The organism is Microcoleus sp. bin38.metabat.b11b12b14.051 (assembly GCF_013299165.1).
GTDB lineage: Bacteria > Cyanobacteriota > Cyanobacteriia > Cyanobacteriales > Microcoleaceae > Microcoleus.
Map to the genome: position 1 here is coordinate 115343 of NZ_JAAFKD010000009.1, position 57671 is coordinate 173013.

General features: G+C 45.8%; 53 protein-coding genes, 1 pseudogene and 1 CRISPR repeat array (2 of these 55 running past the window's edge). Of the genes and pseudogenes, 27 read left to right on the forward strand and 27 right to left on the reverse strand.

Annotated features, from left to right (window positions below):
* The 10 genes from QZW47_RS12235 to QZW47_RS12280 all read left to right on the forward strand — a co-directional run.
* Window positions 1-176, forward strand: partial view of a beta-1,6-N-acetylglucosaminyltransferase gene (locus QZW47_RS12235; RefSeq protein WP_293127527.1) — the final stretch only. Its footprint begins 757 nt before the window's first position; 176 of the gene's 933 nt are visible here — the last part of the coding sequence; the start codon falls outside the window, past its left edge; the stop codon is at window positions 174-176.
* Between the two features lie 101 nt (window positions 177-277).
* Entirely contained in the window at window positions 278-1105 is an 828-nt protein-coding gene (locus tag QZW47_RS12240) for a hypothetical protein (protein WP_293127529.1), read from the forward strand.
* A gap of 125 nt (window positions 1106-1230) precedes the next feature.
* Window positions 1231-2046 carry a class I SAM-dependent methyltransferase gene (locus QZW47_RS12245; protein ID WP_293127531.1) on the forward strand — a complete coding sequence of 272 codons (816 nt, stop codon included), beginning with the start codon at window positions 1231-1233 and terminating at the stop codon, window positions 2044-2046.
* Window positions 2043-3200 (forward strand): glycosyltransferase family 4 protein, encoded by a 1158-nt coding sequence (locus tag QZW47_RS12250; protein WP_293127533.1) that lies wholly within the window; start codon window positions 2043-2045, stop codon window positions 3198-3200. The genes QZW47_RS12245 and QZW47_RS12250 overlap by 4 nt, the downstream gene beginning before the upstream one ends.
* Window positions 3201-3286: 86 nt before the next feature.
* Window positions 3287-5290: an ABC transporter ATP-binding protein gene (locus tag QZW47_RS12255; protein ID WP_293127535.1), complete on the forward strand. Its 2004-nt coding sequence runs from the start codon at window positions 3287-3289 to the stop codon at window positions 5288-5290.
* Between the two features lie 3 nt (window positions 5291-5293).
* Complete coding sequence (locus tag QZW47_RS12260; protein ID WP_366930864.1) at window positions 5294-6523, forward strand: glycosyltransferase family 4 protein; 1230 nt, start codon at window positions 5294-5296, stop codon at window positions 6521-6523.
* A 165-nt stretch (window positions 6524-6688) separates the two neighbouring features.
* Window positions 6689-7639: a glycosyltransferase family 10 gene (locus QZW47_RS12265; protein ID WP_293127537.1), complete on the forward strand. Its 951-nt coding sequence runs from the start codon at window positions 6689-6691 to the stop codon at window positions 7637-7639.
* A 106-nt stretch (window positions 7640-7745) separates the two neighbouring features.
* Window positions 7746-8717 (forward strand): Npun_R2821/Npun_R2822 family protein, encoded by a 972-nt coding sequence (locus QZW47_RS12270; protein ID WP_293127539.1) that lies wholly within the window; start codon window positions 7746-7748, stop codon window positions 8715-8717.
* On the forward strand, window positions 8717-9583 hold the full coding sequence (locus tag QZW47_RS12275) for an Npun_R2821/Npun_R2822 family protein (protein WP_293127541.1): 867 nt from the start codon (window positions 8717-8719) through the stop codon (window positions 9581-9583). The genes QZW47_RS12270 and QZW47_RS12275 overlap by 1 nt, the downstream gene beginning before the upstream one ends.
* A gap of 33 nt (window positions 9584-9616) precedes the next feature.
* Window positions 9617-10780: an Npun_R2821/Npun_R2822 family protein gene (locus QZW47_RS12280; RefSeq protein WP_293127543.1), complete on the forward strand. Its 1164-nt coding sequence runs from the start codon at window positions 9617-9619 to the stop codon at window positions 10778-10780.
* Window positions 10781-10837: 57 nt separating this feature from the next.
* Here the strand turns inward: QZW47_RS12280 and QZW47_RS12285 are convergent, their stop codons facing one another.
* The 3 genes from QZW47_RS12285 to QZW47_RS12295 form a co-directional block, all read right to left on the reverse strand.
* The gene (locus QZW47_RS12285) at window positions 10838-11212 is read right to left on the reverse strand and encodes a hypothetical protein (RefSeq protein ID WP_293127545.1); all 375 of its coding nucleotides are present in this window, start codon (window positions 11210-11212) and stop codon (window positions 10838-10840) included.
* A gap of 113 nt (window positions 11213-11325) precedes the next feature.
* Window positions 11326-13002, reverse strand: coding sequence for an AarF/ABC1/UbiB kinase family protein (locus tag QZW47_RS12290; protein WP_293127547.1), 1677 nt, complete (start codon window positions 13000-13002; stop codon window positions 11326-11328).
* Window positions 13003-13507: 505 nt separating this feature from the next.
* Window positions 13508-14680, reverse strand: a complete 1173-nt coding sequence (locus QZW47_RS12295; RefSeq protein ID WP_293127549.1) for a DegT/DnrJ/EryC1/StrS aminotransferase family protein — start codon at window positions 14678-14680, stop codon at window positions 13508-13510.
* A gap of 127 nt (window positions 14681-14807) precedes the next feature.
* Here QZW47_RS12295 and fetB point away from each other — a divergent pair, with 127 nt between their 5' ends.
* Window positions 14808-15587, forward strand: coding sequence for an iron export ABC transporter permease subunit FetB (fetB, locus tag QZW47_RS12300; RefSeq protein ID WP_293127551.1), 780 nt, complete (start codon window positions 14808-14810; stop codon window positions 15585-15587).
* A 92-nt stretch (window positions 15588-15679) separates the two neighbouring features.
* On the opposite strand, the gene QZW47_RS12305 is transcribed toward fetB, so the two are convergent.
* Window positions 15680-15805, reverse strand: a complete 126-nt coding sequence (locus QZW47_RS12305; protein WP_293127553.1) for a hypothetical protein — start codon at window positions 15803-15805, stop codon at window positions 15680-15682.
* 616 nt (window positions 15806-16421) lie between these two features.
* On the opposite strand from QZW47_RS12305, the gene QZW47_RS12310 reads away from it, so the two are divergent.
* The 3 genes from QZW47_RS12310 to QZW47_RS12320 all read left to right on the forward strand — a co-directional run bounded on the left by QZW47_RS12310 (window position 16422) and on the right by QZW47_RS12320 (window position 18933).
* The gene (locus tag QZW47_RS12310) at window positions 16422-17387 is read left to right on the forward strand and encodes an N-acetylglucosamine kinase (RefSeq protein ID WP_293127555.1); all 966 of its coding nucleotides are present in this window, start codon (window positions 16422-16424) and stop codon (window positions 17385-17387) included.
* A 384-nt stretch (window positions 17388-17771) separates the two neighbouring features.
* The gene (locus tag QZW47_RS12315) at window positions 17772-18428 is read left to right on the forward strand and encodes a hypothetical protein (protein WP_293127557.1); all 657 of its coding nucleotides are present in this window, start codon (window positions 17772-17774) and stop codon (window positions 18426-18428) included.
* A gap of 10 nt (window positions 18429-18438) precedes the next feature.
* A complete protein-coding gene (locus QZW47_RS12320) occupies window positions 18439-18933 on the forward strand; it encodes an MgtC/SapB family protein (RefSeq protein WP_366930866.1) in 495 nt (164 codons plus the stop codon).
* 436 nt (window positions 18934-19369) lie between these two features.
* Here the strand turns inward: QZW47_RS12320 and QZW47_RS12325 are convergent, their stop codons facing one another.
* Together QZW47_RS12325 and QZW47_RS12330 are read right to left on the reverse strand one after the other, a co-directional pair.
* Window positions 19370-19585 carry a hypothetical protein gene (locus QZW47_RS12325; protein WP_293127699.1) on the reverse strand — a complete coding sequence of 72 codons (216 nt, stop codon included), beginning with the start codon at window positions 19583-19585 and terminating at the stop codon, window positions 19370-19372.
* 43 nt (window positions 19586-19628) lie between these two features.
* Complete coding sequence (locus QZW47_RS12330; RefSeq protein WP_293127559.1) at window positions 19629-19859, reverse strand: hypothetical protein; 231 nt, start codon at window positions 19857-19859, stop codon at window positions 19629-19631.
* A 563-nt stretch (window positions 19860-20422) separates the two neighbouring features.
* Between QZW47_RS12330 and QZW47_RS12335 the strand changes: the two genes are divergently transcribed.
* A complete protein-coding gene (locus QZW47_RS12335; protein ID WP_293127561.1) occupies window positions 20423-22171 on the forward strand; it encodes a hypothetical protein in 1749 nt (582 codons plus the stop codon).
* On the opposite strand, the gene QZW47_RS12340 is transcribed toward QZW47_RS12335, so the two are convergent.
* From QZW47_RS12340 to cobS, 3 genes are all read right to left on the reverse strand, one after another.
* Complete coding sequence (locus QZW47_RS12340; RefSeq protein WP_293127563.1) at window positions 22092-22625, reverse strand: hypothetical protein; 534 nt, start codon at window positions 22623-22625, stop codon at window positions 22092-22094. The two genes, QZW47_RS12335 and QZW47_RS12340, sit on opposite strands and share 80 nt — an antisense overlap.
* A 60-nt stretch (window positions 22626-22685) precedes the next feature.
* Window positions 22686-22985 carry a hypothetical protein gene (locus tag QZW47_RS12345; RefSeq protein WP_293127565.1) on the reverse strand — a complete coding sequence of 100 codons (300 nt, stop codon included), beginning with the start codon at window positions 22983-22985 and terminating at the stop codon, window positions 22686-22688.
* A 157-nt stretch (window positions 22986-23142) separates the two neighbouring features.
* Window positions 23143-23940 (reverse strand): adenosylcobinamide-GDP ribazoletransferase, encoded by a 798-nt coding sequence (cobS, locus tag QZW47_RS12350; protein ID WP_293127567.1) that lies wholly within the window; start codon window positions 23938-23940, stop codon window positions 23143-23145.
* A 259-nt stretch (window positions 23941-24199) separates the two neighbouring features.
* On the opposite strand from cobS, the gene QZW47_RS12355 reads away from it, so the two are divergent.
* From QZW47_RS12355 to QZW47_RS12365, 3 genes are all read left to right on the forward strand, one after another.
* Window positions 24200-24646: a hypothetical protein gene (locus QZW47_RS12355; protein WP_293127569.1), complete on the forward strand. Its 447-nt coding sequence runs from the start codon at window positions 24200-24202 to the stop codon at window positions 24644-24646.
* A 587-nt stretch (window positions 24647-25233) separates the two neighbouring features.
* On the forward strand, window positions 25234-26364 hold the full coding sequence (gene tgt, locus QZW47_RS12360; RefSeq protein ID WP_293127571.1) for a tRNA guanosine(34) transglycosylase Tgt: 1131 nt from the start codon (window positions 25234-25236) through the stop codon (window positions 26362-26364).
* 60 nt (window positions 26365-26424) lie between these two features.
* Entirely contained in the window at window positions 26425-26562 is a 138-nt protein-coding gene (locus QZW47_RS12365; RefSeq protein ID WP_068815178.1) for a photosystem II reaction center protein K, read from the forward strand.
* A gap of 381 nt (window positions 26563-26943) precedes the next feature.
* Here the strand turns inward: QZW47_RS12365 and QZW47_RS12370 are convergent, their stop codons facing one another.
* Together QZW47_RS12370 and QZW47_RS12375 are read right to left on the reverse strand one after the other, a co-directional pair.
* On the reverse strand, window positions 26944-27498 hold the full coding sequence (locus QZW47_RS12370; protein ID WP_293127701.1) for a glutathione S-transferase family protein: 555 nt from the start codon (window positions 27496-27498) through the stop codon (window positions 26944-26946).
* 522 nt (window positions 27499-28020) lie between these two features.
* Window positions 28021-28602, reverse strand: a complete 582-nt coding sequence (locus QZW47_RS12375) for a manganese efflux pump MntP family protein (RefSeq protein ID WP_293127575.1) — start codon at window positions 28600-28602, stop codon at window positions 28021-28023.
* A 193-nt stretch (window positions 28603-28795) separates the two neighbouring features.
* On the opposite strand from QZW47_RS12375, the gene QZW47_RS12380 reads away from it, so the two are divergent.
* On the forward strand, window positions 28796-29395 hold the full coding sequence (locus QZW47_RS12380) for a cytochrome b/b6 domain-containing protein (protein ID WP_293127577.1): 600 nt from the start codon (window positions 28796-28798) through the stop codon (window positions 29393-29395).
* A 120-nt stretch (window positions 29396-29515) separates the two neighbouring features.
* Here QZW47_RS12380 and QZW47_RS12385 read toward each other — a convergent pair whose 3' ends face one another.
* From QZW47_RS12385 to sat, 3 genes are all read right to left on the reverse strand, one after another.
* Complete coding sequence (locus QZW47_RS12385; RefSeq protein WP_293127579.1) at window positions 29516-31927, reverse strand: cache domain-containing protein; 2412 nt, start codon at window positions 31925-31927, stop codon at window positions 29516-29518.
* A 582-nt stretch (window positions 31928-32509) separates the two neighbouring features.
* Window positions 32510-34657, reverse strand: a complete 2148-nt coding sequence (locus tag QZW47_RS12390; protein WP_293127581.1) for a caspase family protein — start codon at window positions 34655-34657, stop codon at window positions 32510-32512.
* 323 nt (window positions 34658-34980) lie between these two features.
* The gene (sat, locus tag QZW47_RS12395) at window positions 34981-36162 is read right to left on the reverse strand and encodes a sulfate adenylyltransferase (protein ID WP_293127583.1); all 1182 of its coding nucleotides are present in this window, start codon (window positions 36160-36162) and stop codon (window positions 34981-34983) included.
* Window positions 36163-36310: 148 nt separating this feature from the next.
* On the opposite strand from sat, the gene QZW47_RS12400 reads away from it, so the two are divergent.
* Window positions 36311-36607, forward strand: a complete 297-nt coding sequence (locus QZW47_RS12400) for a hypothetical protein (RefSeq protein ID WP_293127585.1) — start codon at window positions 36311-36313, stop codon at window positions 36605-36607.
* A gap of 42 nt (window positions 36608-36649) precedes the next feature.
* A complete protein-coding gene (locus QZW47_RS30130) occupies window positions 36650-36826 on the forward strand; it encodes an FkbM family methyltransferase (RefSeq protein WP_366930871.1) in 177 nt (58 codons plus the stop codon).
* Between the two features lie 474 nt (window positions 36827-37300).
* On the opposite strand, the gene QZW47_RS12405 is transcribed toward QZW47_RS30130, so the two are convergent.
* From QZW47_RS12405 to QZW47_RS12430, 7 genes and pseudogenes are all read right to left on the reverse strand, one after another.
* Window positions 37301-38023: a glycosyltransferase gene (locus tag QZW47_RS12405; RefSeq protein ID WP_293127587.1), complete on the reverse strand. Its 723-nt coding sequence runs from the start codon at window positions 38021-38023 to the stop codon at window positions 37301-37303.
* 18 nt (window positions 38024-38041) lie between these two features.
* Window positions 38042-38425: a hypothetical protein gene (locus QZW47_RS12410; RefSeq protein ID WP_293127589.1), complete on the reverse strand. Its 384-nt coding sequence runs from the start codon at window positions 38423-38425 to the stop codon at window positions 38042-38044.
* 589 nt (window positions 38426-39014) lie between these two features.
* Window positions 39015-39215, reverse strand: a pseudogene (locus tag QZW47_RS12415) (hypothetical protein); the annotation flags it as partial.
* A 99-nt stretch (window positions 39216-39314) separates the two neighbouring features.
* The gene (locus QZW47_RS30135; RefSeq protein ID WP_366930872.1) at window positions 39315-39821 is read right to left on the reverse strand and encodes a DUF6745 domain-containing protein; all 507 of its coding nucleotides are present in this window, start codon (window positions 39819-39821) and stop codon (window positions 39315-39317) included.
* A 184-nt stretch (window positions 39822-40005) separates the two neighbouring features.
* Window positions 40006-40185 carry a hypothetical protein gene (locus QZW47_RS30140; RefSeq protein ID WP_366930867.1) on the reverse strand — a complete coding sequence of 60 codons (180 nt, stop codon included), beginning with the start codon at window positions 40183-40185 and terminating at the stop codon, window positions 40006-40008.
* 113 nt (window positions 40186-40298) lie between these two features.
* Window positions 40299-40901 (reverse strand): hypothetical protein, encoded by a 603-nt coding sequence (locus tag QZW47_RS12425; protein WP_293127593.1) that lies wholly within the window; start codon window positions 40899-40901, stop codon window positions 40299-40301.
* A gap of 402 nt (window positions 40902-41303) precedes the next feature.
* Window positions 41304-42773: a site-2 protease family protein gene (locus tag QZW47_RS12430; RefSeq protein ID WP_293127595.1), complete on the reverse strand. Its 1470-nt coding sequence runs from the start codon at window positions 42771-42773 to the stop codon at window positions 41304-41306.
* A gap of 30 nt (window positions 42774-42803) precedes the next feature.
* On the opposite strand from QZW47_RS12430, the gene QZW47_RS12435 reads away from it, so the two are divergent.
* From QZW47_RS12435 to QZW47_RS12445, 3 genes are all read left to right on the forward strand, one after another.
* Window positions 42804-43478, forward strand: coding sequence for an MBL fold metallo-hydrolase (locus QZW47_RS12435; RefSeq protein WP_366930873.1), 675 nt, complete (start codon window positions 42804-42806; stop codon window positions 43476-43478).
* Window positions 43479-43751: 273 nt separating this feature from the next.
* Window positions 43752-44312 carry a sugar O-acetyltransferase gene (locus QZW47_RS12440; RefSeq protein ID WP_293127599.1) on the forward strand — a complete coding sequence of 187 codons (561 nt, stop codon included), beginning with the start codon at window positions 43752-43754 and terminating at the stop codon, window positions 44310-44312.
* A 193-nt stretch (window positions 44313-44505) separates the two neighbouring features.
* Window positions 44506-44970 carry a hypothetical protein gene (locus tag QZW47_RS12445; RefSeq protein WP_293127601.1) on the forward strand — a complete coding sequence of 155 codons (465 nt, stop codon included), beginning with the start codon at window positions 44506-44508 and terminating at the stop codon, window positions 44968-44970.
* A 108-nt stretch (window positions 44971-45078) separates the two neighbouring features.
* Here the strand turns inward: QZW47_RS12445 and QZW47_RS12450 are convergent, their stop codons facing one another.
* A complete protein-coding gene (locus QZW47_RS12450) occupies window positions 45079-46386 on the reverse strand; it encodes a valine--pyruvate transaminase (protein WP_293127603.1) in 1308 nt (435 codons plus the stop codon).
* A gap of 425 nt (window positions 46387-46811) precedes the next feature.
* A CRISPR array of direct repeats spans window positions 46812-48195; the repeat unit is 37 nt; unit sequence GCGGGAAAACCCATAAACCCCTACTAGGGATTGAAAC.
* 45 nt (window positions 48196-48240) lie between these two features.
* Between QZW47_RS12450 and QZW47_RS12455 the strand changes: the two genes are divergently transcribed.
* On the forward strand, window positions 48241-49080 hold the full coding sequence (locus tag QZW47_RS12455) for a Tab2/Atab2 family RNA-binding protein (protein WP_293127605.1): 840 nt from the start codon (window positions 48241-48243) through the stop codon (window positions 49078-49080).
* A gap of 474 nt (window positions 49081-49554) precedes the next feature.
* On the opposite strand, the gene QZW47_RS12460 is transcribed toward QZW47_RS12455, so the two are convergent.
* Entirely contained in the window at window positions 49555-49761 is a 207-nt protein-coding gene (locus QZW47_RS12460) for a hypothetical protein (protein WP_293127607.1), read from the reverse strand.
* 209 nt (window positions 49762-49970) lie between these two features.
* Between QZW47_RS12460 and QZW47_RS12465 the strand changes: the two genes are divergently transcribed.
* Window positions 49971-50843, forward strand: a complete 873-nt coding sequence (locus tag QZW47_RS12465) for an S-methyl-5'-thioadenosine phosphorylase (protein WP_293127609.1) — start codon at window positions 49971-49973, stop codon at window positions 50841-50843.
* Between the two features lie 622 nt (window positions 50844-51465).
* On the opposite strand, the gene QZW47_RS12470 is transcribed toward QZW47_RS12465, so the two are convergent.
* Window positions 51466-52692 (reverse strand): tetratricopeptide repeat protein, encoded by a 1227-nt coding sequence (locus QZW47_RS12470; RefSeq protein WP_293127611.1) that lies wholly within the window; start codon window positions 52690-52692, stop codon window positions 51466-51468.
* Window positions 52693-52768: 76 nt separating this feature from the next.
* Between QZW47_RS12470 and QZW47_RS12475 the strand changes: the two genes are divergently transcribed.
* Window positions 52769-53260, forward strand: coding sequence for a WbuC family cupin fold metalloprotein (locus tag QZW47_RS12475; protein ID WP_293127613.1), 492 nt, complete (start codon window positions 52769-52771; stop codon window positions 53258-53260).
* A gap of 289 nt (window positions 53261-53549) precedes the next feature.
* On the opposite strand, the gene QZW47_RS12480 is transcribed toward QZW47_RS12475, so the two are convergent.
* The 3 genes from QZW47_RS12480 to QZW47_RS12490 all read right to left on the reverse strand — a co-directional run.
* Window positions 53550-54038 (reverse strand): hypothetical protein, encoded by a 489-nt coding sequence (locus QZW47_RS12480; RefSeq protein ID WP_293127615.1) that lies wholly within the window; start codon window positions 54036-54038, stop codon window positions 53550-53552.
* 218 nt (window positions 54039-54256) lie between these two features.
* Window positions 54257-56044, reverse strand: coding sequence for a PAS domain-containing sensor histidine kinase (locus QZW47_RS12485; RefSeq protein ID WP_293127617.1), 1788 nt, complete (start codon window positions 56042-56044; stop codon window positions 54257-54259).
* Window positions 56045-56330: 286 nt separating this feature from the next.
* Window positions 56331-57671, reverse strand: the 3' portion of a protein-coding gene (locus tag QZW47_RS12490; RefSeq protein ID WP_293127619.1) for an MASE1 domain-containing protein. It continues 1758 nt past the right edge of the window; 1341 of the gene's 3099 nt are visible here — the last part of the coding sequence; the start codon falls outside the window, past its right edge; it ends in the stop codon at window positions 56331-56333.

Genomic DNA, 57671 nt, shown 5'->3' on the forward strand with positions numbered 1-57671 from the left:
TGAATGACGACAAACGCTATATTGATTATACCCACGCCGTCGCAGGTTCGCCCCGAACGCTGACTGTGCAAGATTATGCAACAATTACTAACGGCAATTTTCACTTTGCGCGCAAATTTGACACCACACAAGATGGGCAAATTCTTGACAAACTAGATTCCTTAATTTTAAATTAAAAAAACAGGTTCGTAGTGAGGACTTTAGTCCTTAGCAAAGAAAGGACTAAAGTCCTCACTACGAACACCGGAACGGGCATAGGAAACGAGCTATTTTTTTTATGAAATTAGAAACCCAGGGATTTATCACGATTTTAACAGGTCTTTACTCATTCCAAGATTGCATTCATTTTCTGGCGTCTGTCAGGAAGTTTCACCGGGAACCAATTGTAATTTTAATCGATAGAGTCCCGAAAATTTTATATCCTTTACTTCAGGTGTTCGGCAATGTCATATTGCAAACAGCACCCTCTCACGAAAATCCTGTTTTAGCGTCCCGACAAGCTAAACTGGCATTGTACAAAGAATCCCTATTTGACAAGACTATTTATATGGATTGCGATATTTGCTTGCTGTCGCCAATACAAGAAGTTTTCGACTATCTTGACGCGGTGGATTTGTTGGTAACAGAAGACGTGCAGCCTGCAATTGCTAAAGCGGGCAATTTATTAAGAGTCAAGCAAGATATTCTGTCAACTTTGCAATCTGTAGGATTGCCGCTCAACGAAAATAGCATTCAATACAACGGCGGATTTATCGCTTTTACGAAAAGCAGTAAAAATCACGAACTCTTCCAAAAATTTCACAAGTATTTCGAGATAGTAGTTGCCAATCAAAATGTGCTACTATTGAAAGATCAAGGTGCTTTTGCTGCTGCCATTGAATCTGTGAAACCGAAAATGAAAACTTTGTCTCCTGTTTACAACTACTTGGATAAGTGGAAAGACGTTTATGCGATCGACCAACCGATAAAAGTCATGCACTGCACCTATCCCTACCGCCCGCAGTACGCCAAGAACGTAACGCGATCGCTCTTTACTCGAATAGTCGATCGCACCGCAAAAATATTTTTACCAAACCAAATCAACAATCCCTGGCGTTTAAAATAAACTTCCCTATTATACCAACCCTGCCAAAATTGCTCCCCATCGCACACACTCTCCGCTCTCTCTGCGTCCTCTGCGCCCTCTGCGGTTAAAAATCACAAAAGATAAATAGGAGCGCTCTAGTTACCGTGCAACACTATACCAAAGAACTATATCACTACCTGCAAAAAACCGCACAAGAATCAGCAAAAGAAATCATCCCCATCCTGTGGGAATTCGTACAGCCCAAGCGAGTAATTGATGTCGGCTGCGGTACGGGGACTTGGCTGTCCGTTTTCCAAGAATACGGCGTTAAAGATATATTAGGAATTGACGGCGATTGGGTAGACCCAAAAATGCTAGAAATCCCTGAAACCAACTTTTTAGTATTAGATATAAGCCAACCTTTACCCGTCGAACAACAATTTGACTTAGTAGTTTCTTTAGAAGTAGCAGAACACTTGCCCCCTGAGTGTGCCGCAGTATTTGTAGAGTCTTTAGTCAAGCTCGGATCGGTGATTTTATTCTCAGCCGCAGTACCATTTCAAGGAGGAACAAATCACCTTAACGAACAGTGGCCCGAGTATTGGGCAAAACTATTTGCATCCCAAGGATATGTAGCGATTGACTGCGTGAGAAATAAAATATGGCAAAACGATCGAGTAAAATGGTACTACGCCCAAAATCTACTTATATTTGCCAATGTTGAATATCTGACCGCCAATCCAGTATTGCAAAAAGAGGCAGACCGAACTAACATTTTTCAACTTTCCTTAATTCATCCGCAGCTTTATTTACGAACAGCATCCGAAGCCATCAAATTAAGACAAGAAATCAAAGATGCTTTAGCCTTAAAAGATCCGAGGATTTCCCTAAAAAAAGTATTATTTGCATTGCTACCCTTGACAATGTATCGGTTAAGCAGGAAAATAAAGCAAATTTTTTCAAAAAAAATTACCAAATGAAAGTTTCATTAGTAGTAAGCGATTTGTCCGGAGGAGGTGCAATTCGTGCTTTTCTCCTAGCTCAAGTTTTGATCGAGCTTAAATGTGATGTAGAAGTTATAGGATTTCAGTTTGGCAAGGAATTGTATGCTATACCTCCGAGAGGCATCCCAGTATGTGCGATCCCGGGTAAAAACTATCCGGGTTTTTTGGTGGATGCTCAAAAAGTTTTGCAAAAAATAGATGGGGATATTATTTATGCGGTGAAACCTAAACCTACAAGCTTTGGTTTATCGCTGCTCAAAAAAATCGAGACACGCCGCCCTGTCATTTTAGATATAGATGACTGGGAGCTTAGCTGGTTCGGCGGTGACGAATGGAAATATCGCCCTTCTTTTAAACAACTTTATCGAGATATTTTCAAGCAACACGGTGAGTTGCGAGAACCGGATCATCCGCTGTACATCCAGTGGATGGAAAGTTTAATTTCCCGTGCTGATGCTGTCACCGTCGATACTGAGTTTTTAAAACAGCGTTTTGGTGGTGTATATTTGCCTAATGGCAAGGATACTGAAATGTTCGACCCGGCTAAATACAATCCTGAATTGAGCAGAGAGCGTTACGGCTTGTCCGGCTATAGAGTTCTGATGTTTCCCGGTGCGCCCCGAGCTCACAAAGGTGTTGAGGATGTTTTGATGGCCCTCGAACAGTTAAATGAGCCAGATTTGAAATTAGCGATCGTCGGGGGAAGTCCTTATGATGATTATGATGATAGACTTATGCAACAATGGGGGCATTGGATTGTTAAACTGCCGAAGTTTCCTGTGGAAACGATGCCGTCAGTTGTGGCGGCGGCTCACATTGTGGTTGTTCCTCAGCGAGACACTCTGACAGCGGTGGCTCAGTTTCCGCTCAAGCTGACAGATGGCATGGCAATGGCTAAGCCTGTTTTGTCGGCGCGCGTGGGAGATATTCCTGCAATTTTAGGCGGAACTGGTTATTTAGTCGAGCCGAGTTCTCCAGCTCAAATTTCCCAAAAAATTCAATGGATATTTCAAAATTTGACAGCCGCGAATTTGCAAGGAATCAAAGCTCGGGAAAGATGCGTGAAAAAATATAGCATTCAAGCAATGGCACCGATACTTTCAGATATAATTGCAGGTATCTCTAGGTGATCTGCAAGAAACTGAATGGAGGAAGAAAAACTGGCTGTAATTAAAGAATATTTTGAGATGCCATACTGTTTAGCTGGGAATGCTTCATGTCTGCCAATAAGCTACTCCTAAAATTTGCCAGACGATATCCGGGCAGGATTCTGTTAACTGTGATGCTGGGCTTTTCTGGGGCTTTATTCAGCGGTATCAGCACTACTCTGATTGTACCAGTGCTTTTAAGTTTTTTGGGAGAAGCTATCGAGCTGCGCGGCGCTCCACCTCTGATTAAAAGTTTGATGTATCCCTTTCAGGGAATGCCTGAAACTCAACGTTTAATGTTGATGACCGGGGCGATTCTTCTGGCAATTTTTTTGAAAAATGTTGCTAGTTATATCAATACTTTAGTAGCCACATCTCTGACGCGCTCTCTGACTTTTGATTTGCGAGAAGCAGGTTTGCGGTTGTTGCTAGAAGTAGATTTAGACTTTTATTCTAAAACTAAAGTTGGGGATTTAATTAATCGGTTGGGCGGAGAGATTGGCAGGACTGCGAGTGCGGTTGGCACGGCTATCGCCATGTTTACTACCTCAATTACCGTTTTGGTGTTTGTGGGTTTGCTACTTTCTATTTCTTGGAAACTGACGCTGACATCTACCGTTTTGCTGGCGTTAGTTGCTTGGACAAATCAATATATTATTAACCGTTCCAAGCATTTTGGCCACCTGCTTTCTGAAATGTCGAAAGATTATTCGGTTAGGGTTCTCGAAACTATGACGGGCATTCGGTTGGTCAAGTCAACGGGAAACGAGGAAAGAGAGTATCAACGGATTAAGAATTTAATTCAAAAGCGAGAAGAAGCTGATTTTCAGGCTCAGGTAAATTATGCGGCGATCGCCCCGATTAACGAAGTTGTTAATTTGATTGTGATTATTTTGATCGTGTTTATGGGGCGCACCATTTTTTCCAATGAAATAGAGTCGATTTCTACGGTATTGTTGACTTATTTATTGGTACTTTTTAGATTGATTCCTTTTATTTCTCAGTTGAATAGCGGGCGGAGTCAATTTGCTAATACTTCGGCGAGCGTCGAGGTGGTAAATGATTTTTTGAGCTGCGATGACAAGCCGTTTATGCTGAACGGTTCAGTGCCTTACACTCATTTGCAATCGGGAATTCATTTTAATAATATATCTTTTAATTATCCGAATCACAAAAATTTGGTGTTGCAAGGAATTGATTTATTTCTCCCTCACGGTACTACTTTGGCTTTGGTAGGAAATTCTGGTTCTGGTAAGTCAACTTTGGCAGATTTGCTGCCGAGATTTTACGATCCTACTCAAGGTCATATCTCGATAGATGGCAGGGATTTGCGCGAATTTGAGCTAAAAAGTCTCAGACAAGCGATGGGTATTGTTAGCCAAGATACGTTTTTGTTTAATACTTCAGTGCGCGAAAATATTGCTTACGCTAGGCCGCAAGCGACGGAAGAAGAAATTGTGGAAGCGGCGAAGGGAGCTAATGCTTATGAGTTTATCCAACTATTACCGGAGGGGCTGGATACTCAAATTGGCGATCGCGGTGTGATACTATCGGGAGGGCAGCGTCAAAGAATTTCCATTGCCAGAGCTTTGCTGCAAAACCCGGAAATCTTAATTTTAGATGAGGCTACGAGTTCCCTAGATACGGTTTCGGAAAGGTACGTGCAAGGGGCGATCGAGAAACTGAGTTGCGATCGCACAACCCTAGTAATCGCCCACCGCCTCTCCACAGTCCAAAAAGCTGACAAAATAGCCGTGATCGAGCGCGGACAAGTAGTAGAAATTGGCTCCCACGAAGAATTGCTAGCCAAAGGAGGTTACTACACCCGCTTGTACTCTATGCAATTTGCCGAAGAAACCGCCCGCGATGAAGCTCTGATTAGAGGTTCTTACGAAATCCGCACTCGCCTGACTCCAATGATAGCTTACCTAAAATTGCTAGTCGATGAAATGGTAGATTCCCCCGAAGAAAGAGACGAGTTAATCAGAGAATCCTATCACTCTGCTGCTAATATCTTCACTACTTTAGAATTTATAGAAAATACGATCAAGCGTCAGGCTGTTAAAAAGTAGAAAATGAGTGAGAAATCCATGTCTCAATATTATGTATTTTTTACCAGAAATATTTTACCGCAACCGAATGTAGCCAGCTTAGTTCAAGTTGCACACTCTGCCAACGCCGCAGCAAATCTCGGTTATCCAGCAGTTTTGGTATACCTCCGCAAAGGTTGGAGTGCTTTAAATCCCGTTGATTTGATATTTCCTTTTCAACCGCGAAAACCCGACGACAAACTTGCCAAAATTTACAATCTTCAAGGACAGCTAAAAGTAGCAGATTTACCTTTACCGTGGCCCATCGATTTTGGCAACAGCAAGTGGACGAATCCGAGTACAATAGTTTCAAAATACTATTTACCAATTCACCTGCTGAAATCCACTAAAATCGTCCACAGCCGCGACTGGAACTTTGTCAAAGCTGCGATTAAAAACGGAATTCCCGCTATCTACGAACAACACCACCATGAAGATAAGCAGTTTGAGCCGGAAATTGTGCGCGATCCTTTATTTCAAATTGCTGTTACCGTCGCCGATACTGTCCGACAAAGCACGATCGAGAATGGGATGCCGCCCGAAAAAGTAATTACGCTGCATAACGGTTTTAATCAGTTGTTTCTCGCCAGACAAACAGCATCAGCCGAGAATTGGCGGCAGCAATTATTAGCAGGTGAAAGGCACTACTTAGCCGTTTACGCGGGCGGGCTGTACCCGTTTAAAGGTGTGGATATGCTGGTGGATGTAGCGCGGGAGTTGCCGGAAGTTCAATTTGCGATCGCCGGTGGGGACTCATCCCAAGTAACAGCCTACCAGCAGTTAGCCAAAGACAAGCAAGTTAACAACATAAATTTTCTCGGCTACCTGCCTCAAAATCAACTAGCCAGCTTGTTGCAAGCAGCCGACGTGTTGACTCACCCTCACTGTCTGACAAAAGCCGCGACATTCACATCTCCTTTGAAGTTCTTTGATTATATGGCGTCGGGTAGCGCGATCGTCGCCACAGAGATTGCATCTTTAATGGAATTTAAATCGGGAAATATAGCAGCAATTTGGTGCGAGCCAGATAACCCGCACAAGTTCGCGCAAAGCATCCGAGATAGTTTAGCGAAATATCCGAGGAGAAGCGAAGGTTATGCAGAAACATTAAATTTTGTCAAGCAGTTTTCCTGGGAAAATAGAATACAGAAAATTTTGAGTTATGTGGATGACTCAGTTGTAGGGTGCGTCAGTACGCAGGCGATAAACAATTGATAAAACGATCAAAACTGACGCACCATTAACTGTGCGGTGCGTCAGCTATTAAACGATCAGAACTGACGCACCATTAACTGTGCGGTGCGTCAGCTCTTGAATTATCAATTATTCCGAAAATAACCCAAGCTGACGCACCCTACATATTACTACATACTACTAATTATGAACCCCAAAATAATCGGCACAATCACCACTTACCCAGCCATGAACCAAAGCGATTGGCTGTGGCAACAAACACCTCACAACTTCGGCAAATGGGGCAACATTCAAATGCTCGCCAACCATCCAGAACCAGACTTTTTGCTGATGTATCAATTCGACTTTCCCCGATCGCCCAAAAATCAGTCCTGGCTCGATAAAATACGCCAATACAAGCATCGACACCAAAAAAATGACATTCGAGAGCAATTTCGCAACGTTCCCAAAGAACGCATTATTTACCTAATTAGAGAGCCGCCTTTAGCAGAAGTAATTGAGATTACTAAAGCCAACTACGAACAAGCAAAATTTCATTGTGGTTACATTTCCGGCCCCGACGACTTCGCACCAAAACCCGATTATATGCCCGCGATTTGGTATCACTCTAACTCATTTCGAGAACTTAATGAAATGCCACCACCAAATAAGACTAAATCCTGTTCTTGGATAACTTCAGGCGTCAGCCGCACCGCCAACCACCGACGTAGATTAGATTTTATCAAATTGCTGCAAGAAGCAGAATTAGACTTTGACCTTTACGGGCGCAACTTGCCAACTTGGGCCCTGGGAAACGGCACGGTTAACAATAAATGGCACGCTGTCGCGCCTTATTATTACAATTTGGCTGTGGAGAATTATGCAGAAAATGATTGGTATGTCAGCGAGAAACTTTGGGATGCTTTGTTAGCTTGGAATTTGCCGATTTATTACGGCGGGGCGGCGGCGGATAAGTTATTGCCGGCAGGAAGTTTTTTGCGGCTTCCCAGTTTGGACGAGAAGGGAGTAGAATTTATTAAAGAGGTGACTGCGACGCCCGATTATTGGCAGGAAGCGAGGGAGAAAATTGCTGAAGCGAGACAAATCATTCTCCACGAATTAAACTTGCTGAATTGGCTGTCTAATTTTACATCTTAGGAAAAAGTTAAAAAATAGGTTTGTAGTGAGGACTTTAGTCCGCATCAAAGAAAGGACTAAAGTCCTCACTACGAACCTTTTTATGAGATGAGTGGGTGGGAATTATATGAATGGAATTTGCACGTTAGCCAATGATACCGTTTACGACCAATTAATTGCCTTGCTCAACAGTATAGAAGTAATTTTAGGCTTAAATATTCCTGTTTGTATTTATCCTTTTGACGAGCAAGTACAGCAAATTAAATCAGAAATTGTCAACCGTCCCAACGTCTTTATTTATGAAGATAGCGCATCAATTCAGCGATGGGATAAATTCATGCAAGCAGCCGCGCCCGATCGCCTAAATCGCAAAAAATTTCGGCTTTATGGCGCGCACCGCCGCTTTTGCGCCTTCGACGGCCCGTTTGAAAAGTTTATTTACATGGATGCGGATACTTTAGCGATGAATTCGTTTGACGCCGTTTTCGATCGATTAAATAAATCCGACTTTGTGGTTTATGATTTCCAATTTACCGACCCAACTAAAGTATACAATGTTTCTTCTCCTAAACTATTACAAGTCTTCGATAAAAATCGTGTAAATTCAGAAATATTCTGTTCTGGTTTTTACGGTAGCAAGCAAGGTATATTTGATATAAATACCAGAGAATTGCTGTTATCTCACCTGCAATCTGGGGAAGCGGAAATTTTGTATGAAGGTGCTGGAGAACAGCCGCTGCTCAATTATATGGTGATGAAAACTGGGATGAATAGCTATAACTTTGCTCGCAGTCTTCCCGACAATCAAAAAACCGGGTGCAGCGTTACTTCCAAGCATTTTCAAGAGCAAGATCGGGTTTTGTACGACAAGGGAAACCGACTTACTTACATTCATTATATTGGGGTGCAGCCAGATTTGATTCGCAGGGTTTGTGCTGGCGAAAATATTGAGTTTCCCTATCGCGATTTGTTTCTGCACTATCGCTATCTGCGGGAACCGGAAAAACGACCGATTTTTACGGAACCGCTAAAGTCTTATGCTGATGTTTCGGCGCGGAATTTGCTACAAAGAGTGTTGAGAAGGTTGAGGATAAGTTGATGAATCGTGGTATTTATATTGTTGCTAATGATAAGGTGATCGAAAGTGCGATCGCCCTGATAGCCAGCATACGCCTGTACAATTGTCAAGTACCAATTTTTTTAATCCCGTTTGACGACAATTATCAGCAAGTCGCAGCCGCACTCAGCAGCCTCTACGGGGTGCGATTGTTCCCAAATCAGGAGTTTGTCGAACAGTTTACCAGGGAAATCGGCCAAATATTCGATCGTACTTTTCTCGCCCTTCCCAACAAAATGCGGAAACTCTGCGCCTGGTTTGGCCCCCTAGACGAATTTCTGTACATCGATACCGACATCATCGTTTTTGAAGACATCGCAGCCAACCTCAACAAACTCTCAGAAGTAGACTTTTTTTGCTGCGACTACCACCACCTCACCGAAAAACTGCGAAATGTATTTTCATCTATTGTACCAGCACAAAATATCTTTACCGACTCACAGCTTCAAGATGTATTCAACAGCGGTTTTTGGGCTTCCAGAAAAGGAACTATTACAGAATCACAAATGTATCAAATTTTGCGGGAATGTTCGCAGCATCGAGAATATTTTGACTTTACTCAAAATGTCACAGATCAACCTCTCCTAAATTACATCATTCTCAAGCTGATTCCCAAGCGCTGCAATCTTGTTAAAATTTCTGCCGCCGAACCGGGAAGCTGGGCCGGTTCTAAACATTTTCAACAAATAGATTATGTGCTTTATGACAAAGGGAAAAGGTTAAAATATATTCACTGGGCGGGGATACCAATTAAATCCGGTAGTCCTTATTGGAAGCTTTGGCAACATTATCGTTATTTGGATGATAAAAAACTTAATTTAATGCAAAAAATATTCCGATATTTGTAGGGTGTGTTGGGCGCTGTTTTGATATTTGCTATAATGCGAAATTATTCGCCAGCGCCCAACGCACCTGACGCGATGAATGGGTGCGTTGGGCGCTATATTCATATTCTATCATGCCGAGATTATTGGGAAGCGCCCAACACACCCTACGGGATTAATCTATTACTAACAACTATGACTGATGGCATTTATATTCTGGGAAACGATGTAGTTTTTGACCATTTAATCGCTTTATTGAACAGTCTCGAAGTTAATGCTGCGCCAAATATTCCTGTTTGCATCATTCCATACAATGATAACTTGCAAAAAGTTCGACTAGAAATTGCCTCGCGCAGCAATGTTACTCTATTTGAAAATACCGATTCCATCCAATATTGGGAAGACTTCGCAACTAAAGCTTGGACATCTCACGAAAAAGCTCAAAAAACTTGGCAAGCTAAAGGTTGGGCGCCAGTTCACTGTTTGGGAATGCACCGCAAATTTTGCTGTTTTGACGGGGATTTTGACAAATTTGTTTATTTTGATGCGGACACTCTGTCTATGGGTTCTCTGGATTATATTTATCAAAAACTTGATGAATTTGATTGGGTAGCAAACGATTTTCAATATAAATCTGACCTCAATTATGTCTTTGATTTATCATCGGAGAAACTGGCCGAAATCTTCCCGATTGACAAACTGGAATCTCAGATTTTTTGTGCGGGTTGGTTTGCTTCAAAAAAAGGTATTTTAAATCGCTATAACTCAGCCGAACTCTTAAATAAATTGATGTCAGGAGAAGCGGAAGTTCTGTCTTTGCGGGGAACAGACCAACCTTTATTTAACTATTTAGTCGCGCGCAGCAGCATATCTTTTTATAACTTTGCTTATCACCAACGAGAACAAGTGACGGGGAATCATTGGTCTTCTCAATTTGAGGTGATAGATTGTATTTTATACGATCGCGGACGGCGACTGACTTATTTACACTATATGAGCATTTCGGCTGCAAAATTTACTCAATTGTGTGCTGGTGAAGATGTTGAGATTCCCTATCGAGATGTATTTCTGCACTACCGCTATTTGCATTCGCCCCAAACACAGCCACAACTCGCGCCTCCAAGTTTGTGGGTTAGCTTGCAGAGAAATTTCAAAAGCTGGGGAATTCAAAGGGTTAATAATGTTCTATTTAAGTTGCGGATTTTAATAAATAAAAACTAAAGTCCTGACTACGAACCAACCCTCTTCTCGATCTAAAAAGAGGGTCGATGCTAATTCTCATCCTTCAAAAGAATCTAGATCCAAGGCTTGGGAACCTCCGCGTTGTAATTCAATTAAAAGCTTACCTAGTTGAGTCCAAACAAGCCACGCCGTTAGCAAGGTCAGCGGCAAAGCTAGAGCATAAGAAAGTAATTTGGGAAAACCAAAGATTTCCATTCCTGAAGCTAAGAATATGCAAATTCCGCCGGACATTCCCAGAAAAGGTAACTGCAATTGTAGACCTTTCAGGTTAGACAAAGTACGGCTAGAACGATTTTTCGACCACAGTTGTACGGCTTGTTTGAGAGTTGCTTCAAACGCTAAACCGGATGCCATACCTGCTAGTAATCCAGCGGTCATTAAAAAATAGGGAGGTTCTGGAAAATAATACACGAATAATTCCTGAATTTGGGTAATTGGAAATTGGGAATTGGGAATTGGGAATTGGCAAAAGTAGAATTATTTTTCTTCCTTCTTCCTTCTTCCCTCTTCCTTCTTCCTTCTAATTAAAATCGAGTTAGCGAGGCTGCTCCTGCTGTGGAAAACTCTGCCAAAGCGCCTAGAGCAACGTTGAACAGGCGGCCTGGTTGCAAGTCTTGCTTGACTAAGTTCCACAGGCGGCGAACTTCTTCGGTGTGAAGCCGATCGTCCTCAATCAAGGCCAAGATCAATTGGTTTCTAAAAAACGACCCTTCCTCTGACAGCAAAAATTGCAAGCCTAGTTGGGCGGTGGGTAGCAGGTCGAAACTGCGATCGGACCTAGCGATCGCGATCATCTCCTCCAACCTGTTCCACTGGAATTTGCCATCTTTGAATAATACCTCAATCAGGCGCCGCCGCAATGCCGGAGATTCGCCGTTCAACAAACGCCGCGCCACGTAAGGATAAGCCACCTCGACAATCTTGAAATCGGGATTCAGCGTCAGGGCCAAACCTTCTTCTGTTACCAGAGAGCGAATAATTAAGGCAAATTTTGCCGGCACCCGGAAAGGATAATCGTACATCAACTCGGAAAACTGGTCTGTAATCGTCTTGAAGTTAAAATCTGCCACCTTTTCGCCGACGATATCGCCGAGCACAGATTCCAGCGCCGGGACGATCGGCATAATATCTGTATCTGGCGTCAAAAAGCCAAGTTTGACAAAATCCTTGGCTAACTCCAAGTAATCTTTGTTGATCAAATGAACGACAGAATCAACCAAAGTTTCTTTAGTGGGTTCTTCCATCTGATCCATCATCCCGAAATCGATATAAGCCATGCGGCCGTCCGCTAAAGCAAATAGATTTCCCGGATGGGGGTCAGCGTGAAAAAATCCGTGTTCCAGCAACTGCCGCAAACCGCTGCGGACTCCGACTTCAATTAAGCTATCGGTATCCAAACCTGCGGCTTTCACACTTGCCATATCTGTGAGCTTGATGCCGTCAATCCATTCGAGAGTGAGAACGCATTTTGAAGTATGGCGCCAGTAAATACTCGGAACTTTTACTGTGGGGTCGTCGGCAAAATTTGTGGCAAATTTCTCGGCGTTGCGCCCTTCATTGATATAGTCAATTTCCTCGAATAATTTAATACCAAATTCATCGACTATCAAACAAAGGTCGTGACCGAGATTCAGCGGCAGCAACGGGCCCAACAATCCAGCCGCCCAGCGCATTAAGTAAAGGTCAAGGCTCAAGATTGGCAGCAAATTCGGTCGCTGAACCTTAACTGCTACTTGTTCTCCGGTGATTAAACGGGCTTTGTATACTTGACCGAGACTGGCGGCGGCGACAGGTTGGGGGGAGATTTCGCTGTAGGTTTCGCTAATGAGGCGATCGAGTTCGGCTTCAATAATCTTGAAAGCCTGCACCGAGTCAAAGGGCGGCAATTGATCCTGAAGTTTGATCAGTTCTTGGAGAAAGTCTTTGCGGATTAAATCTGGTCTGGTAGAAAGGGCTTGGCCGACTTTAATGAAAGTGGGGCCCAAGCGAGTGAGTATTTGTCGCAGGTGGGCGGCCCGTTCCGGCTGGTGGGCGGCGACTTCGTGCTGCCAACTATCCCACAGCATCCCGAGCACGAAGCCAGCAAAAGACCAAATCACGGTAATTGCTCGCCAAATTGCTTTCCAAGGACGGTTGCGGTAATACTGAGCGATCGCTTGTGGATCGTAGCGTCTAGCCTGAGTGAATTGATACTGACGCACTCGTTTATTTTCCTCTGATTTTATGAAAATTGCAGGTTAAATTGAGAATTGAGAATTGGGCATTAGACAGCCAGGATCGGGTATCGGGCAAAAAGAAGTCAAAATTAAAACCTTCTTCATGCAGAACCTCTTCCTTGTGGATTGACTCGCCCAAAAACGGGTAGAACCCCCGACACCAGGAGTAGAGAACCCCAAATTTTAGACCCAAGTTCAAGCTCTCAGACTCATCTGTGGAGTAAATCTAAAATCTAAAATCTAAAATCTAAAATCGACTGACCGATCGCAAATTTTAGGCGAGGGGAAAATGCACCCGTTTCAGGCGGATTGCCAGCCTAAATTTGTTTCTTTTCATTAAGATTATAGTACATAAAAGTACAAGTCCTCAGTCAAAATACTTAACCGCTCTCCTTGACTGTCGCACTTGCTCGCCCCACTGCAACCGGTGCAATTCCTTTCTCCTACTGCGTTTACCTTGATTCTGGCATCGTCGGAAAGCTACCGGATGCTATCTGCCCTTAGCCAAACAATCTTTGAGTCCATAAATCGCCCGCTCTTGTTGATCCCTCGAAAGTTCCGGGAACATCGGTAAAGACAGCACCTCGCGACAAACTTGCTCGGCCACAGGTAACTGACCGACTTCATAGCGCAAAGCTTTGTAAACAGGTTGCAGGTGCAAAGGTAACGGATAGTAAACCATCGAACCGATGCCGGATTCCTGCAATTTAGTCCGCACCGAGTCTCGAAAATTGTCAGAGGAATTGGGTTCGCTTTCTTGACTTGTCAGCCGAATTGTGTCTTGACTTGTCAGCCGAATTGTGTATTGATTCCAAACTCCCTTGGCTGCCGGCAATTCCTTGGGGACAGCAACTCCGGGCACGCGGGAGAGAAATTCGCCATAAACGGCTGCTTTCTCGCGCCGCTGGGCGTTCCAACTGTCGAGATAGCGCAGTTTAATGCTGAGAATCACCGCTTGTATGGCATCTAAACGGCTGTTGTAGCCGATTTCTTCGTAAAAATATCTAGAAGACTGTCCGTGTTCTTTCAGCATCCGCATCGAAGCTGCGAGGGATCGATCGTTCGTCGTCACCGCTCCGCCATCCCCGCAAGCGCCTAAATTTTTGGTTGGATAAAAGCTGAAGCAGCCCACATGGCCGATGCTGCCGACTTTTCGAGACTCCCACTCGGCGCCGACAGATTGGGCGCAATCTTCAATTACCGCTAAATTGTGCCGCGTCGCAATTTCCATCAACCGAGTCATGTCTGCGGGTTGGCCGAAGATATGAACCGGCATAATTGCCTTGGTTTTTTCGGTAATTGCCGCTTCCAAGAGCTCGACATTCAGATTAAAAGTCCCGCTGTCAATATCGACAAACACGGGAGTTGCACCCACAGCGCTAATTGTTTCCGCCGAAGCGAAGAAGGTAAAAGGAGTGGTAATCACTTCATCGCCAGGGCCGATTTTGAGAGCTCGCAAAGCCAAAATCAGGGCATCGGTGCCGGAGTTGCAGCCAACGCAGTCGGAAACGCCCGTGTAGTTGGCAAACTCTTGCTCAAAACTCTTGACGGCTGGGCCGCCTACATAGCCGCCAGAGGCGAGCACTTTTTGCACCGCAGCGCCGATTTCGTCGCCAATCTGGGCGTACTGCTGGGTTAAGTCGAGGGGGGGAACGTTATTCACTCTTGACACCACAAATTGCAACCATCATCAAAGCAAATTTTTACAGTAAAAATGTTTCTCAGAAACCTTTATTCAAATATCTTATAGTTGGACGGGCAAACAATCACTTTATCGAAAGCGTAAGCGGATGTTAATTCAGCTAGATTTGATGGATTTGGGTTGGGCTTTGGGGATGGTGGCGATCGCGATCGGGCTTTCGGCGTGGCAGGGATTGGGGTTAGAGGGGGATATCGCGATCGCGGCGGGGCGCACCCTAATCCAGCTAATCGGAGTCGGCTACGTGCTCGCCGTCGTATTTGCCCCAGAAGGGAAAAATCCTTGGCTGGTGCTAGCAGTGTTAGCCATCATGCTGACAACAGCTAGCGTGGTAGCCAGCAACCGCATCAGCAAAAAAATCAAGAACTTACTGCCTTTAGTTTCGGGTTCAATATTTATTGGTACCGCGTTTACTCTCGCCTATATAAACTTGCTAATTTTACAACCTCAGCCTTGGTACGAACCGCAATACTTGATTCCCCTAGCGGGGATGATTTTGGGCAATGCGATGAATTCTGGGGCGATCGCGGGCGAAAGACTGGTGAGTACAGTTAACAGCAGTCAGTTAGAAATAGAAACCCATTTAAGTTTAGGTTCAACACCGCAGCAAGCAGTAAAAAAATACCGCAAAGATGCGATCAAAGCGGGATTAATCCCGACATTAAACACAATGACAGTCGTAGGAATCGTGACATTACCAGGAATGATGACAGGTCAAATGCTGAGCGGTGTCAGTCCGCTAGACGCAGCATCTTACCAAATTTTGATTATGTTTGTGTTGGCGCTGGCAACATTAATCGCAACTATATTATTGACGGAGGGATTGTCCAGGAGGTTTTTTAATCAAGATGCACAATTAATCAAGTGGTAATCAGGTTTGTAGGGCGATCGAGTTCGATCGTTCCGACTGAATTCCTGCTTGAATGCGAACTAAAATCATCACTAAAAGTTCGCTCGTTTGGACTAAATTCCTGCTTGAATGCGGACTAAAGTCCTCACTACGAACCAATTTAATTGCATCGCGATCTCATTTTCGATAAAATTGCCATCATCTTCGATCGTTCGGACTTGATTCCTGTCTCGTTTCATGCAGGCTCGGATGCCGAACGATAATAATATTCGATAAATCTGGCTACAAAAACTAATCAAAAATTTGTTCAGATTCCCACGAGCCTGTAAGACTTAAATTATGGTATGTAGCATTTGTCAAAAAGATGAGGTGTTGACCAATCGATCCCTCAATCCCTCAATCCCCCAATCTAAAATCTAAAATCTAAAATCTCAACCTGTACCTCACCTTTTTGAGAAAGGCTATACATGAATCCCCGTCTATGACTCGGGCTGGGGAGTTGTCAAGGAACATTTATCCTCAGGCACCAATTCCTGTGACACAATTGTGATCTCCTGGTTTTTGGTTTTTTTCTGGGAATAAAATCTAAAAACGACTCCGCCCCGTACATTAATACCGATCGGCGCGACGGCAGAAAATGTTACAATTTTCGATTAACCTCCTGACTGGGCGATCGCGTCTTGGCTGTTAGCTGCTGGTTACAGCTTTGGGCGAAACGAAGCGGAGAAAGTGCAATTTGAGTTTCCGGCTGCTGGGTGCTTTCCCTCAGCAATTCAACTCATACCACAGATCGCAGCCGCATTGTGTCCCAGCCGTCAAGATGTTGATTGAAAAGATAAATTAAGAGTTTTTTTTATGAATTACGTATTCGGTATCGATGGCGGCGGAACTAAAACTACCTGCATTTTAATGGATGAGAATAGCGTTGTGTTGGGACGCGGGGAAGCAGGGCCTTCAAATTATCAAACGCTGGGAATTGACACTGCAAAACAATCGATTCAATTGGCGATCGAACGTGCAGTAATGTCTGCTAAAATTGAGGCGGACAGCACTATCAACATAGACGCGATTTGTCTCGGACTAGCAGGCGTAGGGCGTCCAAAAGATATTGAAATAGTGCAATTTGTAGTGCAGAATTTGCAGTTGGCAAAGAATTTACCAGTAACCCGATCGTTCTTACCCAGAAATATCGTAATTTGCAGCGACTGCGCGATCGCACTGGTTGGCGCTACGGGAAATCCAGTCGGTGTCGCCGTTATTTCAGGCACCGGTTCCATTGTTTTCGGGCAAAACCGTCAAGGGAAAACTAAACGAGTCGGGGGTTGGGGATATATTTTGGGCGATGAAGGTAGCGGGTATGACATCGCCGTTAGCGGTTTACAAGCTGCTTTGAAGTTCTGCGACGGGCGCGAAGAGTTTACCCTGCTGGCCCAAAAATTTCAACAGCATTTACGCCTCAATAATCTAGAAGAATTGGTAGATGTCGTTTACAGGCGCGGTTGGGGAGTGACAGAAATTGCAGCTTTAGCGCCGATCGTCGATCGAGCCGCAGCAGAGGGCGATCGCGTCGCTGACAGCATTATTAGTCGTGCTGTGGCAGAATTAACGTTTTCCACAAAAACGGCCATTTCAGAGCTATTCAGCCCCAGAGAAGAATTTGAAATTGCGATCGTCGGAGGTGTGTGGGGCGGCGAGGCAAATTGCCGGGGTCGGTTTGAAAGTGCCATCAGCGCGATCGCCCCCAATGCTAAAGTCATTTTGCCCCGATCCGAACCTGCTGTCGGTGCGGCATTGTTAGCCTTAAACGCTCTCAAGAATTAAGCTCGTAGGCCGATCGTTCGTGCTGGGAGGCGATCGCACGAGTCAGCCGAAACCGGGTTTTGCAGTCAAACATTGACTGACAACCCTCAATCTCTGTTCAAAAACCCGGTTTATTGAGCGCGATCGCCAACTCAACGGCTAGCTGCTAAGACGGCGATGAATCCCGATCTCTGCTTTATCTTCCTTATCTTCCCGATCGCCCCTGTGAGGCTGATTTTCACAATTTTGCCAAATTTTATAATTTTTAATTATCTACCTTAACTTCCCAACTTGGATAATTTCAACCTGCCATCATTAAAACATCAAATGAATCCGAAACCGCAAACAGATTTAACAGTCGTACATTCCTAAGTAAAACAAAACAAAACCAAGGAGCCAAATTATATGATTACTTCTCAAAAATGGCGTTCAGCAACAGCAGCAATCCTCGCAGCGGGAATTACAGTTGCAACCAGTGCGCCTCTAGTGATAGCTACTCCCGCATCAGCTCAACAACGAATTTCACAATTTGATAGCATCAGAATTCCATCGGGGAGTGTAATTCCAGTTAGCTATGAAAAAGAAAAAATTGTTGTCACCGCCGAAGAAACCACACCTTTAACACTAACTGTAGCGCGAGACATCCGCACAGACCAAGGAAGAGTATTAATCCCCGCAGGCAGCCAAATTGTCGGGGAATTGCGACCTGTCAGAAGGGGGAATCAAAAGGGCAGTCAATTTGTTGCCAGAGAGTTAATTGTCAGCCGCCGCCAACGGTATCGTATTGATGGCTATTCGGGAGTTATTACCAGAACCGAAAGAATTCAAAAAGGTGCCGGTACAGGTTCAGTAGCCGAAGGTGCGGCATTGGGCGCAGCAGCAGCAGCAGCCCTAGCAGGCATTACAGGCGACAAGGCGATCGCCACTGAAGAAGTATTGGGCGGCGCTGGGATTGGCGCTTTAGCAGGAGTATTGTTGGGGCGACGCAGTTTTGACGCGATCGTAATTCGCCCGGAAGAAGATTTGTCAGTGAGATTGCGATCGGACATCGTACTGCGGTAATATTACACTCTTGGGATTAATTATTTGCAATAAAACATTGTCGATCGCTAACTTGTGGTCTCCCGATAATTGGCTAGGCTTGCTGTTAAGGTTGTGCTTAGCCATGTTTGTTGGCGGAATCATTGGATGGGAGCGCCAACTCAGACACAAACCAGCGGGATTGAGGACTCATATGCTAGTCAGCCTGGGTGCTGCGCTGTTTGTTTTAATACCGCTGGCAATGAGTAAAAATGAAAATGGACGAGATGCGATCGAGCGCGTAATTCAAGGTGTTGCGGCAGGGGTTGGGTTTTTGGGAGGCGGAGAAATCCTGCGCGAATGTCAGCAGGAAGCAGGCAAAGCTGAAGTGCACGGGCTCACATCTGCCGCTGCTATTTGGGTATCAGCAGCCTTAGGAACCGCGGCCGGATGCGGCTTGTGGCAACTTGCATTAATCGGTGCTTTGATGTCGTTGTTTGTTCTGAGAGTAATTAAAGAGTTTGAGCGTCGGAATCATCGGAAATAGGCAAGCCTCAGTCGATTTGCGATTTTTCGATTTAATACCATTTTTCCAAAATCCTGCCACAGTAGTTGTAGGGTGCGTCGCTACGAACAATTGCTCGCATTTCACGCCAGATATCATAAGCTGTTCTGCATTTAAATTGTATATCAAAAAACCATCAAAGTCTTGTGGGTTGGGCGTCCCGCCCGCCCTGAATATGCAATTTAAATGCGCTACAGCTTAGCGACGCACCTTACACATTGGGTGGACGAAACGAACCCAAAAATTCTCTTGTAGCAAGCTTTTTTTTAAATGGTATAAGATGTGAAATTTTAGATTAATAGCCCACCAGTTCAAATATTAATAAAATTGGCAATATTTAGGGAAATCTAACCTATAATATAATTGTTTTGAGCGATAAGAGTTTATATTTTTCAGCCTCAAAACAGAATAAACACGATTAATTTTTTCCATAACAATTGGGCAAATTGATCGATTCCAAAGACTCTTGCCTGACACGACCCGCCATCGCAGCTAGCTGCAAACTCATAAAAGCATTCAAGTCTTCCAAATCGCATTTTGCTGACGAAAAAATCTGCTGCATTTCATTTTCAGATTCCAAACTCAGATATCCCACAGCAATAGCTTGTTTTACTACTTCACGAATCAGCACAATAAAATACTCCCTGACTACATTTACACTAAAAAATACCTATTTACTAACAGGAAGTCTCGGAAACAGTTTCGCCTAAAAATTCAAAACCTTTCAGCTCGCGAGACTCTTGTTTCACCAAACCTGACATAGCTGCTAGTTGCAAAGTCATAAAAGCATTTAAGTCTTCCAATTCATACTTGGTAGTAGTTAACATCCGCCGTAGTTGATTTTCGGCTTCAAGAGTGAGATAACCTAGGCTCAGAGCTTGTTGGGCTAGGTCGCGAATTAGTACCATGACGATTGCGTGTTTTGTTGGTTGAATAGCCTCAGTATCAACCCTTTTTACTGACTTTGCAGTGACGGCTATTGCTGTATTCCTGTGACATTTTTAGAGGTGGGCCGTGACAGCCGGAGTCGTAAGGTGTGACTAAGTAATTGCACGGATGTGACGGAGATCACGCGGGAGAGAGGGGGGAGAGCGGGCTGGCTGCGAGTTAGGAATGAAAATTTAATAACTTGCACAAGTTTGTGGGTGTCCCGCCCGCCGCTCTCACAAGGGCGGGCGAGACACCCCACAATAACAATTAAAATTGTAAGTTATTTAATTTGCGATCCTTAGAGAGCAGGTAAACAGCGAGAGAGTCTCCGAGCCGGCTCGCTGCGACTTGCTTGGGTTCCTCTCGACTAACTCCGGCGAGATACAGCAAAAGTCCGGAGCCGGTAAAGAGTGTCCGAATGCAAGAAGGGTAGAATTTTTCTTCCCTCTGACGAATGACGAATGACTGCTAGTTACTGCCTTCTACCTTCAGAAGACGGTGAGCGTCTATAATCAGCAAGTTAAATATTTACGGCAAGACTATGGAAGCAACACATAAAGATTTGTTACAACAAATAGCTCAACTATCGGACACTTATGGTAATTTAGCCGATCGCCTGTCAAGAGCAGCTAAACAACTGCAAGACTCCGGCCTTCCTCCTTCCGACAGCTTACTGCAAGAAATTGCCGCCTACAGTCGCAACTTTGCAGAAGTCCAAAAAAAAGCTCTGGATCTCAACAAATCCGCCCTCGCACCGGGGGAAATTACTTCTATCAAAGACATTCAAAACTTAGTCGAGACTGTCGCAGCTTCCGCAGGTAAAGCAGGAATTCGCGACGCAGCTTTGAAAGTGCTCGATCGAGTATTGGCGATCGCCCACCGCGAAAAAAGCGACTTCGCGCCCTTACAATCAGTGCACGGTAAAGCCCGCGAACTCCACCGCGCCATTTCCGAATCAACCCCAACTCAACTGCATTCCGACGCCGAATCCTTAGTGGGCGGCAAACACCCAGTTGCAGCAGTGCTCGCCCTAGTTGAACAGCAAGACAAATTAGATGACGAAGAGTGGGTGATCCTAGAAGAAACAGTCAGCGCCGCTTTTGGGAAACAAATAGCCGTCGCCATTTCTAGAGGCAAATTAACCATTACTGAGATGGTAAAAGCAGCCCCTGTAAAAGTCGAACCCGCAGTCAAAACAGCAGCAGAACCAAAAATGGGCGCCCAACCTCTGCCCGAAGTTATCATCATCCCGTCGGGAAATGTCGCCCCGAAACAAGTTGCAGTTGCGCCACAAATCCAAATTTTAGAATCTCCCGCACCGACAGCACCCATGCACGAAGTGATTATCGTGCCTAGCGTGGAAGTACCTAAATCGCTGCAAGCAATGGGCTCCGGCAACATTGTGTTTGGGGCACCTCGCGAGATTCAACAAGCGCCAGTAGAGGGCGGTTTGGGATTGAAAGTTTTGGCGCACATTCAGGGAATTGGCGATCGAACTTTTGGCGCTCAAGAATACGCAGGTACAAAAGCTCAAGGGCGGCGCGTGGAAGGATTTATGATTAATATCGAGCCACAAATTCCCGGCTTAACAGTCGAGTATATGGCTCACGTCGAAGGTGTTGGCGATACTCCTTGGATTAGCGAAGGGGAATTAGCGGGTTTTCGCTCTCAAGCGAAACGAATTGAAGGATTTGCAGTGCGGTTGAGCGGGCCGCAAGCTGATAAGTATGACGTATTTTATAGCGCTCACATTCAGAATATCGGCGACACCGACGTGTCATCCAACGGCGAATATTGCGGCACTCGCGGCAAAGCTTTGAGAATTGAGGGCATCAAAGTTTGGATCGCGCCGTCTGCGAGTTCCCAAGTTGCGGCGGCTGTGGGTTTAAAAGTGTTGGCGCACATTCAAGGAATTGGCGATCGGACTTTTAGCGATAAAGAATATGCCGGTACCAAAGCTCAAGGCCGCCGCGTCGAAGGTTTTCAAATTAAAATAGAGCCTCCAGTTCCCGGTATAAATTTGGAGTACATGGCTCACGTTGAAGGAGTTGGCGATACTGCTTGGATTGATGAAGGGGAACTCGCAGGTTTCCGAGGAAAAGCGAAGCGCATTGAAGGATTTGCCGCGCGACTGACTGGGCCGCAAGCTGATAAGTACGATGTATTTTACAGCGCTCACATTCAGAATGTAGGCGATACTCCTGTTGGTTCTAACGGTCAATATTGCGGCACTCGCGGCAAAGGTTTGAGGGTTGAGGGGATGACGGTTTGGGTTGAGCCGAAAGCGTAAAAATTGAGAAGCCGCAAATCTCAGAAACCGGGTTTCTTCCTATATTTTTCGTACTCAACCGAAATTTGTCGCAGAAACCCGGTTTCTCGCCACCTGCAAAGTCTTGGTGCACGCAAATCTCAGAAACCGGGTTTCTTCCTGTATTTTTCGTACTCAACCGAAATTTGTCGCAGAAACCCGGTTTCTCGCCACCTGCAAAGTCTTGGTGCACGCAAATCTCAGAAACCGGGTTTCTTCCTGTATTTTTCGTACTCAACCGAAATTTGTCGCAGAAACCCGGTTTCTCGCCACCTGCAAAGTCTTGGTGCACGCAAATCTCAGAAACCGGGTTTCTTCCTATATTTTTCGTACTCAACCGAAATTTGTCGCAGAAACCCGGTTTCTCGCCACCTGCAAAGTCTTGGTGCACGCAAATCTCAGAAACCCGGTTTCTTCCTATATTTTTCGTATTCAACCGAAATTTGTCGCAGAAATCGGTTTTTTTCCAGCCTACCTACTTACGGTCAATCCTGTGCTAATGGTGTAGCAGGTGCGATACGCTTTCGAGAGCATTACCGATCGCACTTGGAGCAGTTTCACAGGCGGCAGCTTCGGCGGCGCAGTGAGTGGCGTGGAGTGCGTGTCCGACTGTTTTCGCCCCTGAGTCGATCGCGCCGTCAGCCACAAAACCATTAGCCTCGTACTGGCTCATTTCGGCTTGCATCTTTTTGTTGAACTCGGATTGATTCGGTTCCCAGTTGCGGACTGTTTGGATAATCTCGATCGCAGCCCAAATAAGCATTCCGAGTACGATCGCAGCAATTAAGTATTCCATAGCTTTCTTAAAAGTTGAGGTTTGCTGTGTTTAATCTAGCGTGGCAATTGAAGGCAGACAGGATAGAAAATATCAAAGTCTAGTTCCGATTTCTACCTCTTAGTCTGCGGAGGCAGACTTCGTTTGTGTAGTAGCGATTTCAATCGCCGAATTATCTTCACCCTTGCAAAGCCGCCAACAGACACAGCAACAAAGCCTCAGTCCACTCGACTACAGCACCGTAAGTATCGCCCGTGTGGCCGCCCAAACGGTGGTTAAACCAGGCTCCAGCAAAAATTCCGATCGCGCTTCCCCCCAAAGCCATCCCCACAGCTAACAGCCACCGATCGCCCTCCAAGACAACTTGCAGCACGCTCAAGCTCAGCAATAACAGCACTCCTGGGATAAAATCAAAAGGTGAATAAATCGATTCTTTATGAAAAGCTCCCTTCCCCTCCGGGCGAAGATACGGATAGCGGGCGATCGCCACCAGTTGGCCCCACCTCCCCCAACCCGCTACACCCATCAAAGCCAGCCACCGATAGTTACTCAAGTCCGAGAGAGCGGCAGTTTTGAGCAGGACGATCGCGATCGCAGCCATCGCTCCAAAGGCTCCTGTAACGCTATCCCGCATCACTTCCAGCCTGCGTACCGGGTCGGGGACTGCCAGCCCGTCCGCCGCGTCCATAGCCCCATCTAGGTGCAGCCCGCCAGTGACTGCAATGCCCAAAACTACTACTAAGGCCGATCGAGTCAGAGTAGGCATCCCCAACAACTGCAAGCCTAGATCCGCCAGTCCCAGCATCCCGCCAATCAAAAGCCCGATCGCCGGTGCCAAGCGAGCAATGCCCCGAAACTCCAAAGTCCAAGACATCGGTACCGGCAAGCAAGTATAAAATGCGACTGCCGCGGCGATCGCAGCACCTTGATTCCGGAAAAAGTCGATCGTAGAGCGAACCAATTTATCATCCATCATAAGATAGAAAATTTTTCATCTTTTATGCGGTTGCTAATCCATTAGCCTGTGCCAGAATTGGAACTGTAACACCCTAGTCCTTTGGATCGGGCATTCCTCCTGCCCGAGGTCTTTTCCCCGGAAAACCTCTGCCGGCAGCGATCCCGAAGCTCCCTATCTCAAATGGCTAAACTTAAGATCCGCGTTTCCCGTATCCAGAATTCTAGCTAACTCCCTGATTTCCAAGACGGGAACATACTACAACAGAGGCTTTTGCTCCATGAGTGACCAATTAAATAACAGGGTAGTTGCTCCTTGCATCATCGATACAGGCATTGTCGTCAACAAGCGCGATATCAAAAGATTGCTGTTTGATTTGGGACGTGTCCGCTACCTTCACATCCAAGATGGCAAGGTTTACAGCGAAGGGGAAGGTTATGTGTTCGAAGTCTTCGCCAACCCCGATCGTTCTACCCTGATTGCCAACCACGCGCTTTATTTGAACGTATATAGTTTTGATTACCTGGAACTGAAACAGTCCGCTGAAGAAGGTGCTTATTTTGACCTGATTCAAGAGGGACGGCAGTTACGGTTAATTCCCCTGTCAAATCCTTTGCAAGAACAAGTCGCCCGGAATTTAAATGCTGCGGCGTTGGATGCGGTGGTCGATCAGGTACTCTCAGGGAACTGGGATCTGCAATTGGATGAGGATGATTCTCCCTTTTAATGGTCACGTCAATTGATTTTAGATTTTAGATTTTAGATTTTAGATTTACTTTACAGATGAATCTGGGAAGAGGAACTAGGGTCTAAAATTTTTTGCTGTCTGCGGAGGCCCTGCGGGGGCTTGTATCCGTCAATTGATTTTAGATTTTAGATTTTAGATTTTAGATTTACTTTACAGATGAATCTGGGAAGAGGAACTAGGGTCTAAAATTTTTTGCTGTCTGCGGAGGCCCTGCGGGGGCTTGTATCCGTCAATTGATTTTAGATTTTAGATTTTAGATTTTAGATTTACTTTACAGATGAATCTGGGAAGAGGAACTAGGGTCTAAAATTTTTTGCTGTCTGCGGAGGCCCTGCGGGGGCTTGTATCCGTCAATCGATTTTAGATTTTAGATTTTAGATTTTAGATTTACTTTACAGATGAATCTGGGAAGAGGAACTAGGGTCTAAAATTTTTTGTGTTCCACGACTTCTGTCATGGCTTGTATCCGTTTTTGGGCGGGGTGATGCGTTTTTTGTCGCGATGTCATCAACAATAGGTTAGATAACAACGACTGCCCAGTAGCGGTTAACGATCGACGGTGACTAATGACTCAAGACAAGGCAAAATTTTCTTTTAAATGTCAGGCTAATTGCAGCCATAGCCAAGCACGTGCAGGGGTGTTTGACACTCCCCACGGTATTGTGGAAACGCCTAAATTTATGCCGGTGGGGACTTTGGCTAATGTCAAAACGTTGACCCCGGCACATCTTGAGGACGCGGGTTCTCAAATGGTTTTGGCAAATACTTATCACTTGCACTTGCAGCCGGGGGAACGGATTGTCGCCGGCGCCGGCGGATTGCACAAATTTATGGCTTGGCCGGGCCCGATTCTGACTGATTCGGGCGGCTTTCAGGTGTTTAGCTTGAGCCAAATGCGGACTATTTCGGAGAATGGGGTGACTTTTCGAGCTCCCCGCGACGGCCGCATCATTAATTTAACGCCGGAAAAGTCGATCGAGATTCAGAACGAATTGGGCGCTGACGTGATTATGGCCTTTGACGAGTGTCCGCCCTACCCCGCTACGCGGGACGAGGTGGAGGCAGCCACAGAGCGCACTTACCGCTGGCTGCAACGCTGTATGCAGGCTCACTCGCGGCCCGAACAGGCTTTGTTCGGCATCGTGCAGGGAGGCGTTTTCCCCGATTTACGATCGCGCGCAGCAAACCAGTTAGTAGATTTAGATTTACCAGGTTATGCGATCGGCGGAGTTAGCGTCGGCGAATCGGGGGATTTGATCGCGGAGATTGTGAGAGTTACTGCGCCCTTGTTACCAGCAACTAAACCGCGTTATTTGATGGGGATTGGCACCTATCGCGAAATGGCCTTAGCTGTGGCCAGCGGCATAGATATGTTTGACTGCGTGATTCCGACTCGCCTGGGCCGTCACGGGACAGCTTTTGTGCGCGGGGAACGCTGGAATTTGAAAAATGCTCGGTTTCGCGAGGATTTTGCTCCGCTGGATGAGTCTTGTCCTTGCTATACCTGCCAAAAATTCAGTCGGGCTTACTTGGCACATTTGGCGCGCGCGAAGGAAGCACTCAGCTATACTTTGCTAGCGCTGCACAACGTGACGGAGTTGATTCGCTTTACTGGGAGGATGCGGGAGGCGATTTTGGCCGATCGATTTACCGAAGAGTTTGCCCACTGGCTGACACCGACTGTCGATCGATCGTGATTGCCTTGGTTTAAGATATGCGACAATTATGAAAATTGTGTTGGATAGGTAGGTTGATTCATGGAAGCTGCATTACTGTTGGCTAAACTGCCCGAGGCTTATGCGATCTTTGACCCTTTGGTTAATGTTTTGCCAGTGATTCCCGTGTTTTTCTTGCTGCTGGCTTTTGTCTGGCAAGCGGCTGTCGGGTTCAGATAAGTTTCATTTCATTAAAAATCAGGGGCAATTCACCAATTGCCCCTGCTTTTAGCTGTTAAGTTTTATTTCGTTCTTCTTTCTATCCTAGTCCTGGACTGATGGGTAGCCAGAAACCGGGTTTTTCGGCAAAATACTTGACTAAAACCCTCAATCTCCGTAAAAAACCCGGTTTCTTGAGAATTGCGTATCGGTGGCCAGAAACCGGGTTTTTTCACGAAATACTCGATTAAAACCCTCAATCTCGGTAAAAAACCCGGTTTCTTGAGAATTGCGTATCGGTGGTCAGAAACCGGGTTTTTTCACGAAATACTCAATTAAAACCCTCAATCTCGGTAAAAAACCCGGTTTCTAGGTTCCCAGCCAACAAGTCCCGAACTTCCTTCAATTCTCGCCGATCGCAATTTTGAAAGCCGGTCTTTCCGAGATCCGCTTCATATAATCTAAAACAGCCGGATAAGCACTGAGGTCTAGTTGTAGCATCATCGGAATGTAGATCAACATTGAGCCGACTGCTGCATCGGCGACACCGAACTCATCGCCCATTAAAAACGCCTGTTTCTCGAAGATGCGATTTAACGGTTCTAACATTTTCGGAGTTTCGCGTTCGCGGCTGGCTTCAACAAATACTCCAGGGCCGAGGGTGGCGTTAGCAAAAATGACCCACTGCACGATTTCGGCTTGTTTTTCCACAGTGTCCGGCATTTTACCATATTTTTGAGCTAAATACAGCAAAATTGCCCCGGATTCCCAAAGTTTAAAATCTCCGTCCACAATAGCCGGTACTTTGCCGATCGGGTTAATTTCGAGAAACTCAGGCTGTAAGTGTTCCGCTGCTTGCATATCCAGCAGGACAAATTCGTAAGGAACCCCTATTTCTTCGAGATACCACTTGACAATTGAGGCCCTGCTGCGAGCTCCGCCGTAAAGTTTGAGCACTGAATTTTTATCCTTTAACACAATATTGCTGTTATAGCATTTTTGGTCAGTTGACAGTTGTTATATCATGTCCGGTGGATTGACCACAATAAGATTGGTTTGTAGTGCGGACTTTAGTCCGCAGCATTATGCGGACTGAAGTCCGCACTACGAACCTTTTTTGTTATGCTAATCGGCAGCATTATGCGGACTGAAGTCCGCACTACGAACCTTTTTTGTTATGCTAATCGACCGGACATGATATTAGTTGGCAGTTGGCAGTTGATAGTTGACTGTTGATAGTTGACTGTTGACAGCTCGATCGCTTGCTCAGAGAAGGGTTTACAGAATTGGAAGGAAGAAGAAAGAGAGAAGAGGCAAGTTCGACTTCCGTTGCAGTGTATGGGATTTAATGGATAGATGTTAATGGAAAAAGTCATAATTCTGAAGTAAATCTGAGGTAAAAATGAAGATTAATGACTAATTACCGATTACCAATGACAACTGCCAACTGTCAACTGTCAACTGTCAACTGTCAACTGACTAATGACCAATGACTAATGACACTTCTGTCAAGTGCAGAAACAAGATTCTGCTGCCAATAAAAATCAAAATCGCTCCACCCAAAATTTCAATTTTATTAGCAAACAAATTCCCGCACTTATGACCGATAAACACGCCCGCAAAGGCTAAAAAGAAAGTAATAAATCCGATCGCAGTTACCGCCGGAGCGATCGCATCTTTCAGGACAGCAAATCCGATGCCAACAGCCAGGGCATCGATGCTCGTCGCCACCGAGAGCGTTATCAAAGTCCCCGTATCTAAGGGATTGAACTTTTTCTTGCATTCTTCGCCTTGCAGCGACTCGTAAATCATTCTACCGCCAATGAAGCTCAACAGCCCGAAAGCGATCCAATGGTCGATCGGTGTAATCCAAGAACTAAAACTGAGACCAATCAACCATCCAATGACTGGCATCAAAGCTTGAAAGCCACCGAAAAATAAGGCAATTTTTAAAGCTTTATTGACCTTCATATGTTTGATAGCTAAACCGCTAGAAACAGCAACTGCAAAAGCATCTGCTGCTAATCCCAAGGAAAGAAAGATGGTAGTGCCTGCATCCATTTTTGTTAATTTTGAGGTGTTATAACTAAAATATTCTCATCGACTGCTTTAGTTTACACTAAACTCTAGTAAAACACTAATTTTTCATAATTCATTCATTTTTAACTCACATTCTTTTCACGATTGAGTGTTGAAAAATGCGGGGATGACCTGTATTATATGAAAGAGTATTTATCAAGTAGCAGAATTCAGGATGCCGCCATCTCGACCTTACCAGCCATTGCTGCTCAGATTATTGCACGGGGCTAACGCTGCGATCGCCGTGTTATCAATTTTGAGCGCATTTTTGGTTTACAACACCTATGACGGGCGGTTCGGCAAAGTACCCGTGCCTCGGATTGCAGATATTATCGGCATTCACGGAACTTTCGGTAAGCTGTTAATTTTAGGAGTCATGCCAGCTTTTGCATTGTACAGTTTCCACCCAGGGCAAAAACGCTTGGTGCAAGCGGATTCTTTTAGCCAATTAGGGCAGTTGGGAAAACCGATTTGGTGGTACAGTTTGCACCGAATTGTGAATACTTTAATGTTGTTGGCGCTGACTTTTGCGATCGCCTCTGGGAGTATGGTTAAGGAAGAATGGCTGCCGACTGCGGATTTGACGCAGGTTTGGTATTATTTGCACCTCTGCGGTTGGGTGGTATTGGTGTTTTGTCTGCTGATGCACTTGTTGATGAGCGCAAAGGTGGGGGGTTTACCGCTAATGTTGTCAATGTTTGATGCTGCGTACCGCCAGGAAGATTCGCCGGCTGCTTGGTGGCGGAAAATTCGCTCTTTTGTCGATCGCTCTTAATTTAAAAATGCACAAAAATCTCCTATTAATAGTTGCAGAAATTTTGGTAATCGGAGGCTGGTTGTTTGCTTTACTCGCACCTTTACTATTTCCCTAAATATACAATTCGGCGAAGATTGTTCAAATGATCGGCAATTCTACTATAAACTCAGCACCTGCTCCCGTTTGAGATTTAATTTGAGATTGCACGGGTGATTCAACTCTCAGGCTACCACCGTGCAATTCTACAATAATTTTATAGCAAACCAACAATCCCAATCCTGTAAAATCTTTCAAGTGTTTATTCTCGTAAAACGGCTCGGATATTTTTTGTTGAATTTCCGACGGAATTCTGGAGCCGTTGTGGGCGATTGAGACGGCAATAAACCTGCTTGTTGAATGCTCGACAATATTTGTTTTGATTGTAATAGTTCGATCTAACTTGTCAATTTTATTAACAGAATCAATTGCTTTGCTGAGGATATTGGCGAAGACTTGACTCAGTTGACCCGGATAACACAAAATTGGCGGGAGGTTGCTGTACTCTTTGACTACTAATATGTTTGGATTTAGCTTGTGAGCGAGCAATACCAGAATATTGTCGATGTTTTCGTGAAGGTTGGCGCGTTCTTTGTTGGCTTTCTCTGGGAGTGAAATGTTTCGCAAAGCTAGGACTATGTGGCGAATGCGATCGGTACTTATTTTTAAAGAGTTGACAATTTGCGGTAAGTCTTTGCTAATAAAATCCAGATCTAATGTCTCTATTTTTTTGGCAATTACTGGCACTGGTTCGGGATATTTTTCGCGGTACAGGCTAATTATATCGAGCAAATATTTGAGAGAATCATTGACATGAATCAAGCTGCCGTACATAAAGTTAATTGGGTTGTTAATTTCCTGAGAAATTCCGGCAGCAAGCTGACCAACAGTGATCATTTTTTCGCTTTTTACTAAATGCTCTTCGGTTCTTCTAAGTTTGGCTAATAGTTCTTCTATAAGTTTGAGTTCTTGTTGAATTTGTCCCTGGAGTTGGGATTGAGAAATTGCGATCGCCAGCGAGTCTGCAATTGTTTCCAAAATTTCCACTTCGTCAGCAGTCGCAAACTGTCTGTTTGCACAGGCGAACAGATATCCCAGCCGATGAGTGTGAGTGAGCACGGGTACTGCTGCGTAGCGGTTGTTTGTAAGTTGGAGCTCTGTCACACCCTCAGATGCTGGGCGATACTTGTCGGGGGCGCAAATTCGATCTAGCAGTATGGTTTCGCATCGCCCCAGCCGTGCTGCTAAATCTCCCGAGGGCCCTCCTCTCGCCCCGAAGATTCCCAAACGCCCGGGTAAGCCTTCCCGACAATATTCCCAGCAAAATTCTACAGTATCTAGTCGGGGGTCGTACCAGCCGAAAATTGCTCGATCGAGGTGTAGCAAAGTACCGAGTTCTTCTACTGTTGTTTCGAGGATGCGATCGAGGTGCAAGCAAGCGCGAATCCGGCCCGTCAAGCGGTGGAGAAGGGCTTCTGTGCGAGTGCGGCTACGATTTACGGCCCACAACTTCAGGGCCGCCATTGCAGCCACCGTAGCTGCGGCGAATAGTCCGGTGGCTGCTGCTGCTAATATGTTTAAGGGAAGCAGTTCTTTTTCAATATTTTCGCTGGGAATTACGAGGGCGATCGACCATTCTGCTTGTTCTAAAGGAAGATAGGCGACATAAACTTTGGCGTCGTTGATTTGAGTTAGTACAATCCCGGTTTTTTGATAAACCATCTCCCGGGCTACATTTGCCAAATTAGTATCTGCGGACTCTAACAAACTGGGAGCTGGCTTGTCGATATTTCCCATTAACCGAGCGTCGGGATGGACAATCGGCACTCCTTGAGAATTGATCGCAAAAGCGTAAGTTCCGGCGCCGTATTCTAGATTTCCTATTACTTTGGTAATCTTCTCTATGCTAATGACGCCGTTCATTACTCCGATCGGCTTTTTGGGTGTTCGAGCTAGAGAATTTGCCGAATTTGACCACACCGGAGCCGAAATCGGTACGATGCTTTGTTTTTTGAGCGTGCGGGAAACGGTAGGATCTGAAACATAAACTTCCCCAGCCATTGCTTTTTTGAAATGTTGGCGATCGCTGACATTAATTAAGGCTCTACCGACTTTGGTAGTGAAATAAGAGCCATCGGGTTCAATTAATGCCAAATGCACGAATTCTTGCAGTCGATTTACTTCTGATTTTAAATAAGGGCTAGCAACCGACCAATTCATGGTACGCACCCCAGGAGTGTTGGCGAGGGTTTCGAGCTCAGCCTTTCTCGTACCGAGCCACCGATCGATATTGTTGCGGCGCTCCTTCACTTCTAATAAAGCATTTCGCTCTAAATTGTCGATCGTCAAGCGCCGAACCTTTTGATAGCCGATACAAGCAGCGATGCTAGCTACCAAGATGGTTGCGCCCAAAATCAACACCCCAATTTGGTAGCTCAGATGGTATGCGCCGTTAAATCCCGCTGGTAATATTCTAGTTAATTTCCGCCACTTCACTTTCGCAAAGCTTCCCATGGTTTGACCAATTTGTGAGATTAAAATTCTCCGTTCACCTGCGATGCACTCGCCACCTGCCAGCAGTCAAAAACTACTAACATTCTATAGTTGCAGGGATTTTTGAATTTTTCCCGCGTGCTGCCGGCTCACTCCGTTAAACTGGAATCATACTCTACCATGTTTTTTATAAAATTCAAATATATTATCAACAATATAAGAGTTGTGCTAAGAGTGGTTAATCATGTATGTAAATTAGGTAACGTACTGGTGGCGCACCCTAGGTGAGGATCTGCGGCTCGGTCAACAGAATTTTTTTTGTTTGAATGGGAGCTAGCAAGAGTACAGCTTGAGATTTTAGATTAAAGAATTGGGAAATTGAGAGAGCGAGCTGAATCCTTTTTGCTTGTTTCTAAATCCTGCTGCAAAGCTGAAATTTATTGAGCGATACAATATTGTGGTTGATGGCGATGGAAATGTGAAAGTTTCGATTTACGATCGAGAATCTGAGAATTTTGGCCTTGACGCTTGGGAGTAAAGCTGGATTTGGCACTAGGATATCTGCCAACTATATGTTGTATAAAAAAAAGCTGGGTTTTGAAATTAAACTACTCGATAAACAAAACTTAAAGTTGCCCAAACACGCACATCCAAAGCCAAATCGTCCGTCGATATCCCCACTTTCTGCACGCCCGGTATGCTAGCAGCGTGCAAATCTTCCAACACTGCCCGCGCTACATTTAAAGGATTCAACAGCACTAGGGGCAGGGCTTCCCTGGTTTGCTGCAATTCCACGGCCGCCAGAGTTCGATCGAACTGTGTCTCGCTAAATATTATTCTGGTTGTCATCAGTCCGTTTGCCCCAAAGACCTGCCACCCCAAAGCCCCAGCCGTCGGCACACTCAAATTCTCGCCCGGGGCGATCGCCCCCGACTTACCCGGTACCGGGTCTTTGCCCTCAGCGCCTAGCACTGACAACCGTCCGGCGCTGTCGCAGCAGAACACCGCAAAATAAACCGGGCGATCGCTGTCGTTATACAACCTGTATTGAACGCGGCTGCCGTTTTTTACACTTAATATATCAAATTGGGTCGATTTATCGCTTTCTCCGTTGAGAGGTTCGAGGCGGTAATCACCGCCAGCCCGCACCGGCTCCCGCTGCGCCACCACCCGGGCTTGCGGCGCCAGAGTTGCCAGCACCGCCCGCACCTTCAGGCGCGAAGACGCTTCATTAGCCGTGAGTCCCAGCAACTTCGCCGCCAGCAGCGCCTTCAACTGCGGGGTTAACCGCTGCACCGCCACCTTGACAGCTTCCCCGCCGTCGCCCTGAGTATCGGGAATCAGTATTTGACCCAAGGAAAACAAACCGTAGCGGCCTTGATACAAAGCAGGGTCATAAGCAGCAGAAGCAGTTATCGTTTCCGGGATTCTGCCGAACCGACAGTCGGCCGGTTGCTCGCTCCCTACTGCTGCTGAAACTTGCGACAAAGTTGCGAAGGCGCTGGTGGCGTCCACCCGCTCGATGCGTTCCAAACCCGAATCTAAAGCTACTGTCAAACCGATGTTTCGCGGCAATACCCGAATTTCTTCCCTCACCAGTTCGCCGGCTGTTAGTTCCCCGTCTAAAACTTGCGCTTTCGCAGACAGGCCCGTGCGTCCCCGCAGCAACAGCTTGGCGCCTTCGGAGGACTCCACAGCAAACACAGATCCCGCTGCTGACTCCAAAACCCCGGGCGACAACCCGCCCAGCCACAACTGCACAGTTTTGCCGCCGTCTTCTACCGCTGTCACGGCGCCGTCAGCAGCAGGGGAATTTAACATTAAACTTCTGGCAAAATTCACAGCCTCTCCGGCGGTTGTGAAATCGTCGTGGCGAATTTGCGGCTGCTGCGGTAAGCCACCCATTTGCTCGACTTGACCGGCGGCGCGGCTCACACAGATGCTGAAGCTGCTGGCGGGAGTTGCCCGCCACAGGGTTTGGGTGAGGGCGTAGGTAAACAAGCCTGCGCTAAATCCGTTCCACTCTTGTTCGGCGGCGAGTTGCGAAGGAGCAGCAGCGGCAAGTAAGGTGGCGGGAGAACGCAGGTTAGGTCGGGATTTGATACCTGCTGCGAACGTTAGTTCTGCTAGGGCTGGCTGCCCGATGGTGGGACGAGGACGGGAGCGAATGCGAAAGTTGCCGTTTTTGGGGAAACCCGGATAGGAGTAGCTGGTGTCGAGGATGGCGATCGCATTTTCTGTGGCGAGCGATCGCACCAACAGCAGCAGAGTCTCCTCTAAAATATCGTTTACCGATCGGTTTTCTAACAGCGGCAAAACATCATCCGCCGGCACCAAACTGTTTTGCATTTTGCCATCAGAGTCGATCGAACCGACTCGGCTACCGCAGCCGCTAAAGTGAAAAACCACCACATCACCGGGTTTTGCTTGTTCGCTCAAATGAGTAACAAAAGCCGTCTCGATATTTTCCCTAGTAGCTTGAGCGTCAGTCAAAGTTAGGATGTCCGACGGCACAAATCCAAACCGATAAATCAGGAGTTCCCGCTGCAATTCCACATCGGTGACGCAGCCGTGCAGCGGCGAGTCTGGATATTTGTCAACGCCAACCAACAAAGCCAATTTCCGGGTTCCCGGCCCCGCCAAAGCTTGAAGGTAGCGCGAACCCAACTGCCGCCAACCCGCCTCGCTCATGCCGAGCGTCGCCAGCACCAGGCCAGCTTGCTGCAAAAATTCCCGCCGCTTCAGTCCCATTTTTAAATAGCTTTGGATTTTCCGTTTTAAATTTTAAGTTAAATTCCCCAATCTTTTTCGACGATCTAATTAGATTGTGAGGATTTAGTATTAAGACAATTGTTACCAAAGCACAGGGGATTTAAGCCCCCACTTTTAGGTGGATTGTTTTTAGGCAGGGGCTTAAATACCCTGCCTAAAAACTTCACTGTCAACTGTCAACTGTCAACTGTCAACTGTTAATTTGTAACTTTTGAGTTTTAAATTGAAATTTTCAACTTAAAACTCAAAAATCAACATTCAAAACTATTGAGAATACCGCCAACAGCAGCAAATTTCAAGACTTAAATCTCGTAACTAAAAATATTCATAGCCTTGGCCAATTCCGCGGCGACTTCCGGGCGAGAAAACTGCGGCGGTGGCAATTTTCCAGCGCGCAGCATTTCGCGAACTTTGGTTCCCGACAAGTGCACCCGCTGTTCTGGAGTGCTGGGACTTGTTTTTGTTGTAGCCATTTGTTCCGTCAGCTTGCAATAGAAAGCGTGCTCGAATTTCATCGGCACAATTCCCAATTCTCCCGGTTCAAATTCCTCAAAAATGTATTGAGCATCATAAGTGCCGTAATAATCGCCAACTCCAGCGTGATCGCGCCCCACAATAAAGTGAGTGCAGCCGTAGTTTTTGCGGATTAAAGCGTGAAAAATTGCTTCTCTGGGCCCGGCGTAGCGCATCGCCGCCGGATTGATTGCCAAAATTACGCGATCTTTTGGATAGTATTTTTCTAGGAGAATTTCGTAGCAGCGCATCCGCACGTCAGCGGGGATGTCGTCATCTTTAGTTGTCCCCACTAGCGGGTGCAGGAACAAACCGTCTACTGTTTCTAAGGCACATTTTTGGATGTATTCGTGCGCCCGGTGAATGGGGTTTCTGGTTTGGAAACCGACAATGGTTTTCCATCCCTTTTCTTTGAACAATATTCTCGACTTCGCCGGGTCAATTTGGTATTGAGGAAACCGGATATCTAGTTCGCGTTCCAGCAGCCACACCTCGCCTGCGAGGTTAACCGGCCCGGATTTGTCTACTACTTGGACGCCGGGGTGTTTGAGATCGTCGGTGCGGTAGACGTTGATTGCTTCTTCTTCTTTGCTGTAGCGATATTTTTCTGCGAGTTCCAGTACGCCGGCAAATTCGCCATTCGGTGAGTCGAGGCGCACTCTTGTACCTTCGGTGAGGGTGTCGGCGACTGCTTCGCTGACGGAAAGAGTGATGGGAATTGACCAAGGGAGACCGTTGGAAAGGCGCATTTCTTTGACGACCGATCGATAATCAGCTTCGATCATGAACCCTTTGAGGGGACTGAAGGCGCCGATCGCGATCATTTGCAAGTCCGAGAGCGATCGTTCCGAAAGCTGGACTCGCGGCAAAACTTCTGCTTGGTCAAAAAATTCTTGTCTTTGGTCTAGTGTGGCAATGCGGTTGACCAGGATGCCGCCGTGAGGCGCAATGCGGTCTGGATGCTGGCTCATGTCGATTTGAGGTTTTAGATTTAAGATGTTGGGCTTTAGCTGCCAGAGTATATCCTACCAAGGTATTGTTACAATTAATTAATTTTTTTAGTAAACTCGAACACACACCATACCTTATATTTATAAACTACGATTTAGTGGGTCAGCCATGACACTTTATAATTTTTTACTAAAATCTATCGAGTTCTGGCAAAAGCATTCAGGATTGACAAATCTTAAGACTCATACTATTTATGCCAAATTAATAGACTCTCAGTCTTTAGTTATCGATTTGGGGGCAAATGTAGGTCAATTTAGCGCCGAGATCAATCGTGAATTCAATTGTAAGTGTTACGCAATAGAAGCCGTTCCTGCCGTATATTCTCAAATTCCTGAAAATAACTTACTTAAAAAATTCAACTATGCAATTTCTGACCAAAATCAAACTATTAATTTATATCTTTGAGAAAATCGAGAATGTCACAGTGTCAGCGAGGAAGCAGCCAGCATTTACGGTCTTCAGGGAGTTATCTCAGTCGATGCCATGACACTCGATACTTTTTTGAACAAGCATAAAATTGAGTCCATCGATCTCTTGAAAGTAGATATTGAAGGTGCTGAAGAAGCCCTTTTTAACTCAACGAGCGATGCTACGCTCTGCAATATTAAGCAAATCACGATCTAGTTTCACGATTTTGTTCCCGGTTCTATTAGCGCTGACGAAGTTAACAAAATTGTTAGCAGATTAAAAAAATTTGGTTTTGTCTGCCTCCCATTTTCATATTTGTTGCCCGATATTGATACCTGCGATTTTTTGTTTGTTAATACAAATCAGTGTAAAATTCCGTATCAAGATTGGGTGGGTTTTAAAATTATCAATTTGCTTCTGAGCGCACAAAAAGCCAAATCATTTTTACTCCGTTCAGCAATTGGGCGCCAATAAGCTATTACTGAAAATCGGCGATAAATTCACCGCAAATTTAAGCGTCATCCTATGCAAATCTATCTATTCATCACTCCATTCCGGTTTTTTCAGGTAGAGGTCGCTATCCCCTGCCCGCTGACAACTACCCACTGACAACTGAGGGCGGGCACGGGGGCACCGCCCCTACCAACTGAGGGCGGGCACGGGGGCACCGCCCCTACCAACTGTCAACTGTCACTTGAAAACTACCTCATTTGCGACCAACTTGTGATGAAGCATTTTCAGTTCCAACAATTCTTCGCGTAGCTGGTGAGGTAGGGGAACATCAACTTTTTCCAGCATACTCTGAATCCGATATCTCCAATCGTGACGAGCTACACTCTGGGTATAATTGCGCTTGTAGATAGACTGAAGGCGCTTTGTATCCTGTAAAAGTTCTTCAATTAATTCTACGCTTTTTTGGGGATTGTCAGGCAACTCAATAGTTGCATCTTCCCAATCAAACAACTGATCCATTAGAGGCGTAGTGGGACGTTTACCAACAATGGCGCCACCAGTCGCAGCGCCGTAAAACCACCGCAACGTAACAAACGAGTAAGGAAACTTACGCATACCAGGATAGAGCGTGTCAAATGCTAAGGTAATCTTGCTATTTCTCAGAAGGTGAAATAGCAGCAGAGTATCCTCCTCATCTTGCCGCTTTTCGTAAGGCAATTTGGGATAGCATTCTTCCATCCGGGGTGTCGATTTATAGTAAATTCGATCCGAACCGGGTTGATTGAATTTATTGAAGAAGGCACTGTGATACTGTGCGGGTATCCGCCCGAAGCTCGTTACATCGATCGAACGTTTGACTTGACACGAACCTTGAGCGAGAACATCTGCACCAAAAGGCAGCAGCGATACTGGTATTTTAAAATGTTGCGTGAGTTCATCTATAACTTCGGGCAGTGGCACGAATAAACGATCGAGATTCTAGACATTTTTTGAGTAACTGTTTGTATCCCAGGCATCGAATACATAACCAATTACCACATCAAAACGCTGGCGCCAGTTAGGTATGCTCGATAGCAGCTCCAAATCGGCTCCTGAAAGCCCAACAGTCAGCAAAACGTTGGGCTTGTTCGACAGTTCAGGTAATGAATCTAACTTATAGAAACCTGTAGTAGACTTGATAACTTTACGCACGATTCGATTAGGAAGTGGCGACATTCCCTCCGAGCGCTCCAGCCACTGGCGGGCTGATGGTATCAAAAGTTGTGCGTTGCAGGTGCGTACTAGAATATTTTCTAATTCAAAAACTCGGTACCAAGAAACATGGGATGCTAAAGCCCGTGAAGAGAGTATAAAAATATTCATAGTTAGTTTTTATTTGAGTACAGGACACCCAACATTATAACGATCGAGCCAAGGCTGCGGTCAATACAATTAGGACTTTTTCTTGAGGAATAAAGTTTTTTTTGTAAGCTATTAGTAGCGATTTATACGACAATACGGTTCACTTAAAGTTTTTTTGTCATTGCGAGCGTACCCGCGAAGCAATCGCAGTGTTTATTTTTCACATGATTTTATAGACTGAACAGTCTTAAGTAAACCGTATTGATTTATACGATGGAATTAGCTGATTTTTGTGAAGATATTTTGGTCGCGGGAGCCCTAATTCCCGCCACAGCAAAGATAATATCGGCAAGCAACCGGACACGATATCAGTACAAAAACTGGTACACAAATGCTACCGATAGAATCAAGTTTGCACTGCAAAATCTCCGGGTGCGATTCCCCAGTTTACCCAGCTAATTGCTTCTAGTGCAATCCTAAATGATTTGTACATATTTGTAGGGGTAGTGCCCCCGTGCCTACCAAGAGCGTCAACTAAAGAGGGCAACCACGGGGGGTTGCCCCTACAAGAATTACACTGATGAACGGACTCGATAATGATTTAGGATTGCTATAGTGCCGATCGCACTTGTGGAGGAACTCGCAAAGCGTGAAGGTGTCCCGTACTCGGACAAGTCATTCTTAACAACAATATTGGCTCTAGATCGACATTCTCAATTTTCAACAAAATATATTCTTGGTAGGGATAGCCCTCCGCGGCTACCCACTTGTCTAATTCTATTCCTTGCAATTCTTGACAAATTCTCGGATAAGCTGTTCTACATTTAAATTGTGTATAAAAAATCAATCAAACAATGAGTGGTATGGCTTTGAGCAGCGTACCGAATATGTAATTTAAATGCGCGACAGCTTAGCCGTAGCTTGCGGGGCGGGACGCCATCGCCCCAATCAACACTCGCCGCACTTCGGCATTATGTTGTGTTAGCAACCATGAAGCTTCCCACGACTGCGGCGCAACTTCACCCATGGTTTCCGGTAGCACCACGCCGTGATAGCAGTAGACGCGAAACTTGTCAGCAAATTCGACGGCTGGCCCAGATATGGCGTGAAGCAAATCATCGCTGTCAAAATGAATTTGTCGCGGGCGATCGCACACAAAGCACTTTTTCTCAAACGGATAAATCCAGCCGCAATTTTCCGTTAAGGATTTAAAAGCTGAATGTAAAGCGCGATCGCCATCGAGTTTTAACACTTCAATACAAAAATCTACCCAACTTCCGTGACAAGCCAAAAGTTCGGAAACTATGCAGTTATTTTGATAAGTCCCCTCGATCCCGAATTTCTGAAATCTCTCGCCCACATTCCTGGCTAATTTGAGATAAAGTTCCTGTTTCACGTGAAAGTGCAGTTGATTCATCAGTTGAGCGTACAGCGGGTTGTAGAGTTGGCTGTAAATGTGATTTTCCAGTTCCCAGCAGATTTGACTTCTGAGTCGATCGTACAATGGATTGTGAATTTTGTTGCGGATTTCGGTGCCGCAGCAATGGCCGGTAGCGTCTGTGCTTAGCGCTTCCACAGCCTGTAAAGCTATGTAAGGGCTGTCACCAAAAATAATTTCCGGTTCCCCGCAGCCGATGATGTTGTAGGCGGTGTTGATGGCTGCTGTCGCCAGCGGGCGATCGCCAGCGTGCGATCGATCGTCCAATTTGCCACCATTTGTGGCGATACATGGGAATTAGCGCTGTTTGTTGGGGAGTAAGGGCGATCGTTGGTAGAGCCATATTATTTGATTTATCCTCAAAAAATTAATTTACTTCGCTCTTTCTAACTTGACTTTTCTCAATTCCTGAGGGTTCAAATCCGAACATCAATTTTTTTGATGGCAGTTATTAGATTAACGATTGTAATTAACTATTTTTTGTAAAGCCCCTAAAATCAAAGGAACATTATCGAGATAATAAACATCATCATCAATAATTAAATGATTCTCTTCTAATTTCAGAAACCGCCACACAACGCCCGTAGTCACGCAGCCAAATACCGCAGGTTTTGAATTTTGTTGGCGTTCGTTAAATAGCTGAGCTGCCACCATTTGTGCGGCACACTGTGGCAGACAAGATTCTATTTCTGAGCCTTTCGTTTCTCTGACTGCAAAAAACGGAACTTTTATTTCAAAATCAAACGGCACGTCAGACAGTAGAAAGTCGCATTCTCCGTGCAATCCCCGAGCAACATCTACCTCAAATGACCAACCGGAAAAAATGGAAAATTTTCTGTTATTTTTCTCTCTACATTCCAACAAGACAGGAGAAATAATCCGTTCCGCACGTTCTTTTGCAGTTGTTACAGCAGTGTTAGAACTAATTTCAATAGCTCTCCAGAGCCATGGGGAGGGTTCTACAGGAATAAGCTTGGTATTTGATAAAATAGGACTGAGGGATATATCCAATCCAAACCGATCTTTTAATTGTTGGAAAGTGAAAGATTTATAAGACATATTTCTGAGATCGCTTGGTGGAAATCAATATATAGCCTTTCTCAAAAAGGTGAGGTATGTCGGGCATAGGGCATAGGGCATAGGGCATAGGGCATAGGGCATAGGGCATAGGGCATAGGGCATAGGGCATACCTCATGTTTTTGAGAACCGCTATAAGATCGAGACATAAAGCGAATGAAAGAATGCTAAGTTCGCTTGTAGGCAGGACTTAAGCCTCATCTACCCGGTTTCTGCAATAAATCTTGGTTTGGTAGCGAAGTATCTAGTCAGAAACCGGGTAGAGCGCCCGGTGCGTAAGTCCTAATATACCAACCCTTGCAGAATTTGTGAACCTCTCTTTTCTGCCTTCTGTCGCAACGATAACTAAATGCTTGTTCCTTCTTCCCTCCGACTTCTTGCTTCTAAGTATTTAACCACTGAAGCAGGATTTTAGGTGCCGGCAACAAAATTAGCAACAACAGCCCGATCGCCAGCAACCCCAAAAAATCGCGCCCGTTGTCCAATTCGCTGACATCATTCAAAGCCGGTTCGTCATTGAGCGGCGTCAGAAACAAGATAATTGCCCACAACAGCAAGCCCTGTTCCAAAAAAGCCAGCAGCAGCATACAAACTCTAGCAAATTGCCCGATCGCCATACTCGCTCGCTGGCCGAACATCGCGTGTACAATGTGTCCCCCGTCAAATTGTCCCACCGGCATCAAATTAAACGCCGTCACGATCAAACCCAAATAACCAGCCACCGCTACCGGATGCAAATTAATCGCAGTTTCCGCATTCAAAGCACCGCCCAAAGTTAACTTGCTCAACAAAGTCATCACCAGGGAAAATTTAGGAGAAAAAGAATCAAAATTCAACATTCCCGACTTCTCAGACAGCGGTACAATTGTCGATCGAGCCAAACCCCAAATCAACAACGGCACTGTCGCAACCAAACCAGCCAGCGGGCCGGCAATACTGATGTCAAACAAAGCTCGGCGGTTGGGAATTGGACTGCGAATTTGAATGAAAGCGCCAAAAGTTCCCAAGAAAAAAGGAATCGGAATAAAATAAGGCAGAGTCGTGCGAATCTTGTAGAATTTGGCAGCTAAATAGTGACCGGATTCGTGAAATCCTAAAATCGCAATTAGAGCCAGGGAATAAGGCAAACCCTGAAGCAAGATATACGGGTTAGACTGCAAAGTTTTTTCAGTAACTCCGGCAATTTGCGACCCAACAATCGTAGTGGTAAACACCGTAATTAGCACCAAAGCTAAGGCAAAAAACGGTCTGGTTAAAGATTCTGTTTTGACCGGAGTTTCCCCAGATTGGCGGCTGGGATTGGGAACGATCGCAAAAAAAGGTTTACCGCTCAAGCTGTTTTGAAATATCACTAAAAAGCGATCGCCAAAATGCTGCTCCACATTCTCCCGAACCGCCTGATAAGCCGCCTCCGGGTTCGCGCGCAACTGTCCGCGACAAATCACAGCCTGCGGGCGAAATTCCAAATCTCGCAAACTGAAAATAGACCAAGGAAAACAATCGCGCAAACTCGCTTCTTCCGCTGCATCTATCGGGCGCAGGGGAGGTTTTGGCGCCTCTTCAGTCGCAGCGCCCGCTACGGGCGTTTGGGTTTCGGGGGTAATTTCCTGGCGCCCCAACTGCACCAAAAACCAGTACAAAACAGGACAAACCAAAAAAGGTATAATTACCAACTCCGGCGGTGCAGTTTTTTTGGCGCCGTTGGCCAAAACCCAACCGCTCCAAATCAGCGCTGGCGCCATCATTACCAGCCACAGCAGCCAGATCGGAGTTCGCGTGATGCGACTGATGCTGCTCTGCAACAAGTAGTAAGATATCAGCCCCAACACGAACAACCATAGTAAAAAGAACATAATATTTATTCCATGCCTCTCAATACATCCTTGAAACCTCAGAGTTCAGCGTCCAAACAGCCCAGACAGGTGCTGGAAAATACTTTTGCTTTCGCGCCTAACCGGGATACGCTGGGTGCGACGGCTTATTTCATTGTAGAAAACGAATCGAACATCCTGGTGGATTGTCCGGCTTGGAATGAGATCAACCAAACATTTTTGGATTCGCGCGGTGGCGTGCGCTTGCTGTTTCTCACTCACCGCGGCGCCATCGCCAAGGCGCGGGAGATTCAGGAATCCACGGGCTGCGATATCCTGATTCAAGAACAGGAGGCTTATTTGCTCCCCCAATTGCGGGTGACGGTTTTTGAGCGAGAATTGGCTCTGAGCGATCGAATAAAAGTATTATGGACTCCCGGTCACTCCCCCGGTTCCTCTTGCCTTTACGATGGTGCTAGCGGGGGAGTGCTGTTTAGCGGCAGACACTTGCTTCCCAGCCGCGCAGGCGCCCCTGTACCGCAGAGAACGGCAAAAACTTTTCACTGGCCGCGCCAAATTAACAGCGTTCAGTCTATCATCGATCGATTTTCGCCCTCCACTTTGCAATATATCTGCCCCGCTGCGAATACCGGTTATTTGCGCGGCCAAGGATCGATCGATCGAGCTTTTGAACAATTAACCAATCTGAATTTAACCGTTTGTTTGGAGTCGAAACCAGAACCGTAAATCTATGGTGCACCCTCAGTGACTCAATTATAACTGAGTGCAGAAACCTGGTTTTTTGATAAAAACAGGACTTGCGCGTGGGGGCGAGAAACCGGGTTTCTACGAGTTTTGCCGACAGCAACGAGAAATACACGAAGAAACCCGGTTTCTGAGGTCGTGCGAGCGCCAACTATTTGACGCTATTTGTAAGGTACACCACCAGCACCCTACATGATTCTTCAGTCTCTTCAAGACAAAAGAAAGTTTGTATCGTGGTTAAAACAACAGATTGTTATGGAAAAAACCGAAAAACAAAAAATGCTCGATGGCGAATTATATATAGCAGCAGACGAGCAATTGACAGCAGAACGCTTGCGAGCTCGCCGCCTTGCTAGAATCTACAATTCTACCTGCGAAGACGAACCCGACAAACGGTTAGAAATCCTTGCCGAATTATTCGGCGCAGTCGGGCCGAAAGTTGAAATCGAGCCGCCTTTTTACTGCGACTACGGCAGCAATATTTATGCTGGAAACGGATTGTACATGAATTTGGGCTGCGTAATTCTCGACTGCAATCGAGTTAACATCGGCGAAAATTTGCTGTGCGGGCCCCACGTGCAAATCTACACTGCTTGTCACCCTACCGATCCAGAAATTCGACTTTCTGGCCGAGAGTTTGCCAGAGCCATTAATATTGGCAATAATGTTTGGATTGGTGGAGGCAGTATTATTTGTCCGGGAGTCACTATTGGAGACAATAGCACGATCGGCGCAGGCAGTGTTGTCGTCAAAGATATCCCCGCTAATGTCGTGGCGGCGGGGAATCCTTGCCGGATTGTCCGGCAGTTGCCTTAGTGTGGTACGATCGACTCGCTGGCGCAATGACCCGCAGCAAGCTCAACCCAAAAATTTTAGAGATTATAACAATCGGTTTGAGATTTTTTACGTATAATTTCCTAGAAAAATTCCCAGCAAAAATCTCAAATCAGGCATCTAAAATCCCTGGATTTTTCCCCCTCAGTTCTCAACTCCTACTCACCAGATTTTTATGACAACTGCAACAGTTTATCCCAACGCACCCGAACTCGGCACCGATGACTACATAGCAGTGGGTTTAGCCACCTGCTTCATCAAAGAAGAAGGCGAAGTGCATCAAGTAAAAGTAATCGAACCTATCCCCTCAGCAGCTTTAGAAGCAATTGTCAAGGGAATTCCCACATCCTATGAGATGGCTTGGGGGACGACTTTAGGATCGGTATTTGACGGCGAATCACCAAAGAGGATGCCGGAATTCCCCGCAGAAGCTCAGTTTAGCGAAGAATTTGGCTTTCGGGCGATCGCCGCAGCTCGCACTTACAAAATTCGCCCGGAAGCTCAAGTACACATTCCCCAAGGAACTGTTCGCAATGACTTTACCTATTCTTTAGAACGCAAAAGGGTGCTCAATACCGAGCGCGTAATTCGCACTGAAGATAATGTGAAACAGCACGAACACACTCACAAAGTTCTTTAACAGTTGACTGTTGACACTTGACTGTTGACAGGTTTGTAGTGAGGACTTTAGTCCGCATCCATCCAAGGACTAAAGTCCTCACTACAAACAAGGTAGCAAATAATCTCACTAAATGGCTGATTGATAAACCTTTTCCACGAGTTGAGCCAAACGTTTCATCGCAGTTTCAATCTCATCATTCGTCGCAGTCAAACTAATTCGCAAACACTCATGCTTGTGTTGCCAATCTTCCCGCAAGCCGGGGAAGAAAGAACTTCCCGGCACAACAATTACGCCTAATTTCTTCAATTCTTGGTACATTTCCCAATCAGTCATTGGCAAATCTTTTAACCACAACCACGCAAAGATTGCTCCTTCGCCTCGGTGCAAGAACCACGGCAAATCCTTCGGCATTGCGTGTTCTAGGGTGCTTTCAACTACTGCAAATTTGCTTTGATAGTACGGGCGAATTACGTTGAGGGAAATGTCGGCGAGAGCTCCCGAAGCAATGGCTCTAGTTGCGATCGCCTGTCCGTATCTCGGCGAGTGAATGCACATATTGGTCTGAAAAGATTCTAATGTTTTGATGATTCCTTCATCGCCGATCGCAATTCCGATTCTTTCTCCCGGTAATCCGGCTTTCGACAAACTCATGCAGTGGACGATATTGCCGCCGAATATTGGTGTCATTTCGGTAAAGTTTAAGGCGGGGAAGGGAGGCCCGTAGGCAGAATCGACCAATACCGGCACGTCGAAAGCGGCTGCTAAATCGGCGATTTTCTGCACTTCGTCGTCGGTGAGGACGTTTCCCGTGGGGTTGCAGGGACGGGAAAAGATGACGCATCCGCTGGTTTCGTCGATCGACAGTTGACTGAAATCCGGGCGGTATTTGAATCGGTGGGCGGCTGCATCAATATCTAGGGTGGGTTTGCAGGCGATGACTGCTTCGGGAATTAAGCTGACGCCGCCGTAACCGGTGTAGTCTGGGCTGAGCGGTAGGACGATCGATTTGAGATTTCTGGTTTGGGATGTTGGATCGGAAATGTCGGCGATTGGTGCGGTGTAGCCACCGAAAGCGTTGGCTGCGTAGAAGTAAATTGATTGGCTTCCGGGAGTAATTAGGATGTTGCGATCGGTCAAATTGAGGTTGTAACGTTGGTTAAAATCGGCCAATACTGCATCGATAAACGGCTGATAACCTTGGCTGGAACCGTAGCGACAAACGACTTCGCCGTATTCTGGGCTCGCCAAAAGTTCGGCTGTGCAATCGCGCCACAACTGCTCGACTTCCGGCAAAATCACCGGATTGCCGGCGCTTAAGTTGATAAATTCCTGCCCGTTGCCGGCTCTGAGAGTTTCTATAATATCTTTCATAATTGCCCGAACTCCTGTGAGTTGGGACATTTGAGTGCCAAATTGAGTGAGGGCAGGGTTCATGATGCGGCCAGGATGATAGAGGTTGATGGTTTATTTATGATAGCTTTTGTGCGATCGGTCTCAGGATAGGATTGATGGTGTTGGTTGGATTGGGCGATCGGATATTTCCGTCGGAATAGAGGAGGCGGGCGATCGTAGGATCTGTTTTTCAGTAAGCGCTACATCAGTTCTGAAAATGCGTCTGTTGGTAGGTGTAAAAATCGAGGGCTTAAATTTTTTGGCTGTAATCCAACTGCTGTCAGGGTTTGATGCCTCTGGCGATCAATAAAGTCAGACGCAAATGCTGAACCCTTTATCAGATAAGGGTTTCAAGGCAGAAGTCAAAATTTGGGTATTGACACCTGGAGGCTGAAATGATACTTTTGTTTTGTGAGACGCAAATGAACCTTGAAAACCAAATACAGCAAGGGTTTAAAACCCCGGCAGCGGGAAAACCCATAAACCCCTACTAGGGATTGAAACAAGGTGATGGAACAAGAAAAGCGCCAATTACTGCGCGGGAAAACCCATAAACCCCTACTAGGGATTGAAACATTAGGCTTTTCAACAAAGAGCCGTATTACGAAAGCGGGAAAACCCATAAACCCCTACTAGGGATTGAAACTCAACAGCCGACAAGCTGTATATGATAGACTTTGCGGGAAAACCCATAAACCCCTACTAGGGATTGAAACTGCATCAAATTCATCATCGTCCTCATGAATTTTGCGGGAAAACCCATAAACCCCTACTAGGGATTGAAACCCATTTCCTAAATTAAGACCTGCGATCGGCCATGCGGGAAAACCCATAAACCCCTACTAGGGATTGAAACGCCATGATCTCGGTGTGACTGCTCTCGAAGTCAGGCGGGAAAACCCATAAACCCCTACTAGGGATTGAAACTTTGAGGTGACTTTTGCCGGTAAATCCTAATTGGCGGGAAAACCCATAAACCCCTACTAGGGATTGAAACGCAGCGAGTCGTTTTCCGTCAACTGAGAAGGGTGCGGGAAAACCCATAAACCCCTACTAGGGATTGAAACCAGAGCGACCCGGAAGCAACAAGCTATATTTCGCTGGGCGGGAAAACCCATAAACCCCTACTAGGGATTGAAACCTGCGCGAATCTTATTGCCACTTACTATCGGATGCGGGAAAACCCATAAACCCCTACTAGGGATTGAAACTCTTTAGCTTGCCATACCGACACAGAAACTGAGTCAAAGCGGGAAAACCCATAAACCCCTACTAGGGATTGAAACCGCATTGTTCTGCCTTACGGAATAAAACAAATTTGGCGGGAAAACCCATAAACCCCTACTAGGGATTGAAACCTAAATGTGGTTTTAAATACAATGACTAATCCTCGCGGGAAAACCCATAAACCCCTACTAGGGATTGAAACATACCCTTCATTGCGTCGCTGTTAGCGCACCGCGGGAAAACCCATAAACCCCTACTAGGGATTGAAACGCAGACTCCAATGCCCACTCTGGCGCTATATCCAGCAGCCACAAGCGGGAAAACCCATAAACCCCTACTAGGGATTGAAACCGATTAGTGATAAAATCCTTGATTACTTTCAAGCGGGAAAACCCATAAACCCCTACTAGGGATTGAAACTAAATCGCTTATAGTACCAACCGGAGATTGTTCCGCTGCGGGAAAACCCATAAACCCCTACTAGGGATTGAAACCATTTCCGTTTTCTCTTGCTCATTTGATTACATCAGCGGGAAAACCCATTTTCCCGACGTAGGGCTTGAAACGACCGTAAAACGTAACCCGCCGCCAGAAAACCCATAAACCCCTACTAGGGATTGAAACCAGATTAAAATGATCGAGTTACACAGACCTTATATCTGAATTCCCATGCGTACTTGGCAAGCCGATTTTTACCGCCGCCCTCTCCGAGACGAAACCGGCAAACCATTGTGGGAACTCCTCATCTGCGACTCGGCACAAACTTTTCAATTTAGCGCCCTTTGTCGCCAATCGGAAGCAAACTCTAACTGGCTGGCCGCCCAATTCCAGCAGCAAGCTCTAACCCAGAAATTGCCCGATCGCATTCAAGTATTTAGACCTCAGTCTCTCAGTTTAATCGAAGCTGCGGGCAAAGTTTTGGGTGTCAAAGTAGAAGCGACTCGGCGCACCGCCGCCCTGAAAACCCTGCTACAACAACGCGCCCAAGAATATGCCAGTTTGCCTAATTATACAGGTGAGACTTACGGGGCGATCGCCCTAGAAACTCCCCCACCAATCCCCCTACCCGAAAACCTCTGGGGCGATAGCTGGCGTTTTGCTTCCCTACCCGCCGGCGACATCGTGGAAGCTTTCGCAGGGCGTCCCCTCCCCATATTGGAAATGCCGGAATTTCTATTACCCCTGAACTTGGGCCTAGCCTCAACAGTACCCGTGCCCGGAGTTGTAATTGACGGCGGGCGACAGTCAATGCGCTTAGCTAGATGGCTTCAGGATGCCAAACCCTTCGCATTGAATTATATCGCCGGAGCTCCCGACGGATTGATTTTAGAAGCGGGATTAGCCGACAGATGGGTTGTCGCAACTTTTGAAGATAGCGAAGTAAAAGCCGCCGCCGAAACTTATCAACAGCGGAAACAATCGAGTCAAGGATTGCATTTCTTATTAGTCCAGCCCGATGATACTGGCACGACTTATACAGGCTTTTGGCTGTTGAATTTAAATTCGTAATAGTTAATCCCGCAGGGTGCATCTCACTTTTGAAGAGGGCGAAGCATGACCGCATATAAGTTATTAGTTACAATCCCATATTGACTGCGGTCATGCTTCGCCCCTACAAACATATTTGCCTTCATTGAGATGCACCCATCCCGCATCCTAGAAATCGGCAGCTAGTAAAACTTTCACTCGCGCGATCGCCCTTTCTAGCTGCGGACAACTGATAATTATCGGACAATACGGTTTACTTAAGAGAGATCTCCCTGGCACACCCCTTGAAAAAGGGGGGGACAAGAAGCTCTCAAAGTCCCCCTTCTTAAGGGGGATTTAGGGGGATCTCCGGGGCATAAATAGCGTTAAGTAAACCGTATTGAATTATCGGAGATTATCTTATTTTTGATCTCAAAATGCGATCGCCAAAATCACACTATCACTCGCAATAAGCGCCAGCAGACACAGGCTGAATCACTATTTTTTGAAATTTCTCTATTCCACCACCAGAATCAATCCTTCTTGGATGCCCTGATGTACTCGGTTAATCTGACACCGATCCTTTTCGTTGAGGCGGTTTGTCGAAAGCATTGCAGACTTCAGCAGCCGCCTGTCGAGGGGCGTAATTTGGCGAAAAGCAAAGATTCGTTGGACGATCGCCTCGATCGCGATTTTAGGTACGCTAGTAGAATTTACTGTCATTTTTTTAACACCCTAGAAAATAGGTAACAGAACCCTGTACCTTTATTCTTAAAGATTGCGTAAAGATACATTCTGATTCAAATCATACTTATTTTGTGACAATGCAGTGTATAAACAGTAACAATTGCCATAAAAATTAAATTATCTTTACGCAAACTTAACAATGGCCCGATAGAATCACTAACAGTAAAATTCAGGCATAGGGTAAAATGGCACAGGCAAAAATCGGCATTATCGGCGGCAGCGGTTTGTATAACATGGAAGCCCTCAAGGATGTTGAAGAGGTAAAAATTGATACACCCTTTGGCGCGCCATCTGATGCAGCGATTGTGGGAACTTTGGACGGTACGCCCGTCGCATTTATGGCCAGACACGGCCGCAATCACACTTTTTTGCCCTCGGAAGTGCCGTATCGGGCAAATATCTATGCCATGAAGAGTCTGGGAGTTGAGTATTTAATCTCAGCGTCGGCGGTTGGTTCGCTCAAAGCAGAGGCCAAACCTTTAGATATGGTAGTACCGGATCAGTTTATCGATCGCACAAAAAATCGAGCTTCTACATTTTTCGGAGAAGGAATAGTCGGTCACATCACCTTTGGCGATCCGATCTGCGGCGAATTGGCTAAAGTGTTAGCAAGTGCGATCGAATCCTTGAACCTCGCCGACGTTTCCCTACACCGTGGCGGCACCTACGTCTGCATGGAAGGCCCCGCATTTTCCACAAAAGCAGAATCCCACCTTTACCGCAGTTGGGGGGCGACAGTCATCGGAATGACGAATTTGCCGGAAGCAAAATTAGCCAGAGAAGCAGAGATTGCTTACGCAACTTTAGCCTTAGTCACCGATTACGATTGTTGGCATACCGAACACGACAGCGTAACAGTAGAAATGGTAATCGCCAACTTGCACCGCAATGCGGAAAACGCCCAAAAAGTAATTCAAGAAACTGTGCGGAGGCTGAGTGAAAATCCCCCGATTTCTGATGCACATTCAGCTTTGAAATATGCAATTCTGACTCCACTGGACAAAGTACCGGCTGCAACTAAGGAGAAAATGGGTTTGTTGTTACAAAAATATTTGTAAGTTCCTACAAGTTCTACAAAGTTTTGGTTTACGCTAATCTCAGAAACCGGGTTTCTTCCTAGATTTTTCGTACTCAGCCAAAATTATGCTCAGAAACCCGGTTTCTCGCTACTTACAAAGTTTTGGTGTACGCTAATCTCAGAAACCGGGTTTCTTTCTAGATTTTTCGTACTCAGCCGAAATTATGCTCAGAAACCCGGTTTCTCGCTACTTACAAAGTTTTGGTGTACGCTAATCTCAGAAACCGGGTTTCTTCCTAGATTTTTCGTACTCAGCCGAAATTATGCTCAGAAACCCGGTTTCTCGCTACTTACAAAGTTTTGGTGTACGCTAATCTCAGAAACCGGGTTTCTTCCTAGATTTTTCGTACTCAGCCGAAATTATGCTCAGAAACCCGGTTTCTCGCTACTTACAAAGTTTTGGTGTACGCTAATCTCAGAAACCGGGTTTCTTCCTAGATTTTTCGTACTCAGCCGAAATTATGCTCAGAAACCCGGTTTCTCGCTACTTACAAAGTTTTGGTGTACGCTAATCTCAGAAACCGGGTTTCTTTCTAGATTTTTCGTACTCAGCCGAAATTATTCTAAGAAACCCGGTTTCTCAATTTCCATTCGCCCATCTATTAACCGATCAACTGCTTAAAGGCATCGTGTTGGCGAATTTTTTCTAAATCGGCTTCATTTTTTGCCAACTCTTTACACAAATTAGGATTGAGATTTAGAGCGCGCTTTAAATTTTCAATTGCTAATTCAATTTTACCTTGTAGCGCATAACATCGAGCTTTATTGTACCATATTCTGTAAAAATCAGGTCTAATTTTAGCCGCATTGTCGTAGGAGTCGATCGCTGCTTCGTACTTTTGCAATTTGGAGAGTGCCACGCCTCGATTGTTCCAAGCGTCAGTATAATCATTTTTGACTTGTAGAGCTTGATTGTAGGAAATTACGGCTTGTTCGTATTCCTGCATTTTGGAAAAAGCAACGCCTCGGTTGTTCCAAGCGTCGGCGTAATCGGGTTTGGCTTGAATTGCTTGTTCGTAACAGCCGATCGCCTCTGGGTACTTCTGCAACTCCAACAATACCACGCCTCGGTTGTTCCAAGCATCGGGATAATTGGGACGGAGTGTGGTAGCTTGTTCGTAGGATGCGAGCGCCTCTGGATAGCGCTGCATTCTAGTGAATACTACTCCGCGGTTGTTCCAAGTATCGGCTAAATCCGGCTGAATTTGCAGTGCTCGATCGTAAGCTGCGATCGCATCTTCATAGCGGTTTTCAAAGAAGCAAGCATCTCCCTGTTTCGCATAGTCGCCTGCACTCAATAACTGTTGGTAATTGCCGTAGTTAACCGGAGCGAATTCTTGTATTTGGGCGTCGGGCAATAAAAGGTCTGTATCAGCATCCGCTGGGTTAGTTTGGTGTTGAATTTCGCCTAGGATACTTTCAGCATCGGAAATTAATATTTTTAATTGAGAGATTGTATCATAGTGAAGACTTTCGATTTCTTGGCGAGCAATTGTTGTCTGCTTGGACAATTTGCCCAACAGAAACCACACAGCGACTCCGGCTGCTGTCGGAAACAATGTTAAGGCAATTACCAGCCCGTTGATCACTGTAGCCGTGCGCCCGAAAGCGATGTCAACTTCTTCTTGAACTCGATCGCGAATTTCGTCTTTTATTTGCTGCTGAGGCAATTCCTGCTGAATTAACACTCCCCCAGCCCTCGGTTGCGACGCAGAAACGCTACTGGCACAGACTAGAATAGTCAAAAGGGCGATCGAGCTAATATTTGTTCTCAAAATACTTGACAAACGCATAGCTTTAGTGATATGCACCTGATTTGCGGTTTTCATATGTCAAGAGATGCTGGTAAAGATGATCTCAGCCTAGCCGATTTGTTCAAAAACTATTAAGTACAGGATATCTGTTGTGCAGTCCCCTCCCATTAAGTGCTTGACGCAGGAATTGTTAGACGAAGTTGCAATTTCCTCCCGCAGCAGCCCCCGCGGGCGACAAAACTACAATTTTCACGATTTGTCAGAAAAGGTGCAGCGGTTTGTCAACGTGCTGCAAATGGGTACTTACGTTCGCCCTCACCGACACCTGCGCCCACCCTCCGTTAACGGTTTTGAGTTTTTTGTGGTGATTCAAGGAGAAGTAGGTATTCTAATTTTGAACGAAAACGGTCAAATCTTGCGATCGTTGCGAGTCAGCGCTGTCGGGCCCACCCGCGCCGTGGAACTTCCAGAGGGGACTATTCACACGTTGGTAGCTTTGGCTGCGGATACCGTGATTTTGGAGTTCAAGGAAGGGCCTTATGAGGTGGCGGCGGATAAAGACTTTTTGCAAAATTTTCCGGCTGAGGGAAGTGTGGCGGCGCGGGAATTAGTCTTGATTTGGGAAGCTGAATTTAACAGTTGACAGTTGACCTGGGACAGTTGACTGTTGACTCCGAAAGCAGTTGACAGTTGACCTGGGACAGTTGACAGTTGACTCCGAAAGCAGTTGACCTGGGACAGTTGACAGTTGACTCCGAAAGCAGTTGACCTGGGACAGTTGACAGTTGGTAATTGTTATTTATTATTTTTGAATATCTCCCCATAATCAGTAACTAATGACTACTGACCAATGACAAATGACCACCCTTCGGCTTCGCGAGCGGGCGAGATGACCAATGACCACCCTTCGGCTTCGCGAGCGGGCGAGATGACTAATGACTAATAAATCTAATTGTTGTCATCCGATTGTATAAATCTGGGGCAGTGCGAATGATTTTTCTCAGAAGTTCATCTGTTACCCAAAAGACGACGGGAAAGGAAAATTTTTTGCTGAATTCGGTGCATACTAGGTTGGTGGAAATCAGCAATCGATCGATCGACTCCACTGACTCCAAACCGATGATCATTAAAGCTGGAGGCTTTTCGCTGCCTACTTCTGCTGCGATGGTGGTGTAGAGAGTTGTCGCTGATTTGGGCAAAATTAGTTGCAGCGGTTTCTGGGCGGAATTTGCTTGCAGGCGATCGACTATTTGCTGTCGCAAAGCCAGCGAGTTGCAGTGCACTAAAACGAAAGAAAAGTAACCTTGCGAAAGACGCAGCGCCCGAATTAAAGTAGAGAACGACCGCTCGTTATATTTGGCTGATTCGTACTGAGCTGCATCGTCTTTACCTGTATTTTCTGAGCTGTTCTCGACAAACATAAATTGCACGTCTCTTATCTAGTTTTAGGCATTTTCTAGATTAAGTGCTGTTTCTAAAGAAAATCTGAAGGTAGGAAAAAAATCTAGAAAACATTCGGCTGATTTTAGCACTGTTTTGAATTAATATCAATACTTCTATAAACTAATTTTGCTTCACCCGGTCTGGCGCCACCTGTGGCGAAAAAACCAGATAAAATGTAGTTTAAAATACAAAAAACTCACCGTAAATTTTCAGCCAAGGGCAAAGTAAACCAAAAAATTGCCCCAGCACCCGGAGTGCTAATTACCCCAATTTCCCCGCCGTGAGCTTCAATAATTTGTCGGCAAAGGTATAAGCCCAAACCCAAACCAACCGAGTGTCGGGATTGATAACCCCTAACATAAAGGTCAAACAGATGTTCGCACTGTTCCGGCCATATTCCCACTCCGTCATCTTCAACTGTGCAGCAAATCATGCTACTTGGGGAATTGGTAATTGGGGATTGGTAATTGGTAATTGGGAATTTGTCGATATCCTGTTTCGCTTCGCTTTGAGTTATAACTAATGTTTCCGCATTTATGACTTGAGCCGAAACCGTTAAATTCAGTCCGGGAAGATTGTGTTTTAAAGCATTAGCAATTAAATTAGAAAAAACGCGCCATAACTGAGTAGTGTCAGCATTCACGGCGGGCAAATCATCGGGTACCAAATTTTTAAAAGTAGCTTGAGCCTCATTCATTGAAGGCTCCAAATCTGCCGCCGCTGCTTTAACTAGCGCGCTCAAATCTACCCGATCGCAGTGGAGAACCAAACCGCGCAATTCCCCAGCGTGAACTTCCAACAGGGAATTAATCAACCGCAACTGCTGCTCGCTACCTTGAATCATCCGCTCCAAAACCGAACGGGGAATCGCGATCGAATCACCAGTTTTCGTCTGCCAATTCCTGAGCACCATTAACATTCCCGCTACGGGGTTCCGCAAATCGTGAGAAAGAGCGTGAATAAACAGGCGCAGCGATTCTTGAGCCTGTTTCCGCTGCGTGATATCCTCAATTAAACCTTCATAGTAAAGCACGGAGCCGCTGCCGTCGCGAACCGCCCGCGCTTTCTCGGAAATCCAGACAATACTGCCGTCTGAGCGATAAATTTGGGACTCAAAATCCGAGACTGTGTTACTTTCCTCGATCGATCGCAAAAACTCTTTTCTGCGCGCTGGATCGACATACAACTGCCGCTCAATGTCAGTAAACTTAGCCGTCACTTCTTCCGCGGAATCGCAGCCGTAAATCCGCGCTAAAGCTGGATTGGCAGTAATATAGCGGCCGTCGGGAGTGCTTTGAAAAATTCCCTCGCCAGCATTCTCAAAAATGCTGCGGTACTTCGCCTCCGCCGCCTCCAATTTTTGATAAGCAAATTCCAATTCGCATCTGGTGCTAAACTCTGTTCGTTGCAGGCATTCGTACCAATAAACCGACAAGTCGCAAATCAAACAAAACCAAAATAAATACAAGTAAAACCCGCTTAATCTAAAAGCAGTATACTTAGCCAAACTGAGATTTAAAATTAAATTTATGCCGACATGGCAGAACAAAACGCCGAGTTGAGAAATCAGGTGCAGCCGCCAGCGGACGGGCATCAGTGTAGCTTGGGTGAGAAACGTTAAACTCCAAGTTAAAATTGGTAATTCTCCGACTCTTGCGAAGGCTAAACCAATCTGTACCACGACAGTAAGCGACCACGAAAAACCCAAAAATAGTAAACCTGGATAGCGCTTACCAATCGGGGTTTTTTGCAACATCAAACAAGTCAGCAAACCCAATTGTACAGCAGCGCTAGTGTACAAATAAACAATTTTAAATTCCCGAGGCGCGAATATTGCTTCGCCGAGAAGATAGATAATGATTGTCAAGGCAAAAAAGATGGCGATTCGCACAGCAGGGCGCAGCCGATCGCGCAGGAAGCGATCGCGCCATACTTCATAAACCGTTAAGGCCTCAACTGATTTTTTATTGCCAGAATAAACCATACCATTTTAGATTTTAGATTTTGGATTTTGGATTGAAGAATTGTTGATTGAAGAATTGCAGATTTTAAAACTGATTTTTGATGGATTAAAAAGTTAAGAATAGAACCTTGAAGACTTGAGCATGAAAAAATTTAAAAAATGGGTTAATAGCGATTATCTAATTTGAATCGACCCAGAAACGGATACAATAGCCTGACTGTTGTCGTGGAAAAAAGAACATTTTAGATCCTAGTTAAACGTCGCAGATTAATCTGTGAAATCAAGTAAAAATCTCAAATCTCAAATCTCAAATCTCAAATCGACTGACAGCAGGTAGCGAAAACCAGAAAGTCGAGCCGCTTCCGGGGGTGCTTTCGACGCCGATGAAGCCGCCGTGAGCTTTGATAATTTGCTTGGAGAGGTACAATCCCAAACCCAGCCCTGTTAATTGTCGGCTATTGGGGTCTTGAACGTAAAGTTCAAATAAAGATTCCTGTTGTTTGACGCTGATTCCCACTCCATTGTCTGTTACACTACAGCGAACCATTTTTACGGTAACTTGGGGTAAATTGCTGCTGTTATTGCCAATTTGACCCTGATAGCGGGGCAGTTGACAACTGCCGTCAAGGTGAAAATTGAGCTGGGTTTCCTGATTTTTGTCGGTGGTGTCGAGCGTCAAGGTACGATCGCCCGCAGCACAGGGCTGGTTGGGGAGACACCGGGCGACTAAATTATTGGGGGATGTCAAAAACTGTGCGTTTTCGGCAAAATTTAGTGTTTTTTTAACTTCAATTACCTCGGCTTTAAATGTTATATTGACTCCCGGATGATTGTGTTTGATAGCATTGGTTAGGAGATTTTCTAGCACCCGCTGCAAGTGTTTGCTGTCGGCATTGATTAGCGGCAAATTTGCCGGAATTTCTTGAGTTAAAGTTGCTTGATTTTTGGATAGCATCGGTTCTAAATCCGCAACAATTGCTGAAGTCAAAGACTCGAAATGTAGCGGTTCTGTCTTAACAACAATTCCTTTGACCTCGCTGGCGTGAGCGTCGAGCAGGGAATTAACCATAGTCAATTGGTGTTCGCTAGCCTGAACGATGCGCTGCAAAATCGATCGCGAAACTGGAACATCCTGTATAGCTTCCGAGGGCGATTTGTTGAGCAAATTTTTGAGCAGGATTAACATTCCCATCACAGGAGTGCGGAGATTGTGAGAAACTGCGTGCAAAAATAGGTCTTTGAGGCGGTTGCTTTCTTGCAGTTCGTGCATTTTTTGCTGTAGTTGGCGGGTGCGTTCCTCTACTTGAGATTCTAAGTTGGCATTCAGGGCTTTTACCTGCTGCAAAAGTTGGGCTTGTTGGAGGGCGATCGCCACTTGGGTAGCGAGTTTTTCTAACAAGTCAATTTCAAATTCTTGCCACTGGCGTCTGTCAGAACACTGGTTGAGGGCCAAGATCCCGAACAGTTCGTCGCCGAGGACGATCGGCACATTTAAAGTCGCACGAATTTGATACTCCTGGTAGTATTTGGTAACGGCATCGCTCAGCGGCACCGCAGTAGTATCGCAAACTGTGCGGACGCGGCTGCGGGCATAAAAAGTTCTCAAGTGTGCGACGTGATTGTGGTCATCTAGCAGCAACCCCAAAAT

What these genes read in the sequence shown, in the direction of transcription:
- QZW47_RS12460 (WP_293127607.1), bottom strand. Translation starts at nt 49,761, where the DNA reads ATGACAGTAAATTCTACTAGCGTACCTAAAATCGCGATCGAGGCGATC.
- QZW47_RS12465 (WP_293127609.1), top strand. Translation starts at nt 49,971, where the DNA reads ATGGCACAGGCAAAAATCGGCATTATCGGCGGCAGCGGTTTGTATAAC.
- QZW47_RS12440 (WP_293127599.1), top strand. Translation starts at nt 43,752, where the DNA reads ATGGAAAAAACCGAAAAACAAAAAATGCTCGATGGCGAATTATATATA.
- QZW47_RS12335 (WP_293127561.1), top strand. Translation starts at nt 20,423, where the DNA reads ATGGAAGCAACACATAAAGATTTGTTACAACAAATAGCTCAACTATCG.
- QZW47_RS12450 (WP_293127603.1), bottom strand. Translation starts at nt 46,386, where the DNA reads ATGAACCCTGCCCTCACTCAATTTGGCACTCAAATGTCCCAACTCACA.
- QZW47_RS12430 (WP_293127595.1), bottom strand. Translation starts at nt 42,773, where the DNA reads ATGTTCTTTTTACTATGGTTGTTCGTGTTGGGGCTGATATCTTACTAC.
- QZW47_RS12255 (WP_293127535.1), top strand. Translation starts at nt 3,287, where the DNA reads ATGTCTGCCAATAAGCTACTCCTAAAATTTGCCAGACGATATCCGGGC.
- QZW47_RS12485 (WP_293127617.1), bottom strand. Translation starts at nt 56,044, where the DNA reads ATGGTTTATTCTGGCAATAAAAAATCAGTTGAGGCCTTAACGGTTTAT.
- QZW47_RS12365 (WP_068815178.1), top strand. Translation starts at nt 26,425, where the DNA reads ATGGAAGCTGCATTACTGTTGGCTAAACTGCCCGAGGCTTATGCGATC.
- QZW47_RS12275 (WP_293127541.1), top strand. Translation starts at nt 8,717, where the DNA reads ATGAATCGTGGTATTTATATTGTTGCTAATGATAAGGTGATCGAAAGT.
- tgt (WP_293127571.1), top strand. Translation starts at nt 25,234, where the DNA reads ATGACTCAAGACAAGGCAAAATTTTCTTTTAAATGTCAGGCTAATTGC.
- QZW47_RS12270 (WP_293127539.1), top strand. Translation starts at nt 7,746, where the DNA reads ATGAATGGAATTTGCACGTTAGCCAATGATACCGTTTACGACCAATTA.
- QZW47_RS12470 (WP_293127611.1), bottom strand. Translation starts at nt 52,692, where the DNA reads ATGAAAACCGCAAATCAGGTGCATATCACTAAAGCTATGCGTTTGTCA.
- QZW47_RS12390 (WP_293127581.1), bottom strand. Translation starts at nt 34,657, where the DNA reads ATGGGACTGAAGCGGCGGGAATTTTTGCAGCAAGCTGGCCTGGTGCTG.
- QZW47_RS12375 (WP_293127575.1), bottom strand. Translation starts at nt 28,602, where the DNA reads ATGGATGCAGGCACTACCATCTTTCTTTCCTTGGGATTAGCAGCAGAT.
- QZW47_RS12280 (WP_293127543.1), top strand. Translation starts at nt 9,617, where the DNA reads ATGCGAAATTATTCGCCAGCGCCCAACGCACCTGACGCGATGAATGGG.
- QZW47_RS12455 (WP_293127605.1), top strand. Translation starts at nt 48,241, where the DNA reads ATGCGTACTTGGCAAGCCGATTTTTACCGCCGCCCTCTCCGAGACGAA.
- QZW47_RS12260 (WP_366930864.1), top strand. Translation starts at nt 5,294, where the DNA reads ATGAGTGAGAAATCCATGTCTCAATATTATGTATTTTTTACCAGAAAT.
- QZW47_RS12345 (WP_293127565.1), bottom strand. Translation starts at nt 22,985, where the DNA reads ATGGAATACTTAATTGCTGCGATCGTACTCGGAATGCTTATTTGGGCT.
- QZW47_RS12250 (WP_293127533.1), top strand. Translation starts at nt 2,043, where the DNA reads ATGAAAGTTTCATTAGTAGTAAGCGATTTGTCCGGAGGAGGTGCAATT.
- QZW47_RS12480 (WP_293127615.1), bottom strand. Translation starts at nt 54,038, where the DNA reads ATGTTTGTCGAGAACAGCTCAGAAAATACAGGTAAAGACGATGCAGCT.
- QZW47_RS12330 (WP_293127559.1), bottom strand. Translation starts at nt 19,859, where the DNA reads ATGGTACTAATTCGCGACCTAGCCCAACAAGCTCTGAGCCTAGGTTAT.
- QZW47_RS12310 (WP_293127555.1), top strand. Translation starts at nt 16,422, where the DNA reads ATGAATTACGTATTCGGTATCGATGGCGGCGGAACTAAAACTACCTGC.
- QZW47_RS12385 (WP_293127579.1), bottom strand. Translation starts at nt 31,927, where the DNA reads ATGGGAAGCTTTGCGAAAGTGAAGTGGCGGAAATTAACTAGAATATTA.
- QZW47_RS12425 (WP_293127593.1), bottom strand. Translation starts at nt 40,901, where the DNA reads ATGTCTTATAAATCTTTCACTTTCCAACAATTAAAAGATCGGTTTGGA.
- QZW47_RS12400 (WP_293127585.1), top strand. Translation starts at nt 36,311, where the DNA reads ATGACACTTTATAATTTTTTACTAAAATCTATCGAGTTCTGGCAAAAG.
- QZW47_RS12380 (WP_293127577.1), top strand. Translation starts at nt 28,796, where the DNA reads ATGCCGCCATCTCGACCTTACCAGCCATTGCTGCTCAGATTATTGCAC.
- cobS (WP_293127567.1), bottom strand. Translation starts at nt 23,940, where the DNA reads ATGATGGATGATAAATTGGTTCGCTCTACGATCGACTTTTTCCGGAAT.
- QZW47_RS12445 (WP_293127601.1), top strand. Translation starts at nt 44,506, where the DNA reads ATGACAACTGCAACAGTTTATCCCAACGCACCCGAACTCGGCACCGAT.
- QZW47_RS12265 (WP_293127537.1), top strand. Translation starts at nt 6,689, where the DNA reads ATGAACCCCAAAATAATCGGCACAATCACCACTTACCCAGCCATGAAC.
- QZW47_RS12410 (WP_293127589.1), bottom strand. Translation starts at nt 38,425, where the DNA reads ATGAATATTTTTATACTCTCTTCACGGGCTTTAGCATCCCATGTTTCT.
- QZW47_RS12305 (WP_293127553.1), bottom strand. Translation starts at nt 15,805, where the DNA reads ATGAAACGAGACAGGAATCAAGTCCGAACGATCGAAGATGATGGCAAT.
- QZW47_RS12355 (WP_293127569.1), top strand. Translation starts at nt 24,200, where the DNA reads ATGAGTGACCAATTAAATAACAGGGTAGTTGCTCCTTGCATCATCGAT.
- fetB (WP_293127551.1), top strand. Translation starts at nt 14,808, where the DNA reads ATGTTAATTCAGCTAGATTTGATGGATTTGGGTTGGGCTTTGGGGATG.
- QZW47_RS12240 (WP_293127529.1), top strand. Translation starts at nt 278, where the DNA reads ATGAAATTAGAAACCCAGGGATTTATCACGATTTTAACAGGTCTTTAC.
- sat (WP_293127583.1), bottom strand. Translation starts at nt 36,162, where the DNA reads ATGAGCCAGCATCCAGACCGCATTGCGCCTCACGGCGGCATCCTGGTC.
- QZW47_RS12315 (WP_293127557.1), top strand. Translation starts at nt 17,772, where the DNA reads ATGATTACTTCTCAAAAATGGCGTTCAGCAACAGCAGCAATCCTCGCA.
- QZW47_RS30135 (WP_366930872.1), bottom strand. Translation starts at nt 39,821, where the DNA reads ATGAATCAACTGCACTTTCACGTGAAACAGGAACTTTATCTCAAATTA.
- QZW47_RS30140 (WP_366930867.1), bottom strand. Translation starts at nt 40,185, where the DNA reads ATGGCTCTACCAACGATCGCCCTTACTCCCCAACAAACAGCGCTAATT.